The organism is Cellulomonas uda (assembly GCF_006538705.1).
Taxonomy (GTDB): domain Bacteria; phylum Actinomycetota; class Actinomycetes; order Actinomycetales; family Cellulomonadaceae; genus Cellulomonas; species Cellulomonas uda.
The window spans coordinates 1-57,671 of record NZ_BJLP01000011.1; the positions used below are offsets into that span (position 1 = coordinate 1).

Annotated in this window: 44 protein-coding genes and 1 tRNA gene (1 of these 45 running past the window's edge); 25 read left to right on the plus strand and 20 right to left on the minus strand. The window is 72.5% G+C overall.

Annotated features, from left to right (window positions below):
* Positions 1–930 (plus strand): alpha-L-arabinofuranosidase C-terminal domain-containing protein (locus CUD01_RS04495; protein WP_280525803.1); only part of this gene is annotated, 930 nt, incomplete at its 5' end.
* Positions 930–2,597: a glycoside hydrolase family 43 protein gene (locus tag CUD01_RS04500; RefSeq protein WP_141319075.1), complete on the plus strand. Its 1,668-nt coding sequence runs from the start codon at positions 930–932 to the stop codon at positions 2,595–2,597. The genes CUD01_RS04495 and CUD01_RS04500, both read left to right, overlap by 1 nt.
* Here the strand turns inward: CUD01_RS04500 and CUD01_RS04505 are convergent.
* From CUD01_RS04505 to CUD01_RS04545, 9 genes are all read right to left on the minus strand, one after another.
* Positions 2,584–2,967 (minus strand): type II toxin-antitoxin system death-on-curing family toxin, encoded by a 384-nt coding sequence (locus tag CUD01_RS04505; RefSeq protein WP_141319077.1) that lies wholly within the window; start codon positions 2,965–2,967, stop codon positions 2,584–2,586. The two genes, CUD01_RS04500 and CUD01_RS04505, sit on opposite strands and share 14 nt — an antisense overlap.
* Positions 2,964–3,170: an Arc family DNA-binding protein gene (locus CUD01_RS04510; RefSeq protein WP_141319079.1), complete on the minus strand. Its 207-nt coding sequence runs from the start codon at positions 3,168–3,170 to the stop codon at positions 2,964–2,966. Before CUD01_RS04510 ends, CUD01_RS04505 begins: the two co-directional genes overlap by 4 nt.
* Positions 3,171–3,272: 102 nt before the next feature.
* Positions 3,273–5,075, minus strand: a complete 1,803-nt coding sequence (locus CUD01_RS04515) for a DUF262 domain-containing protein (protein WP_141319081.1) — start codon at positions 5,073–5,075, stop codon at positions 3,273–3,275.
* A gap of 49 nt (positions 5,076–5,124) precedes the next feature.
* Positions 5,125–7,116 (minus strand): AAA family ATPase, encoded by a 1,992-nt coding sequence (locus CUD01_RS04520; protein ID WP_141319083.1) that lies wholly within the window; start codon positions 7,114–7,116, stop codon positions 5,125–5,127.
* Positions 7,106–10,447: a helicase-related protein gene (locus CUD01_RS04525; protein WP_166772010.1), complete on the minus strand. Its 3,342-nt coding sequence runs from the start codon at positions 10,445–10,447 to the stop codon at positions 7,106–7,108. The genes CUD01_RS04520 and CUD01_RS04525 overlap by 11 nt, the downstream gene beginning before the upstream one ends.
* Positions 10,448–10,552: 105 nt before the next feature.
* Positions 10,553–13,747, minus strand: coding sequence for a type I restriction endonuclease subunit R (locus tag CUD01_RS04530; protein ID WP_141319087.1), 3,195 nt, complete (start codon positions 13,745–13,747; stop codon positions 10,553–10,555).
* Positions 13,747–14,949: a restriction endonuclease subunit S gene (locus tag CUD01_RS04535; protein WP_141319089.1), complete on the minus strand. Its 1,203-nt coding sequence runs from the start codon at positions 14,947–14,949 to the stop codon at positions 13,747–13,749. The genes CUD01_RS04530 and CUD01_RS04535 overlap by 1 nt, the downstream gene beginning before the upstream one ends.
* On the minus strand, positions 14,946–16,559 hold the full coding sequence (locus CUD01_RS04540; protein WP_141319091.1) for a class I SAM-dependent DNA methyltransferase: 1,614 nt from the start codon (positions 16,557–16,559) through the stop codon (positions 14,946–14,948). Before CUD01_RS04540 ends, CUD01_RS04535 begins: the two co-directional genes overlap by 4 nt.
* Before the next feature lies 1 nt (position 16,560).
* Entirely contained in the window at positions 16,561–18,405 is a 1,845-nt protein-coding gene (locus CUD01_RS04545; protein WP_141319093.1) for a hypothetical protein, read from the minus strand.
* A gap of 169 nt (positions 18,406–18,574) precedes the next feature.
* Between CUD01_RS04545 and CUD01_RS04550 the strand changes: the two genes are divergently transcribed.
* Positions 18,575–20,005: a Fis family transcriptional regulator gene (locus CUD01_RS04550; protein ID WP_141319095.1), complete on the plus strand. Its 1,431-nt coding sequence runs from the start codon at positions 18,575–18,577 to the stop codon at positions 20,003–20,005.
* Between the two features lie 364 nt (positions 20,006–20,369).
* Here CUD01_RS04550 and CUD01_RS04555 read toward each other — a convergent pair.
* A tRNA-Leu gene (locus CUD01_RS04555) sits at positions 20,370–20,452 on the minus strand.
* Positions 20,453–20,637: 185 nt separating this feature from the next.
* Here CUD01_RS04555 and CUD01_RS04560 point away from each other — a divergent pair.
* Positions 20,638–21,849 carry an AI-2E family transporter gene (locus tag CUD01_RS04560; protein ID WP_141319097.1) on the plus strand — a complete coding sequence of 404 codons (1,212 nt, stop codon included), beginning with the start codon at positions 20,638–20,640 and terminating at the stop codon, positions 21,847–21,849.
* Between the two features lie 6 nt (positions 21,850–21,855).
* Here CUD01_RS04560 and CUD01_RS04565 read toward each other — a convergent pair whose 3' ends face one another.
* The gene (locus CUD01_RS04565; protein ID WP_094182133.1) at positions 21,856–22,650 is read right to left on the minus strand and encodes a fructosamine kinase family protein; all 795 of its coding nucleotides are present in this window, start codon (positions 22,648–22,650) and stop codon (positions 21,856–21,858) included.
* A gap of 72 nt (positions 22,651–22,722) precedes the next feature.
* Here CUD01_RS04565 and ald point away from each other — a divergent pair, with 72 nt between their 5' ends.
* Genes ald through CUD01_RS04580 form a run of 3 tightly spaced genes read left to right on the plus strand, consistent with a single transcriptional unit; the run spans position 22,723 to position 25,468 of the window.
* A complete protein-coding gene (gene ald, locus CUD01_RS04570; RefSeq protein WP_141319099.1) occupies positions 22,723–23,838 on the plus strand; it encodes an alanine dehydrogenase in 1,116 nt (371 codons plus the stop codon).
* Between the two features lie 59 nt (positions 23,839–23,897).
* Positions 23,898–24,992, plus strand: a complete 1,095-nt coding sequence (locus CUD01_RS04575; RefSeq protein ID WP_141319101.1) for a lactate/malate family dehydrogenase — start codon at positions 23,898–23,900, stop codon at positions 24,990–24,992.
* Complete coding sequence (locus CUD01_RS04580; protein ID WP_141319103.1) at positions 24,989–25,468, plus strand: ACT domain-containing protein; 480 nt, start codon at positions 24,989–24,991, stop codon at positions 25,466–25,468. The genes CUD01_RS04575 and CUD01_RS04580 overlap by 4 nt, the downstream gene beginning before the upstream one ends.
* A gap of 66 nt (positions 25,469–25,534) precedes the next feature.
* On the opposite strand, the gene CUD01_RS04585 is transcribed toward CUD01_RS04580, so the two are convergent.
* Positions 25,535–27,082 (minus strand): M20/M25/M40 family metallo-hydrolase, encoded by a 1,548-nt coding sequence (locus tag CUD01_RS04585; protein ID WP_141319105.1) that lies wholly within the window; start codon positions 27,080–27,082, stop codon positions 25,535–25,537.
* Between the two features lie 181 nt (positions 27,083–27,263).
* Between CUD01_RS04585 and CUD01_RS04590 the strand changes: the two genes are divergently transcribed.
* Entirely contained in the window at positions 27,264–29,348 is a 2,085-nt protein-coding gene (locus CUD01_RS04590) for a M3 family metallopeptidase (RefSeq protein WP_141319107.1), read from the plus strand.
* 22 nt (positions 29,349–29,370) lie between these two features.
* Entirely contained in the window at positions 29,371–30,708 is a 1,338-nt protein-coding gene (locus CUD01_RS04595; RefSeq protein WP_141319109.1) for a M20/M25/M40 family metallo-hydrolase, read from the plus strand.
* 27 nt (positions 30,709–30,735) lie between these two features.
* Here CUD01_RS04595 and CUD01_RS04600 read toward each other — a convergent pair whose 3' ends face one another.
* A complete protein-coding gene (locus CUD01_RS04600; RefSeq protein WP_094179931.1) occupies positions 30,736–30,969 on the minus strand; it encodes a DUF5703 family protein in 234 nt (77 codons plus the stop codon).
* A 164-nt stretch (positions 30,970–31,133) separates the two neighbouring features.
* Between CUD01_RS04600 and CUD01_RS04605 the strand changes: the two genes are divergently transcribed.
* Positions 31,134–31,484, plus strand: coding sequence for a primosomal protein (locus CUD01_RS04605; protein WP_141319111.1), 351 nt, complete (start codon positions 31,134–31,136; stop codon positions 31,482–31,484).
* A gap of 22 nt (positions 31,485–31,506) precedes the next feature.
* On the opposite strand, the gene CUD01_RS04610 is transcribed toward CUD01_RS04605, so the two are convergent.
* Positions 31,507–32,478 (minus strand): aldo/keto reductase, encoded by a 972-nt coding sequence (locus tag CUD01_RS04610; protein ID WP_094179933.1) that lies wholly within the window; start codon positions 32,476–32,478, stop codon positions 31,507–31,509.
* Positions 32,479–32,557: 79 nt separating this feature from the next.
* Between CUD01_RS04610 and CUD01_RS04615 the strand changes: the two genes are divergently transcribed.
* A complete protein-coding gene (locus CUD01_RS04615; RefSeq protein WP_141319161.1) occupies positions 32,558–33,451 on the plus strand; it encodes an undecaprenyl-diphosphate phosphatase in 894 nt (297 codons plus the stop codon).
* Between the two features lie 6 nt (positions 33,452–33,457).
* On the opposite strand, the gene CUD01_RS04620 is transcribed toward CUD01_RS04615, so the two are convergent.
* Positions 33,458–34,507, minus strand: coding sequence for a CorA family divalent cation transporter (locus tag CUD01_RS04620; RefSeq protein WP_141319113.1), 1,050 nt, complete (start codon positions 34,505–34,507; stop codon positions 33,458–33,460).
* Positions 34,508–34,577: 70 nt separating this feature from the next.
* On the opposite strand from CUD01_RS04620, the gene mshC reads away from it, so the two are divergent.
* Entirely contained in the window at positions 34,578–35,837 is a 1,260-nt protein-coding gene (gene mshC, locus CUD01_RS04625; RefSeq protein WP_141319115.1) for a cysteine--1-D-myo-inosityl 2-amino-2-deoxy-alpha-D-glucopyranoside ligase, read from the plus strand.
* 52 nt (positions 35,838–35,889) lie between these two features.
* On the opposite strand, the gene CUD01_RS04630 is transcribed toward mshC, so the two are convergent.
* Together CUD01_RS04630 and CUD01_RS04635 are read right to left on the minus strand one after the other, a co-directional pair.
* Positions 35,890–36,744, minus strand: a complete 855-nt coding sequence (locus tag CUD01_RS04630; protein ID WP_141319117.1) for a PAC2 family protein — start codon at positions 36,742–36,744, stop codon at positions 35,890–35,892.
* 82 nt (positions 36,745–36,826) lie between these two features.
* Positions 36,827–37,111 (minus strand): hypothetical protein, encoded by a 285-nt coding sequence (locus CUD01_RS04635; RefSeq protein WP_141319119.1) that lies wholly within the window; start codon positions 37,109–37,111, stop codon positions 36,827–36,829.
* Positions 37,112–37,267: 156 nt separating this feature from the next.
* On the opposite strand from CUD01_RS04635, the gene CUD01_RS04640 reads away from it, so the two are divergent.
* Positions 37,268–37,990, plus strand: coding sequence for an HAD family hydrolase (locus CUD01_RS04640; protein ID WP_244937654.1), 723 nt, complete (start codon positions 37,268–37,270; stop codon positions 37,988–37,990).
* A gap of 24 nt (positions 37,991–38,014) precedes the next feature.
* Here CUD01_RS04640 and CUD01_RS04645 read toward each other — a convergent pair whose 3' ends face one another.
* Complete coding sequence (locus CUD01_RS04645) at positions 38,015–38,977, minus strand: RecB family exonuclease (protein WP_141319121.1); 963 nt, start codon at positions 38,975–38,977, stop codon at positions 38,015–38,017.
* Between the two features lie 81 nt (positions 38,978–39,058).
* Between CUD01_RS04645 and CUD01_RS04650 the strand changes: the two genes are divergently transcribed.
* The 4 genes from CUD01_RS04650 to dop all read left to right on the plus strand — a co-directional run bounded on the left by CUD01_RS04650 (position 39,059) and on the right by dop (position 44,743).
* The gene (locus CUD01_RS04650; protein ID WP_141319123.1) at positions 39,059–40,195 is read left to right on the plus strand and encodes a site-2 protease family protein; all 1,137 of its coding nucleotides are present in this window, start codon (positions 39,059–39,061) and stop codon (positions 40,193–40,195) included.
* 45 nt (positions 40,196–40,240) lie between these two features.
* Complete coding sequence (locus tag CUD01_RS04655) at positions 40,241–41,272, plus strand: tRNA (adenine-N1)-methyltransferase (protein ID WP_141319125.1); 1,032 nt, start codon at positions 40,241–40,243, stop codon at positions 41,270–41,272.
* Positions 41,273–41,411: 139 nt separating this feature from the next.
* Positions 41,412–43,046 carry a proteasome ATPase gene (arc, locus tag CUD01_RS04660; RefSeq protein WP_141319127.1) on the plus strand — a complete coding sequence of 545 codons (1,635 nt, stop codon included), beginning with the start codon at positions 41,412–41,414 and terminating at the stop codon, positions 43,044–43,046.
* An 89-nt stretch (positions 43,047–43,135) separates the two neighbouring features.
* Entirely contained in the window at positions 43,136–44,743 is a 1,608-nt protein-coding gene (gene dop / locus CUD01_RS04665) for a depupylase/deamidase Dop (protein ID WP_141319129.1), read from the plus strand.
* An 18-nt stretch (positions 44,744–44,761) separates the two neighbouring features.
* Here dop and CUD01_RS04670 read toward each other — a convergent pair whose 3' ends face one another.
* On the minus strand, positions 44,762–48,475 hold the full coding sequence (locus CUD01_RS04670) for an SCO7613 C-terminal domain-containing membrane protein (protein ID WP_141319131.1): 3,714 nt from the start codon (positions 48,473–48,475) through the stop codon (positions 44,762–44,764).
* Positions 48,476–48,600: 125 nt separating this feature from the next.
* Here CUD01_RS04670 and CUD01_RS04675 point away from each other — a divergent pair, with 125 nt between their 5' ends.
* From CUD01_RS04675 to hisF, 6 genes are all read left to right on the plus strand, one after another.
* Complete coding sequence (locus CUD01_RS04675) at positions 48,601–48,792, plus strand: ubiquitin-like protein Pup (RefSeq protein WP_094179941.1); 192 nt, start codon at positions 48,601–48,603, stop codon at positions 48,790–48,792.
* A 6-nt stretch (positions 48,793–48,798) separates the two neighbouring features.
* Positions 48,799–49,641: a proteasome subunit beta gene (gene prcB, locus CUD01_RS04680; protein WP_094179942.1), complete on the plus strand. Its 843-nt coding sequence runs from the start codon at positions 48,799–48,801 to the stop codon at positions 49,639–49,641.
* The gene (gene prcA / locus CUD01_RS04685) at positions 49,638–50,336 is read left to right on the plus strand and encodes a proteasome subunit alpha (RefSeq protein ID WP_094179943.1); all 699 of its coding nucleotides are present in this window, start codon (positions 49,638–49,640) and stop codon (positions 50,334–50,336) included. Before prcB ends, prcA begins: the two co-directional genes overlap by 4 nt.
* The gene (gene pafA, locus CUD01_RS04690; RefSeq protein ID WP_141319133.1) at positions 50,336–51,697 is read left to right on the plus strand and encodes a Pup--protein ligase; all 1,362 of its coding nucleotides are present in this window, start codon (positions 50,336–50,338) and stop codon (positions 51,695–51,697) included. Before prcA ends, pafA begins: the two co-directional genes overlap by 1 nt.
* Before the next feature lie 129 nt (positions 51,698–51,826).
* Complete coding sequence (locus CUD01_RS04695; protein ID WP_141319135.1) at positions 51,827–52,705, plus strand: FKBP-type peptidyl-prolyl cis-trans isomerase; 879 nt, start codon at positions 51,827–51,829, stop codon at positions 52,703–52,705.
* Positions 52,702–53,472, plus strand: a complete 771-nt coding sequence (hisF, locus tag CUD01_RS04700; protein WP_094179946.1) for an imidazole glycerol phosphate synthase subunit HisF — start codon at positions 52,702–52,704, stop codon at positions 53,470–53,472. Before CUD01_RS04695 ends, hisF begins: the two co-directional genes overlap by 4 nt.
* 28 nt (positions 53,473–53,500) lie before the next feature.
* Here the strand turns inward: hisF and CUD01_RS04705 are convergent, their stop codons facing one another.
* Positions 53,501–54,148, minus strand: a complete 648-nt coding sequence (locus CUD01_RS04705) for a TIGR03085 family metal-binding protein (RefSeq protein WP_141319137.1) — start codon at positions 54,146–54,148, stop codon at positions 53,501–53,503.
* Between the two features lie 117 nt (positions 54,149–54,265).
* Between CUD01_RS04705 and CUD01_RS04710 the strand changes: the two genes are divergently transcribed.
* Positions 54,266–56,209 (plus strand): ABC transporter ATP-binding protein, encoded by a 1,944-nt coding sequence (locus CUD01_RS04710; protein WP_141319139.1) that lies wholly within the window; start codon positions 54,266–54,268, stop codon positions 56,207–56,209.
* Positions 56,206–57,671: the 5' portion of an ABC transporter ATP-binding protein gene (locus CUD01_RS04715; protein WP_141319141.1), read on the plus strand. The gene runs 367 nt beyond the window's last position; the window shows 1,466 of its 1,833 coding nt (coding positions 1–1,466); its start codon is at positions 56,206–56,208; its stop codon lies beyond the right edge, outside the window. The genes CUD01_RS04710 and CUD01_RS04715 overlap by 4 nt, the downstream gene beginning before the upstream one ends.

Here is a 57,671-nt window from a genome sequence, read left to right on the forward strand (position 1 = left end):
TCGCGCAACCACGGCGGCAACATCCTGTACCGGATCGCCGCCGGCGCGGACTCGGGTGACCTGCACTGGACCGAGGCACTCATGCGCTCGTTCGACGACCTCGCCGCCGACCCGGCCGCGCCCGCCGGTCCGTTCCAGGCCGTCTCGCTGCACTACTACACGATGTCGGGCTCGTGGGGCGACAAGGGCGACGCCACGGGCTTCAGCACCGACGAGTGGTACACGACGATGGCCAGGGCGCACCGCATGGAGGAGCTGCTCACCCGCCACTCGACGGTGATGGACCGGTACGACCCGCACCGCAAGGTGGGCCTCGTCGTCGACGAGTGGGGCACCTGGTGGAACGTCGAGAAGGGCACCAACCCCGGCTTCCTGTACCAGCAGAACACGCTGCGCGACGCGCTCGTCGCGTCGACCCACCTCGACGCGTTCCACCGGCACGCGGAGCGGGTCGTGATGGCGAACATCGCGCAGACCGTCAACGTGCTGCAGGCGATGATCCTGACGGACCCGGACACCGGCGCGCTCGTGCTCACCCCCACGTACCACGTGTTCGCGATGAACGCCGGGCACCACGACGCCGCAGCCCTCGCCGTGCACCTGCGTGGTGTGCAGACGCGTGTCGTCGACGGGACCGAGCTGCCCCTGGTCTCGGCCTCCGCGTCGGTCAAGGACGACGCCGCACTGGTCTCGCTGTCGAACCTCGACACGGAGAACGACCGCACGGTCGTGCTCGACCTGCGCGGTCGCGACGTCGTCGGGCACGACGCGCGGGTCCTGACCGCGTCCGCCCTCGACGCGCACAACACGCCGCAGCAGCGCGACGCGGTCGCACCGCGGCCTCACGTCGGCGTGCGGCCGCACGCACGCGGGCTCGAGGTCGACGTCCCCGCCCACTCCTACGTCACCGTCAGCCTGGGCTTGCGCTGATGGGGCCGGGCGACCGGCCGCTCACCGTCGTCAACCCGGTCGTCCTCGCGGACGTCCCCGACCCGGACGTCGTCCACGACGGTCGGTACTACTACATGGTCAGCACGACCATGTACTTCGCGCCGAGCGTGCCGATCATGCGCTCGGACGACCTGGTGCACTGGTCGATCGTCGGGTACACCGGCCCGATCCTCGACGACACGGACGCGCTCGCCCTGCGCCACGGCCGCAACGCCTACGGACAGGGCAGCTGGGCCGCGAGCATCAGGTACCACGAGGGGACGTACTACGTCTCGGTCGGGAGCCTGACCACCGACATGACGTACGTCTTCGCCACGCCCAGCATCGAGCACGGGCCGTGGACGAGGTCGGTCCTCGACGGCTACGCCCACGACCAGTCGCTGCTGTTCGACGGCGACGACGTCTTCCTCGTCTACGGCGGGGGAGTGATCGACCTGCGCCGGCTCCGCCGGGGCGACGACGGGACCTTCGCCTGGGACGGTCCGGCGACGCGGCTCGTCGAGCACGCCGACGTCGACCAGAGCAGCGGGCTGCACGCCGAGGGCGCGCACGCGTACAAGATCGCCGGCAGCTACTACGTGTTCATGATCGAGTGGCCGACCGACGGGATCCGCCAGCAGGTCGTGTGGCGCTCGACGTCGTTGACACCGCAGTCCGAGGGCGGTGACTGGGAGGGCAGGGTCGTCCTCGCCCGGGCCGTGCCGGTCGCGGGGCGACAGGGCGACGGCGTCGCCCAGGGCGGCGTCGTCCAGGCGCCCGACGGGCAGTGGTACGCGATGCTGTTCCAGGACGAGGGCCCGCTCGGGCGCTCACCCCAGCTCGCGCGCGTGTCCTGGGACGAGGACGGATGGCCCGTCTACACGCTCGACGCGGGGACGACCGACCCCGGAGCGGCGACGTCCGTGCGAGCGACCGACCTGCTCGTCTCGGACGACTTCGACAACCGCCCCACGCCGGCCGGCTACTGGAGCACCGCGGACCCCGGTGCCCTGACGGCGTCGGACGAGAACGCCTGGAACGGCTCGAGCCTCGGGCTGTCCTGGCAGTGGAACCACAACCCGGACAACCGGTTCTGGTCGCTCACCGACCGGCCCGGCCATCTGCGGCTCACCACCGGCAGCCTCGCGTCGGGCATCCTCGACGCACGCAACACGCTCACCCAGCGCACGTACGGTCCGACGAGCGCCGCGGCGATCTCGCTCGACGTCTCCGGCATGAAGGACGGCGACGTCGCCGGCCTGTCCGCCTACCAGCAGAAGTACGGGTACGTCGCCGTCGAGATGGCCGACGGCGCGCGCCGGCTCGTGATGCGCCGCGCCGACCGGCAGGGGCACGTCGCCTTCACCAGTGCGCCCGTGCCCCTGACGGCCGAGACGGTCCTGCTCCGCGTGGATGTGGACTTCCGAGACGCCGCCGACCGCGCCACGTTCGCGTACTCGCTGGACGGCGCCACCTGGACGCCGATCGGCGACGACCTGGCGATGGAGTACAGCCTCGACCACTTCACCGGGTACCGGTTCGCGATCTTCTGCTACGCCACGGCCGAGACCGGTGGGCACGTGGACGTCGACTGGTTCCGCGCCGGCGACGCCATCGTCGCGAGCGCCTCGGACCGCGCGGCTGTCCCCAGCCTCAGCGAGGGGTAGCCCTCGCCTCCAACCACGACGTGATGGTGGCCAGCTCCGGATGTACGTCGCCCCCGACCTCGCGGACGAACGCGTCGCCGTCCTCGGGGTCGATCGCGAGGTCGAAGCCGTTGAGCCGGTAGAGCAGGAGGACGAGCAGGATCGACAGTCGTTTGTTCCCGTCGACCAGCGGGTGCGAGCGGTTGATCGCCTCGAGCAGGGCCGCAGCCTTGGCGTGGATCCCGACGTATGCCTCTGTGCCCCACACGACCTGGGCCGGGCGTTCGATGGCGGAAGCCAGCGCGCCGACGTCCCGGATGTGCAGCCGCAGCTGCTCGCAGATGTCGAGAGCGTCGGCGAGCTCGGGATAGGCGAGCGGCGTCGAGGTCATCGAGAGAGTCGCTCCAGGAGCTCTCGGTTGCCCTCGATGAGCTCACCGATGATCACCGTGCGCTCGGCCCGGCGGGTGACGGCCGCAGCGCGGTCCCGGATCGCGAGGACGGTGACGTCGTTCATGGAGCGGTGCTCGATCTCGGCCTGCTTACGCAGGGCGGCCAATGTCTCCTCGTCGAGGCGCAGGGTGAGCGTGGGCATGGTGGCGTTCCTTCCTTGCCCTGCCGCCGACGTCGTGTGTGCTCCGGCGGTGGGTCCGGCAGGGCGTGGGCCCGGTAGTGTCGAAGTGAAGCCACTCTAGTGTCACTCTGAAGCCACCCGCAATGGGTATGGCGTCGAGACGGTTGCACCGATCCGGTTGGGCACGCCGAGCGCCTTCGTGAGTCGATCTCGGAGTTTGCTCTTGCGCAGGTCGAAGAACGCGTCGAACTCGGTGATGCCCTCCGGCAGCTCGGCGAGGTCGTTGTCGTTGACGTACGTCTGCGCCCTCTGCGGTGTGGGGAACGCCGAAGAAATCCATTCCGCCGGGAGCATGTCCTGCTTCTCGACGTTCGCGGTGCCCGCCAGCAGTTGGAGGTTCGGCAGCAAGTCGCACAAGTCGATAAAGTGCTCGATCTTGTCCGGGGGCACGCCGACGGCGGCCAGCTTCTTCCGGGTGAATCTCGATCTCGGGAAGATGTGGTCCTCGTGGAACTGCTTGCTCAGGTCGAGGCCCGGGTAGAGTACGGACAGGACCGAGAACGTGCGCTGGCCGCCGTACTTGAGGTTGAGCAGCTCGTCGATCTCCGACGCTTCGAATGACAGCGCCTTCCCGGCAGATGCCATTGCGGCTTCAACCTCAGCAACGGGGAACCCTCCCGCGGCGTGGACTGATAGGACCTCGCGGATGCGCGTGAGCAGCGTGTCCAGTCCGGAACCCCAGACCCCGCGCTTGATCAGCGACCGCGTCACCCAGCCGTGCACGGCGAGGCGATCGGGGGCGTGCTTGGTCGCGTCGAGATAGCCGTCGCCGACACCGCGACGATGCAGGTAGTACGCGAGCGGGATGATCACGCTGCTTGCCGTGAGGTTGCGCTCGTTGTAGCCGAACTGCTGCAGCAGGGTGGCCGCGCGCAGGAGGGCTGAGCGGGTAGCAGGCCACACCGCTTCGACTGCGGCCATGTTTGCCTGTGTGAAGTTCGAGACTTTGAACCGGAGGTCGACGCCCGCGATCGCCAGGGCGGACTTCAGCACGAGGTCCTTGGTGAACGCGAACTGACGTCCGGCGTTGGTGTTGATCTCGCTGACCAGGGAGCGGACTTCTTCGCGTGCGTCGAGGTCCTTCCACTGGTTGGTCGCCATCGATAGCAGCAGGTCGGAGTAGGACAGCGGCGTGCCGCCGCTATTCACTCGGACGAAGATCTCCAAGACCTTGTCGGGGTCTTGGTCCGTGACCAGGAAGTAGTTCATCGGCTTGAGCACGCGGACGGCCTCGTACAAGTCGTAGAGGCGCTGGAAGGCCGATGTGGAGTTCGCGATGCCGCGTGAGTCAAGCTCGTGCATGATCGCGGGACCGGAGTTCGCGAGGTCGAGCACGGCACCGACGCGGAACCAGACATGCGGCTCACCTTCGTTCGGCGCAGCTTCCTTGTCGGTGAAGAACTGCAGGTCGTACCGCAGGCCCAACTCCTCATCCTGGGGATCGTTGGCAATGTTGAGGTAGAGCCGCTTGACCGGGAAGGCATCGGGGCTGCTCCACCACGCGTACTTCTTCTTCTCCGCGAAGCTGCCGTACAGCGCGATGTTGAGCGACGTGAGGCGCTGCTGCCCGTCGAGCACGGCGACGGTCCCCGCGCCGGCCGGCACCGTCGCCTTGCCGGCGTATGGGTTGTCTCGCTCGTGGAAGTGGGTCAGGAACTCGTAGAAGGTGTACGACTGCGCCGTCTGCGGTTGGACTTCCCACAGCAGGAACGACCCAACCGGGTACCCGCGCATGAGGCTGTCGACGAGCCGGATGATCTGCTGCGGGCCCCAGACGAACTCGCGCTGGATCGCCGGCATGAGGTACTCGTGCTTGTGGATCGACGTCAGCATCTCTTCGATGCTCTTGGGCGTCTGGAACGCCATCCCCTGTTCCCTTCGTCGTGCCATGACTGACTATCGCGGTGGGCGACGCCTATCTCCGTCGTCCTCGCAGTTCCTCGGGCAGTGGCTTCTGATGGACGATTACGAGTTCCCGGTTCGGTCGCGTCAGCGCGGTGTAGAGCTGGCCTTGCCGCCCTAAGTTCGGCGGGAAGGCCCATGGCTCGACGACGACGACTCCATCGAACTCCAGCCCGCGCGCGTGGTCCGGGTCGATGACCGTCAGCATTCGGCTGTCGCGCCGCCACCTGGTCACATCGGCACGGTCGGCGATCCAGCCGCGAGCGCGCAGTTCCTCGCGGGTGGGCTCTGGGTCGGTGTCGATGATCGCCACCGTCCCGTGCGGATGCCGGTCGAGCAGGCCGGACGCCTGGGCGACGGCTTCTGGCGACAGTGTCTTGGTCGTCACCACGAGCGGCTCTGGGCCCTCGTTCTGCAGCGACGCCAACTCGCGCTCAGTCTTCGGAAGCAGCTTGTTGGCGAACTGGATGATCGGTCGGGTCGAGCGGTAGCCGCGCTGCAGCCGCACGAGCGGCAGGTCCTCGTCCTCGATCGCGAGCGCCGCCGCGACGTTCTTCCAACTGCCTTCGGTGTGATCCGAGCGGCGCTGGTTCAAGTCGCCCAATAGCGTCCAGTATCCGCCGGCGTTGATCTCGGTCAGTACGGCCCACTCGAGGGGATGCACGTCCTGAGCTTCGTCGACGATCACATGTCCGATGCCCTGCAGTGCGCGCAACGGCTGGACCTGGCCGCCGATATAGGCGAGCAGGGGCTGGAGAGAACGGTCATCCTGGGCGTCGCGAAAGCGTGGCAAGCGTCGCAGGTACTCGCGCCATTCGTGCTCGGTCGTGAGGGGGCGGTCGCCGCCGTTGACGCGAAGCGTCTCGTAGACGTGTTCGACGGCGTCCCGCAGCTTGGCGTATTTGGGCCGACCCGCGCTCGTGATTCGACGCCAGGCCTTGAATGCGAAGTCGGCCAGTTCCTGGCTGACGTCTTGCCAGGAGTAAGAAGGCGGTCCCCAGACGCGATTCTCCGAGCGTCCGGTGAGTTGTTCGAGGAGTTCCTGAAGTGACACGACGATCAGGTCTCGAGTTGCGGGCGCAAGCCGCTCTAGCAGGTGCGCGACGTGGTGCGAGTACTGCCTGGACGGGCCGACGAGCATCACCTTTCCTTCGGGCTTGTCCTGATCCTCGATCGCAGGGCTGACGAGGAACGCTGCGCGATGGGCCGCGATGATCGTCTTGCCGGTGCCGGGTTGCCCTTCGATGATGCAGTTCGTGCGACCCGGCGCTGCGACGACTTCGTACTGGTCGGGCTGCAGGGTGGAGAGTACCGACGCGAGTTGGTCGCTCCGTGGCGCAGCTAGGCGCGCGTGAAGCAAGTCGGCCGCCCTAAGCCCGTCCTTCTCGGGGCTGCCCGGCCCCTTGGCAGACGCTGCCTTCACGGGTTCCGGACCCAGGGGCTGCGTTTTTGCAGCATCGGACTTGCCCGGCGCGGATTGGGCCGCAGGTTTCGTCGACAGGCTGCGCCCGGTTGTGGGCAGCACCGCCCGGGTCGGCGCCGCCGGAATACTGAGGACGCGCCGCCGGAACGGGACACCCGGCGGGTCGTCAACGATCGCCTCGTCGTAGAACTCCGAGATGCCGCCGTTCCTGTGGGCGTACGTGCGGATGACCGCGACCCGTTCGCACAGCGGGTGGTGGGTGCTGCCCCGGAAGAACGTGCACGCGACTCGCGCGGACCAATGAAAAACCTCGACGCCGTCGAGCTCGTAGTGGCCGTCCCCGATGTAGAAGTCCGACCGGCCGTCCAGGTGCTCCGGGTCGGGCCCGACAAGGGCGACTCGACCCACGAACTGCCCGAATCCTCCGACGGGGAGCTTGACCTGGCCTGTCCCGGTCCACAGCGTGTTGCGCGCGCCCTGAGTAGGGATCGGCATGCGGGCTCGACGATCCATCGCCTCCTTGTACTGGTTCTCGGCAGCGCGCTCGTCGGCGAGCTCCTGGGCGTGAGGGTCACTCGCCATCGCTGACCTCCAGAAGGCAGACCGCGAGTGGCTCCAGCCGGATCTCGGGGTGGGCTTGCGCCTCGAGGTCCGCGAGGAGCGCGGCGTGTCGCTCGGTGGCGCGTGCTCGCTGGCTCTCGAACAGTCGAATCGCGGAGGCGTGACGGCCGCGCGAGCGGGCCGTGCGGATGCGCTGCTCGATGGTGCGTACGCGACGGTCGTACTGGTCGGAGAGAACCACCTTGCGCGCCTCGGAGAGCGCGCGAGCCTCGGCGTCCCGCCGGGCCTGCTCCCGGTCGTGTCGGATGTCGAGCAGATCGCGGGCGCGTGAGGCCGGCCTGACCAGGTCCTCGGGTGTTGCCGGCTCTCTGCCCTGTTCGAGCGCGCCCTTCGCGAGACCGGCCAAGACTAGGTCGACAACCTCCGTCGGAGCTTGGCGACCGGTCAGGTCAACGGCCGTGCCCCAGATCTCGTCTCCTCCCCGCGAGGCGGCGAGGGCCTGGCTGAGCACGACCACGTAGGTCCCCGCCGGCGCGACCGCCTCGCGGTCGACGATCCGGATGCTCGCGAATCGTGCTTGCCGGTGCCCGGGGACGTCCACTGCTGACATCACCAGCGGGCTGGTGGCGGTGAGCAGATCGCCCCCGCCGGTGCGGGCCCGTTCCTGGTCGAGGACGAACGTCAGTGGAAGTTCGTTGCGAAGGCCCGCGGTGAGCGGTTCGAGTTCGGCGCGCGACCGGCGACCGGAACGCGCGAGCTGGTCGAGGCGTTCGGCCATCGCGGGGTTCCCGCGCAAGGTCAGCGCCTGCCCGTCGGCGGTGAAGGCCACGCCTTCGGCGCCGTCCGTCTTGGCCCAGTCGTCGAGCAGCAGGCCGAGCTCGCGCTGTCCGACGTAGCGCCCGGTCCGGATGAGGTCGTCCTCGAGCCCCGAGACGTCCACGTCGTTGCTGACCATGAGCGCCGAGGATGCATCCGCGACCTCGCGCAGTCCGGCACGCTGGTTCTCGATCGCTTCGAGAACTCGCTGTACCTTCCGCTCGCGCTCGTCCTCGGTCAGGTCGAAGTCGAAGGCCGCTCGAAGCGCGGGCATCTGCGACTCGATGATCGGTTCGAGCGCTCCGATCGAGGACTCGAAGATCTTGATGCGTTCGAGCACTCGGATGAGGATCCGCTCGTCGATGGTCGCCTCGTTGTAGAAGTTGACGACGAGGATCTTCTCCTCGGGCTGCCCGATGCGGTCGATGCGACCGATGCGCTGCTCGATCTCCATCGGGTTCCACGGAAGGTCGTAGTTGATCACCGCCGAGCAGAACTCGAAGTCCAGACCTTCGCTGGCCACCCGGTTGGCGAGCACGACGTCGTACTCACCTCGGCGGAACGCCGCCATGATGCGACGTCGCTCATCCCGGCGGACGCCTCCGTGCATGATCGCGACCCTCATGTGTGGCGCGAGCCGGTCTCGCAGGTAGGCGAGCGTCGGCTTGGAGAACGTGAACAGCAGGGCGCGGCGGCCTTCGTCGACGAGCGAGGTCAGGATCGGCAGCAGGAGGTCGAACTTGGAGTCGACCTCAGGTGCCAGCGCTTTCGCCGCGGCGATGAGTGCGGCGTGCGGATCCACCTGGACGGCCTGACCGTCGGCGTCGGCGTCGACGATTGCTCCGAATCCGACGGGGTCCAGCACGGCCTTACGCGCCATGGGCAGGCACGCGCTCGCGAGGCGCAGCGGCATCTGCATCGCGAAGTAGACGGGCATGCCGACGGCATTGGCACGAGCCCGACACCAGGCCACGTACTCGTCGTAGAAGGCGGCCTCTTCGGGTGTCCACGTCACCTCGCCCGCCCGGGGTTCGCGGATTGCCTTCCGCTCGTCGACCTCGGCTTTCTTGGTGCGGGTGATAACGGTGGACAGCGAGTTCAAGTCGGCCAGGTGCCGTCGCGCCTCCACGACGTCCGCAGGCGACATCTCTTCCTTCTCGAGCACCTTGCGCAGGAGCGGCACATCGGGCCGACGTGCGAGCACCATGCCGTAGGTGCTGTCGCCGAGGCGGGCGAGCGCCTCCACCCGGTCGGCGGCGGTTGATGTCGGGTCGTTCAACAGCGTCCCGATGCGATGCAGGACGGCGTTCGGCTCGAGGCGAAGCTGGAGGTCCGCGAGGTCGTCGTAGTCCTCCGGTGCGAGCAGCTCGAGCAGGTTGAGCAGGTCTTCCTGTCGGAGGTTGATCGGCGTCGCGGTGAGGAACACCAAGGAGTCAGCCCACTCGGCGAGCTGCGTGCCAAGCTCGTAGCTCTTCGTGTTCGAGTTTCGCATCGAGTGCGCCTCGTCGACGATGACGAGATCGAACGCGGGCGGTGTCGTCGCCAGCTCGGCGAGACCACTCCAGGTGCGCAGACGTTCGAGGGTGCAGATGTACGACTGTCGCTTGGGAAGCCGCCCTTCCCGGAAGCGCTCGAGGAAGCTGGTCAGGCCGGCGGTGTCCAGCTCGGTCAGGTCGAAGCCGAACCGCTCCTCCATCTCCTCCTTCCACTTGCCCAGCAGCGAGGACGGGCAGACGACGAGGACGCGATCGGCCTCGCGTCGAGCCTCCAGTTCTGTCCAGATCAGTCCTGCCTCGATGGTCTTGCCGAGTCCGACCTCGTCCGCGACGAGGAGCCGCGCCTTGCCCGTCTGCAGCAGTTTGAGCACGGGCTTGAACTGGTACGGACGGAACGTGGTCCGGGTCGCGCGGAACGAGTAGAGGGTGTCCGCGAACCTGCCGCGGAGCTTGCTGCGGGTCAGCGTCGCCCCGAAGCGCTCGACGGACGCCGCGCTGCCCCTGACCCAGGTCACGGGGTCGTCGTTCTGAGGCACCGCAGCAAGCTTGCTCTCGAGGACTTGCTCTGACCGCCCGCCGTGGAAGACCGCGTAATTCCACTGCCCGCCGACGAAGCGTCGGCGCCGAATGATGACGTCGACACCGCCGGGCACGGTGATCGCGGACTCTTGCACCGAGAACTTGGGCTTGGGAACATCCGTCGCGGTCGTCCAGTAGTGCTCCGCCCACCCGAAGGCGTGGGCAAGGGGATGGTCGTCCGTCAGCTCGTCAACCGGGAGCGACGTGGCGGCCCCTGAGCCGGTGCCCAGGCCGACCTGCAGCAGAAGTGGCTCGTCGATGCCGTCGAACCAGTACAGGCCGGCGGGCAAGGGAACGTCCGCGTCCCACAGCGCCCGGCACTGGCCGACGTGGTCGATGAGGTCGACGACAGGCTCATCGAGCACCAACGCCCGAGAGAAACGTCCGCGCGACAGCACCGCTGAGACGTCGTCAACGATCGGATGATAGCCGAAGCTCGCAGGTGTAGACCCTGAGTCCACGACTTCTGACCTCCGCTCTGAGGCGTCTCTTGCGTCCGGCTCCACTACGACCTGTCATCGGCTTGGGAGCACTTGACCTGAAGAGGTATCAAGCGGTCAACGGCATCAGGACGCCATCTCCAGTGCCGACTTTCCGGACGCCATGCGCGGCGCCATGCTCTCCATCTGCTCCATCACAAGCGTGATCGCGCCGGGCTGCTTGTCCGGCGGGTACTTGTACTTGACGAGTAGCCGCTTGATCGACGAGCGGAGCTTCGCGCGCACATCATCGCGAACGGTCCAGTCGGTCTTGATGTCGCGGCGCATGACCTCAACCAGCTCGCGAGCGATCTGCGCGAGCACGTCGTCCCCCTGGATCTCGACGGCCGACTCGTTCGCCGCAACCGCGTCGTAGAAGGCGAGCTCGTCTGAGTTGAGCGGGGGCGTGAACTGCTCGCCGCGATGCGCTTCGGCTGCGACCTCCTTCGCGAGCTCGATGAGCTCGGCGATGACCTCAGCCGACGTCAGCTGCTGGTTGGTGTAGCGGTTCATCAGCTCCTTGAGCTTCTCCGAGAACGCGCGGTGCCGGACCAGGCTGTTCTGCGTGACCCGCGCGGACTCTTCGGTGAGCAGATCGCGCAACGCCTCGATCGCCAGGTGCGCATTCTCGGCCTGCTGCGCTCGATGCACGTACTCAGGGCCGAGATCCGACAGCGAGGGCTTGGGAAGGCCCGCGGCCTCGTAGATGTCGACGATCTCGCCGGTCGCGGTAGCGGACGCGACGAGACCCGCGAGCATCCGGCTGATCTCCTCGGGCACGGGCTCGCCGGACGCCTGACGCTCCTGGGCGTCGAACTTGGCCATCCAGACCCTGACCTCTTCGTAGAACTTCGCCGTCCTACGGAGGTCGTCGAGCGTCTCGGAACCGGCCGCGAGCGCCCAGGCCCTGGCGAGCTGGTTCGCCAGTCGGCGGAAGCGGACGCCGAGCGTCTCGTCGCCGTCCGCTACCTGGTTGCCGGCCGTCGCCGGAGAACGCAGGTAGTTGGTGACACCGACGGCGGCCTTGATCCAGCTGCGGGCGTCCGCGCCTATCTGCTCCTGCCACGGGTAGCCCGCGCAGATGGCGTCCAGCGACTCGATGAGAGTCCGCGCCAGTACCGCCGCTTCGTCGATGTTCCGACCGACAGGCTTCTTCTCCTGGTCCCGTTCGGTGTACTCGGCGAGCGCCTTGTTGAGGTTGTCCGCCAACGGCGCGTACGCGACGAGCAGACCGTCGGGCTTGCCGCGGAACGTGCGGTTCACGCGCGCGAGCGTCTGCATCAGCAGCGCGCCCTGCAGGGGGCGATCCAGGTACAGCGTGTGCAGCGGTGGTGCGTCGAAGCCGGTGAGCATCATGTCCTTGACGATGACGATCTGCAGCGGGTCCTCGGCGTCCTTGAGCCGCTTCTGGATGACCTTGTTCTGCGCGTCGCGGCGGACGTGCTTGGCGACGATGCCGGTGTCCGTCGCTGACCCGGAGTAGACGACCTTGATGACGCCCTTGTCGACGGCGTCGTCGTGCCACTCCGGCTTGCGGGCGATGATCTCGTCGTAGAGCTGGGCGCAGATCTCCCGAGTCGCGCCGACGATGAACGCCTTGCCCGGAGACTCCAGGAACGGGCGCATGGCGTCCGACCGCTTCTGCCAATGGGCGAGCAGGTCGTCGGCGAGGGCGGAGACGCGTGCGGGCGCCCCGTAGACCGCGTTGATGACCGCCACCGACTTCTCGATCCGCTCCCGCTCGACCTCGTCGAGCCCCGTCGACGCCTCGTCGGCTGCAGCGTCGAGGTCCTCGTCGGTGACCGTGCCGGCCAACTTCACCGAGATGAGCCTCGGTTCGAAGTACACCTGAACCGTGGCGCCGTCGTCGACGGCGTGCTGCAGGTCGTAGGTGTCGATCGTGTCGCCGAACACGCGCTTGGTGTTTCGATCGGCGAACGAGATCGGAGTACCGGTGAACGCGATGAACGCTGCGTTCGGAAGCGCGTCGCGGATGTGGCGGGCGTAGCCGTCGAGGTCGTCGTAGTGGCTGCGGTGCGCCTCGTCGACGACGACGATGATGTTGCGCCGGTCCGTCAGGAGGGGATGGTCTGCGCCCGCCTTGCGCTCCTCGTCGGTCAGCCCGAACTTCTGCAGGGTCGTGAAGTAGATGCCGCCGGTCGCCCGTGTCGTGAGAGCGTCGCGGAGCTGCCCGCGCGATGTGACGTTGGTGGGGCTTTCGGGGAGCAGTCGCGACCTGTTGAAAGCCTCGAATAGCTGGCTGTCGAGCTCGGTCCGGTCCGTGACGACGACGAGTGTCGGATTCTTCAGCTTGGGCTGCAGCGCGACGAGGTGGGCGTACAGCTCCATCTCCATCGACTTGCCGGAGCCCTGCGTGTGCCAGACGACGCCGGCCTTGCCGTTGCTCTCGACCGCGGTGACGGTCGAGCCGACCGCCTTCGTGACAGCGAAATACTGGTGCGGCTTGGCGATCCGCTTGGCGTACCCGTCGGCGCCCTCGTCGAACGCGACGAAGTTGCGCTGCAGCTGCAGGAACCGCTCGGGGTTGCAGACGCCGTCGATGAGCAGCTCGATCTCCAGGCCGAGGCTGTCGTCCTGCACGTCGACGCCGGGCGTGACGCGACGGCCGTCGTCGTCGACGTTCCACGGCGAGTAGTGGTTGAGCGGCGTGAACGGCGTGCCGTAGCGGGCCGTGATGCCGTCGCTGACGATCGTGAGCACGACGAACCGGAACGCCATCGGGAACTCGCGCAGGTACGTCTCGAGCTGCGCGTGCGCAGCCGACACATCGGCGTGCCGCGAGCCCGCCTTCTTCAGCTCCACCACGACGACCGGCAGACCGTTGAGGTAGAGCACGACGTCAAAGCGACGCTCGTGCTCCACCGAGCGGATGATCATCTGGTTGACGGCCAGCCACTCGTTGTCCTCGACGCGGTGGCTGACGAACCGGATCGTCGGGTTCTGCTCGACGCCGTCGGGGTCGACGTACGTGATGCCGCGGTACCCGTGGACGAGCACCTCGTGCAGCCGGAAGTTCTCTGCGATCGGGTCCTGCGACGCCGGCGACAGCACCTCCGCCAACGCCTGCTCCAGGTATCCCTCCGGCACCAACGGGTTGAGGCGCCGCAGCGCGGCCAGCGCGCGCTCGCGCAGCACGATGTCGTCCCACGACGAGCGGCCGAGCTCGGCGCCTGGCGCGACCTGCGCGCCGGCGAGCGTGTCCCAGCCGTGCTCGGACAGCCGCTCGAGCGCGATGTCCTCCCACTCCGCCTCACTCACCATCAGAGCACCTCCTCCACCCTCTTCTCGGCATCGCGGACCTGAACCTTGCCCGACATCAGCAACGGAAGGAGCTCGTCGCGTGTCGTTGCCACAGCGGCGGATTCGAGAACGGTCTGGGCGGCGAGGTCGTGCAAAGGCCGGACGGTCTCGTTGAACGCGTCGATCCGATCGTCATCTGGCACGGCGACGTTAATCGACTTGAACCGTCCGCGAGAGAGCTCCAGGAACGTTGCGCCATTCGCGTGGGTCAGGAACTCTGGCACGCGGGATCGCATGTCGTGGAAGAGCCACAGTTGGTGCCGCGCTTTCCGCGCGTTCACCACGATGAAGCCCTGGTTTACTGCCACCGGAACCTGCGCGAGGGCGAACGCACCAATCGTCGCCCGTGACGTCATCAAGATCGACCCAGGGGGGTACGTGCTTGACGAGCAAGCGCCGAGCCCCGCGTCCGTGATCGTGCGCGAAGTCTCGGAGAGATAGGGCGCGGAGAGTCGGGTCACGTCAGTCGGCGTGGCCCAACGAACGCCGCCGTCCCAGTACTCCGGCACTCGCGTGGATGGCGTGCCGCCGCCTGACACTTCGGCGATTTCTCCAAACGTCGTCACTCCGGGCTCAACCGCCGCAGACTGGGCGCGCCGGAAGATGGCGTCGGCGAGGCTCTCGATGTTTCGCACCACGCGGTCGTTGGCGGCGATCTTGTCGTCGAGCGCCCCGAGCACCTCAGCAATCGCCCGCTGCTCGTCCCAGCCCGGAGCCGGGATGCGGACAGTGCGCAACGCAGCTTGCCTAATCCCGAGGACGGTCGTACCAGTGGCGTGGCCTCGAAGGCTGGCTTGGACGGGGTCGGACTGAAGTGCGTAGTACAAGTAGCCCGTATCCAGAACGCCGCGCTTGCCGCGCAGACCGAAGATGCGCTGGCCAAGAACGACTGGGTCGTCGCTCGGCACGCGTGCCACTCTGCCGAGGGGCGCCTCGGACGTCAGAAGAACGTCTCCACGAGCGGTTGGGATGCTCATCCAACGTGCCGCGGTCTCGGCATCGACGAAGCGCGCTTCACCCAAGTCCAGGCGTCCAGCCTTCACGAGGAGTGCTGAAGCGACCGGAACACCCGAGTCGGTGAACGCGGATCCGAGCTTGGCGGGCGTCTTTCCGCGGTAGTCGATCAGAACCTCAAGACCGTCGCCGAGGGTCACGTCGTTCATGCGAGCCGCTCCAACTGCTCACGCACTACCTTCTCGAGCGCCGCCGATCCGTCCATTGCATCCAGGAGCTGGGTCCGGAGTCGTTCGAGCCTCGTTTCGAGTTCCTCGTCGTCGTCGTCACCGGCGGCCGAGCCGACGTAGCGGCCCGGCGTGAGCGCGTACCCAGCGGCTTCGATCTCGTTGAGCGGCACGGATCGGCAGAAGCCCGCCACGTCTTCGTAGTCGCTCGCCGCTGACACCACCCCCCGCCACCGGTGGTACGTGTCGCCAATCCGCTTGATGTCCTCGGCCGACAGGTCGCGCTCGGCCCGGTCGACCATGTGGCCGAGCTCGCGGGCGTCGATGAACAGCACCTGTCCGGTGCGGTCAATCGACCCCTGCGCACCCTTGGTCTTGTCCTTGGCGAAGAACCACAGGCACACGGGGATGCCGGTGCTGCGGAACAGCTGCGTCGGCAGGGCAACCATGCAGGAGACGAGGTCCGCCTCGACGATCTGCCGGCGGATGTCGCCCTCACCGTTGGAGTTCGACGACATCGACCCGTTGGCCATCACGACGCCGGCGCGCCCGCCGGGCGCGAGCTTGGACAGGATGTGCTGGATCCACGCGTAGTTCGCGTTGGTGGCGGGCGGAACGCCGTACCGCCACCGCGGGTCCTCGACGTTGCGCGCCCAGTCCTTGATGTTGAACGGTGGGTTCGCCATGACGAAGTCCATGAGGACGTCGGCATGCTGGTCGCGGGCGAAGGTGTCGCCCCACCGGGCGCCCAGGCCCTTGTTGTCGATGCCGTGGATGGCGAGGTTCATCTTCGCCAGCCGCCAGGTCTCCTCGTTGAGCTCCTGGCCGTAGATCGCGACGTTCTTCGGGTCGCCGTCGTGGTCGTGGACGAACTTCTCGGTCTGCACGAACATGCCGCCGGACCCGCAGCACGGGTCGTACACGCGGCCCTCGTGCGGCTCGAGCACCTCGACGATCACCTTGACCACCGACGGTGGCGTGAAGAACTCGCCGCCGCGCTTGCCCTCCGCCCGCGCGAACGCGCCGAGGAAGTACTCGTAAACCTCGCCCATGAGGTCCCGCGCCTTGTGCTCGCCCTGCCGGCTGAACCGGGTGCTGCTGAACAGGTCGACGAGCTCGCCGAGGCGACGCTGGTCGATGTTGTCGCGGTTATAGATACGCGGCAGCGTGCCGACCAGGCTCGGGTTGGCACCCATGACGACGTCCATCGCGTCGTTGACGAGCGAGCCGATCGTCCGGGGCGGCTCGCTGCCGATCGCAGGCTTGCCCTTCGAGTTCTCCGACAGGTACGCCCAGCGCGCCTGCGGCGGCACCACGAACACCCCGTACCCTTGGTACTCCTCGGGGTCGTTGATCAGCTCGGTGATCTGCGACTCGTCGTAGCCCTCGGCGAGGAGGTCGGCGCGGATCGCCTCGCGTCGCTCCTCGTAGGCGTCGGAGACGTACTTGAGGAAGACGAGGCCGAGGATGACATCCTTGTACTGCGAGGCGGAGAGCGAGCCTCGCAGCTTGTCGGCGGCCTTCCAGAGGGTGTCCTTGAGCTCCTTCATCGTGGAGGGAGCGTCAGGTGCGGACTTGGTGCGGGGTGGCATGTCAGCCAGCCTTCCGTGGGGTGGTGGAGACGAGTGCGAGGTCGCCGACGGCGACCCCTTGGACGAGATGGCGTACGAGCTCGTGCGCGGCGACTTCGCGCCGTCGCAGCTCGCGCAGGTAGGTCTCGGCTGCCACCAGCGTGGCCTCGACGTCCTCGACCTGGTTCGGCGCGAGCCGCGGAACCGACCAGGCGCGCCATTCGCCTGCCTGGTCGGGAAGCTGGTTGACCGACTCAGCGAAGGCGTGCGGCCCGATGGCTGCACGTTCCCCGAGTCGAACGATGAAGCTCGGGTAGCGGACGAGCGATCCCCCGATGTCGTCGACGACCGCGTGCGGCCGGGGCGTGGCGGTGACGACCACATCGGAGGGCTCCGTCCGGCGGGCATGGTCGTAGTGCTGAGCCGCGACGAGCGGGTCGATGAACCAGTCGGGATCCGTCGCCACCGCCGACATGACTCGCACCGTGGCGGTCGGCTCCGTGTGTGTCGCGTCGATGCGGGAGCCGTTGATCCGACGCGCGGTCCGCTCGTCGATCATCTGACCGAGCGACCGTGGGGCGGTCGCAAGCTCCGCCTCGGCTGGCGTCACGAGGAGGTCGAAGCCGTCGAGCGGGGCACTCGTGACGAGCGTCGCGGCCGTCACTGCGCCCCGGTGACCGGTGGCAGCACCCGGCAGGCGGGCAGGCGCCATGCCCGCCGGGACCAGCGGGTCACCCGCCGCAGCCCGGTCGTACGGCAGGGCACGGCCGTAGCGATACTGGCGGCGATCCGACTGCTCGAGCGCGCCGATCACGTCGTCGACGACGTCGTCGATCTCGATCTCTCGGCCGGTCAGGTCGGCCAGCAGGATCCGATGCGCCGACTTTCCTGCCCGCAGCACCCACAGTCCGAGCGCCTGGCGGTGGGCGTGCCGCCACATCCCCCGCGGCAACCGCACGGCGGCGACGAGATTGCCGACGGCGAGCGTCGAACGACGTCGCTCGGCGTCGTGACCTCGAAGCCGATCGCAGAGCACCGAAGAGGGGCCGAGAATCACCCCGACACTGCCCGACGCCAGCTCGTCGGCGATGTCGTCGACCCGGTCGAGCACGTCGTCGTCCTGACCGAGAATGGCCGCCACGTGGACGACGCTCTCCGCTGACGACGTCGTGTCGTTGCCGCGGATCGCCAGTAGGCGTCGCGCCGTGCGGTCCCTCGGCTCGACGATCAGCGCGTCCCGGCAGACGGCCTGCAGTGCGTCATGCGGCACGTCGACGGCGAGCGCGCCGTCGCCCAGGTGCTGCCGGCACGCGGTGGCGACGGCCCCGAGGAGGGTCGCCGCATCCTCGGACAGCCCTCGCTCCGCCCGCTGTCGAGACAGCCGGCTCGACGCGAGGCGATCCAGGGCGTCCGAGGGCCCGAACGAGGCGGCGAGCAGCTCATCGACGTACCCCAGCAGCTCCGGCGATGGATCGATGGCTGCGATCTCGGTGGCGAGCATCCGGTCCTGAGGGTCGACGTGGCGGGCGAGCCGCGCGAGGTGGTCCGGCGCGAGCTCGGCCAGGTCTCGGTCGATCCGGCTCCGCAGCGCAAGCAGCGCGACGACGTCGTCGAGCACAGACCCGTCAGGCGGCGTGAGCGCGGGGGCGTCAAGCGCGGCCTGATCGTTGGTCCCTCTGCCGGTGAGCGACAGCCAGCGCATGACCTCGTCGCGGTCGAAGTGCTCGACGCCGCGCAATGAAGCGACGGGTGCCGGGAACGGTGTGGGAGCGCCGTGGACGGTCGGGCGTCGACGCCAGTTGGTGACCGCTTGGCGGGTCACCCCCGCCGCGATCGCCACATCACGCAGAGTCATCGTCGTTTCCATGCTCACCTCCCTCGGCTACCTCGACGATAGACCTACCGGACGCCGCCGCTGTGCGTCCACATGTGTTTAGTGGTCTAAACATGACCCAGCATTGCCGACGGCGCCACCACTTCATCACTCTCGTGACATTCGCTGCGAAAGGAGCAGGCCGAGAGGAAGGAGCGAGGCGATGACCAAGCACGACACGGGCGCCCGGTTCGACGAGACCGGGAGCGCGCTGATCGTCGAGAACCTGTGCATCGACGACGCAGCGGTCATCCGCGAGGCCCAGCGATGGACCACCGGGGTGCGCGGCGAGGCGGTGGCCGACACCGACGAACTCGCGGGCGCCGACGTGACCAACTTTGCGACCGAGGCACTCATGCTCGGAGCGCGTGCGCTCACTGCGACAGCGCAGACGGTCGAGACCCGAGCGCTCGAGCGCATGGTCGCCGACGTCGGAGACCGCACAACGGCTGCGTCCAACGCAGCGGCCGAGCTCACGGCACGGGCCGCGAAGGACGCGACGGACGCCATGGCGAAGGTCACCGAGCACGCCCTCAAGGCGATCGTCGACGCGGACCGCGCGACGCGTGACGAGCTCACGGCGGCCGTCGCCGCGGCGAAGGGGCAGCTCGTGGAGGAGACGCGGCGCCTGTTCGGCGGTGACAGCCCCGAGCTCCTCGAGCGGCTCCAGCCGGTACTCAGCACGTTCGGCACCCAGCTCGAGAAGCACGTGAACGACGGCGCTCGTCAGCTGCTCGAGCAGGCGGCCAAGCAGCTCGACCCCGCCGACCCGACATCGCCGATAGCTCGGCACGCGGCCGGCCTGACCGAGCAGCAGCAGCGACTCGCGGCCCGGCTCGAGGAGCAGAACGCCGAGCTGGGCAGGAAGGTCGACGAGCTCGTGTCCCAGATCAAGGTCCAGGAGGCGCGCGCCCGCCTCGCTCAGGTGACGCCCATCAAGGGCGGGTCGTTCGAGGGCACGCTGCACACGATCCTGCATGACATCGCCGCGGGCCTGGGCGACGAGTACACCGACACGACCACCACCACGGGTGCCCTTCCCCGGAGCAAGAAGGGTGATGGGGTGCTGAGCGTCGGCGGACAGGCCACCAAGGTGGTGCTCGAGATGACGGACTCCTCTCGCACCGCATGGAGCGACTACCTCGACGAGGCCGAGCGGAACCGCGTCGCCCAGGCGTCGCTCGGGGTCGTGCGTAGTCCGGAGCAGAACGCAGGGCTCTCGGTCCGGGTCCTCGGCCCGCGTCGGGTGGTGCTCGCGTTCGACCCCGAGGTGGACGACCCGGAGCTTCTGCGCACCGTGGTCCAGCTGCTGCGCACCGCGGCGATCACGGAGTCGATGCGGTCCGGTGGGGTCGCCGCCGAGATCGTCACCGCGCAGGAACGCATCACGGCCGCTGTCGCGCAGCTCGAGAAGCTGGGCGACATCAAGAAGGCCGCCGCCACGATCGGCAAGCAGGTCACCGCGATCGAGGGCAGCTGCACGACCGTTGCCCAGGCCATGCGCCGACTCCTGGACGAGGCGCTCGCCGCCCTCGCGGGAACCACCAGCGACACGCCGACCGCCCAGCACGCCGACGCGGCGCACGCGGCCTGAGGAGGATGGGGGTGTACGTCACACCCTCACCGCACGAGGGGCATTCGGGAGCTGCCCTCGGCTGCTGCGAGCGCCGCTACCCCGGATCGGTAGTCGGTAGCGACCCCAGGGACCTCCCAAGTGGCGGTCGACGATGACGCGCGCGCTCCCTGGCCGCAGCTAGCTGAAGCGGCTCGCCGCTTGCTTGAGGATCGACGTCGCGACCGATCAGGATCGCGTGCCTCGTCGACCGGAGTTCACGGACCGAGAGCGACATTCGGCGCGTCCCGCCTCTGAGGTCGGATGGCGCACTGGTGCTGACGACGAACGCCCCTGATCTGCGTCTCCGCAAACCAGGGGCGTTCGTCGTCGCTGTCTCAACGAGTGTCCGGAGGGGGACTTGAACCCCCACGCCCTTTCGGGCACTAGCACCTCAAGCTAGCGCGTCTGCCATTCCGCCACCCGGACAGGTGGTCACTGCGGGATCCCGGAGGAGCCCCGCGGTGCGGCAGAAAACATAGCACGGTGCGTCGCCGGGACACGCATCGGCCCCGAGGGGCAGACTCGTCAGCACAGGACGAGAGACGACGACACAGCACGAACCGGGCGGCGCCCCTGACAGGCGGCCCGACGTGCGCGAGGAGGGGTGCCGGATGGCGGAGCCGGGCGTCGGGTTGCAGGGCGCTCGTCCCGCTCGACGGGTCGCCGGGTCGCCCCGCCGGACCCCCCCTCCGCTCGAGCCGGACGCACCCCGCTGGCTGCGCTCGCTCGCGGGGGTGTCGTGGCGGCTGATCGTCGCGGTCATCGCGGTCGGGATGGTGTTCTACGCGACGTCGCAGGTGAAGCTCCTGTTCATCGCGGTGTTCCTGGCCCTGGTGTTCACCGCGGTGCTGCGTCCGCTCGTGGAGTGGTTCAGCAAGGTCATGCCGCGGTTCCTCGCGACCGCGCTCGCGATCATCTCCGGGGTGCTCTTCTTCGCCGGTCTGCTCACGTACGTGGGGTACTCGGTGGCGAACGAGTGGGAGGACCTGTCGAAGCAGTTCAGCGACGGCATCGACCAGATCATCGACTTCCTCGAGAGCGACACGCTGCCGTTCACGATCACGAGCGACCAGATCGCGGGGTGGATCAGCGACGGGCAGAAGTGGCTCCAGGACCACGCCACCGAGCTCGCGGGGCAGGCGGCGTCGCGTGCCGGGTCGGTCGTCGAGGTCTTCACGGCGCTGGCGCTCGCGATCTTCTGCACGGTGTTCTTCCTGGCGCGGGGCCAGGAGATGTGGACGTGGTTCCTCAACCAGCTCCCCGCGCGGTTCCGCGAGGGCTGGATCAAGGCCGGCGGCGCGGGGTGGTACACGTTCTCCGGCTACACGCGCGGCACGGTGATCATCGCCGTGACCGACGGGATGCTCGCGTTCGTCCTCCTGCTGATCCTCGGGGTGCCGCTCGCGGCACCGCTCGCGGTGCTCGTGTTCATCGGCGCGTTCATCCCGCTCGTCGGTGCGCCCGCCGCGATGGTCATCGCGATGATCGTCGCGCTCGCGGCCAACGGGTTCTGGTCGGCGGTGTTCGTCGGCATCGGGATCGCGCTCATCGGACAGTTCGAGGGGCACGTGCTGCAGCCGCTCGTGATGGGCAAGCAGGTGTCGATCCACCCGGTCGTCGTCGCGCTCGCGGTCGCGGGCGGCACGCTCACGGCGGGGATCCTCGGCGCGGTGGTGAGCGTCCCGCTGGTCGCGGTCGCGTGGGCGGTGTTCTCCCGGCTGCGCACGCTCGACCCGCCCATGGAGGCCGACGAGGCCGACGACGAGGTGCGCCCGCAGTCCGACGTCCCGCTGGAGGTCGACGACGAGGCCGCGGCACGCTGAGCGCGCTCAGCGCACCAGGGGGTCGAGCAGCCGGGCCAGGTGGGAGACGTAGTGACCGCCGAACAGCAGCGCGTGCACGCCGACGGGGTAGAGCTGGTGCAGGCCGACGCGTCGCCGCCAGCCGGGCCGTAGCGGACGCTCGTCGTCGTACGCCGCGAGCACGTCGTCGAGGAACGGCAGGCCGAACAGCGCGAGCATCGCCAGGTCGGTCTCCCGGTGCCCGCCGTGCGCGGCGGGGTCGATGAGCGTCGCACCCTGCGCCGTCCACATGACGTTGCCCGCCCACAGGTCGCCGTGCAGCCGCGCGGGAGGCTCGCCGTCGTCCCAGCGGCCCGCCTCCGCGCGGTCGGCGACGCGCAGCAGGTCGTCCAGCACCTCGTCGGGCGCGAACCCGACGAGGTCGCGCGCGAGCGGACGCAGGCGGGCGTGCGCGAGGTGCTCGCCCCAGTGCTCGGCGGCCCCCGCCGGCATGGTCAGCGGCGCCTCGAGCGGACCGAACCACGTGTCGCCCGTCCACCCGTCGGGCGGGACCCCGAACGCGTCCGCGCCCGCGGCGTGCGTGCGCGCGAGCGAGCGCCCCAGGTCCACCGCGGCGGCGCGCGTCGGTGGCACAGCGGCGAGCTGCTCGAGGTCGAGGTGCTCGTCGCCGACGTCCAGCACGCGCACCACGCGCGCCCCGCCGGCGGCGCGCAGCCACTCGAGGCCCGCTGCCTCGCAGCGGAAGAAGCCGGGCGGTGCGCCGGCGCGTGTCTTGCGGAACACGTCGCCGATCCTCTCGCGTCTGCGGCCCGCGCGGCGGATGCTGGGACCGGCAGGTCCGCGACCCGGCCCTCGCCACCGCCCCGGGCACCACCCTCGCCTGAAGGAGCCGACATGATCGTCGCCGTCCCCACCGAGACCAAGAACCGCGAGTACCGCGTGGCGCTGACGCCCGCGGGCGTGCACCACCTCGTGACTGACGGGCACCGGGTCCTCGTGCAGTCCGGCGCCGGCGTGGGCTCCGCGATCGGCGACGACGAGTACCGCGCCGCCGGTGCGGACGTCGTCGGCGACGCCGCGACGGTGTGGGGCGAGGCGGACCTCGTCTGCAAGGTCAAGGAGCCGACGCCGGCCGAGCTCGCGTACCTGCGCGAGGACCTCGTGCTGTTCACCTACCTGCACCTGGCCGCCGACCGCCCCGCGACCGACGCGCTGCTCGCCGCGGGCACGACGGCGATCGCGTACGAGACCGTCCAGCTGCCCGACGGGTCGCTGCCGCTGCTGGCCCCCATGAGCGAGGTCGCCGGCCGGCTCGCGGCGCAGGTCGGCGCGTACCACCTCATGCGCAACGAGGGCGGGGCCGGTGTGCTGCTCGGCGGCGTGCCCGGGGTCGGCCCGGCGCGCGTCGTCGTGCTCGGCGGCGGGACCGTCGGGTGGCACGCGGCGCAGATCGCGCTCGGCATGCGTGCCGACGTCACCGTGCTGGACCTGTCCATGCCGCGGCTGCGGGAGATCGACGCCGCGAGCGCCGGCCGCATCCGCACCCTCGCGTCGAACCGGTGGACGCTCGAGCGCGAGGTCGCCGACGCCGACCTCGTCATCGGTGCGGTGCTGGTGCCCGGGGCGCGCGCGCCCCGCCTCGTACCCGACGAGCTCGTGGCACGCATGCGCCCCGGCTCGGTGCTCGTCGACGTCGCGGTGGACCAGGGCGGGTGCTTCGAGTCCACGCACCCGACGACGCACGACGACCCGACCTACCTCGTCGAGGGCTGCGTGTTCTACTGCGTCGCCAACATGCCCGGTGCGGTGCCCGTGACCTCGACGCGCGCCCTGACCAACGTCACCCTGCCGTACGTGCACGCGCTCGCGTCACGCGGTTGGCGCGCCGCGGTGGCCGACGACGCCGCGCTCGCCAGCGGGCTCACGACGCACGGCGGGCATCTCGTCAACGCCGCGGTCGCCGCCGCGCACGGGTACCCCTCGGTCTCGGTCGCCGACGCGCTCGCCTGAGCCTCGTCGCCGGGCGGTGCCGTCACGTGCGCGCAACGAACGGCGCCTAGTCTCACGCCATGGACGTGGCGGTGGTGGGTGCGACGGGCGACGTCGGGCGGCAGATCTGCACGCAGCTCGTCGAGCGGCGGGTCCTGCCGCCCACCTCGCGGCTCCAGCTGGTCGGACGGCCCGACGGGCGCTCGTCGCGCGCCACGTACGGCCTCGCAGCGGACCTCGTCGACGCCTACGACGAGCACGCGCCGCTGCTCGACGTCGCGCTCGACCCCGCGGACGTCGTCGCCGACGTCGTGGTCGTCGCGGCCGGTCGCACCGCGGGCACCCGGCCCGGCGAGTCGGTCGACCGGCACGCGCTCGCCGCCGACAACGCGCAGGTGTTCGCCACCTACGCCGACGCGCTCGCCCGGCACGGCTCGGGCCGCGAGGTCGTCGTGGTGGTCTCCAACCCCGTCGAGCTGGGGGTCGCGCTGCTCGGGGACGCGTTGGGCCGGCACCGCGTCATCGGCATGGGCGCGTGGCTCGACACGCTGCGGTTCCGCCGCGAGGTCGCCGCGTCGATCGGTGTGCGGCGGCACCGGGTCGGCGGGTTCGCGGTCGGCCAGCACGGCGACGACCTCGTCCCGCTGTGGTCGACCGTGCGGATCGCGGGCCTCGACGTCGCCGAACGTCGCGCCGAGGTCGCCCGCGTGCGGGGACCACGCACGCTCGCGACCTACGCCGACGAGATCGGCGCCGCCAAGCGTGCGCTGAGCACCGCCGCCGTGCAGGACCTCGCGGAGGCGTTCCGGCTGGTCGACACGTGGCCGCCCGACGTGCGGCTCGCCGCGCGCCCTTGGATGACGCAGCAGAGCGGTGCGAAGACCGCGGCCGGCACCGCGAGCGCGACCATCGACCTCGTCGAGACCGTCCTGGACGGGCGCGACACCGTGGTCGCGGGGCAGGTGCTGCTCGACGGTGAGGTCACGCTCGCGGGCGCGCACGTGCACGGGGTGCTCGGTGTGCCCGTGGTGCTCGGCCCCGAGGGGTGGACGCAGGTGCTGCTGCCCGCGCTCGCGGACGACGAGCACGAGCGGCTCGCGGCGGTTGCGCGGCGGATCACGGCGGCTGTGGCGCCGTGGACCGAGCGGGGTTCGGACGAGGAGGTCACGCGATGAGCCAGGACCAGGACGTGCACGACGACCGCTGGGTCGTGTTCGTGCGGGGCGCGAACCGGCCCGGCATGGTCGCGGCCGTGACGGCGGTGTTCGCGACGCGCGGGATCAGCTTCGACGCTCTCGCCACGAGCGACCCGGGGCCGAGCGACGGTCTGGTGACGGTGACGTTCCGCACGACCGAGCGTCGCCAGCACGAGCTCGTGCGTGCCGTCGAGCGCCTCGCGGCCGTCTCGGGCGTCGTCGTGCGCCGGGCCGAGGACCTGGGCGTGCGGGCCGCCGCGGTCTGCCACCTGCCGCGCGAGGTGGCGTTCCGGCCGCCGCCGCACGCCGCGGTGAGCTGGTCGGGGGAGTCGCAGCTCGGCCAGCCCGTGCTCGTGGAGGGGCCGCTCGTCGACGTCGAGCACGTCGTCGCGGCAGCGCAGCGGGCCGGCGCGCTCTCGACCGCGATCGTCATCGAGCCGCCGTCGGCCGTGTGACCCGCCTCGGGCGGGGCCGGACCGCGTCCGACCCCGCCCGAGCCCCGCCCGAGCCCAAGCAGTGCGTCAGGACGCGCGCTCGAGCGTCCGGTGCTCCCCGGCCGGGTGGTGCCCGTGGCGCTTGCCGGGCTTGCCCGGACCGTGGTGACCGGGCTTGCCCGGGCCCTTCACCCCGTTGATCGCGGACGTGTCCTGCGCGAGGCTCGCGGTCGCGTACGCGACCGCCGGCGCCATGATCCCGATGGCCGCACGACTCACGTTCGACAGGTCGTCGTCGGCCGTGTGGTAGTTCGGGTCGTGGCGGATCCCGGCGGTGCCGCCGAACAGCGCGGCCTCCGCGTCCGTCTTGATGTCGTCGGCACCCGTGAAGAGCCCGGACGCGGGCACGCCGTTGACGATGAACGCCTGGTAGTCCGAGCGCCCGGAGAACTCGGTGTCGACCCACGGCTGCCCGATGCCGTCGAAGTAGCCGGTCAGCACCGCCTCGGTCTGCGCGGAGCCTTCCGGGACGTCGACCGGGGCCGGGTAGGTCGACTCGTCGGCGTCGTAGACGCCGACGACGTAGTTCGGCGAGCCGACCATGTCGAAGTTCAGGTACGTCGCGATGCGGTCGAGCTCGCCCGGCTTCGTCGCGAGCTCGTCGACGTACGCCGTCGACCCGATCAGCCCGAGCTCCTCGGCGCCCCACCACGCGAAGCGGACCGTGTTGTGGTGCTTCTTCTGCTTGGCGAGCTGCACCGCGACCTCGAGGAGCACAGCCGACCCGGAGCCGTTGTCGTTGATGCCCGGCCCCTCCTCGACGCCGTCGAGGTGCGCGCCGAGCATCACGACGTTGTCGTCGCGACCCGTCCTGGTCTCCGCGAGGACGTTGAAGCTCGTTCGCTCCTCCTCGTGGAACCGCGTGTCGAGCGTGAGCATCACGTCGCCCTCGGTGACCGCCGCGACGACCGCGAGACCGTCCGCCATGCCCATGCCCGCGACGGGGATCTGCACCAGACCCTCCTCACCGAGCGTGCCGAAGAGCATCTCCTCGACGTTGTTGTAGACGACCAGGCCGACCGCGCCGGCGGCCTGTGCGGTGACGGCCTTCTGGGCGAACGGGCAGCTGCCGCGGCTGACGACCGCGATCGCGCCGACGGTCGCGACGTCGCCCCATGCCTCGGGCGTGCACCCGGTCGGGTCGACGGGCACCGCCGCACGCGCGCGCACGCCGCCGTCGGGGCTGTTCGGGGCGTACTGCATCTGGTCGACCTCGTAGGTCCCGCCCGGCTCGAGCGTGAGGCTCGCGGCGTCGACGACCTCGAGGCCGAACGTGAACGGGTCCCGGTGCGTGCGGTAGCCCGCGCGCTGCAGCGTGCGCTCGACGTACCGCGCGCTCGCCTCGTAGCCGTCGGTGAGCGCCGCCCGGTTGCCGTCGTGGCGGTCGGCGATGCGCTGGAGCTCCTGGAGGTGCCGCCACACCCCGCGGGTCGTGACCTGCTGCGCGAACCGGTCGGGGTCCAGCCGGTGACCGCCGCGGTCGTGCGCGGAGGCCGGTGGTGCGAGAAGTGCGCTCGTGCCGACCACGAGCGCGACCAGGGTGCCCGCGAGGGCTGAGGTACGTCGTCCTGCCACGATGGTGTCCCTTCGTCGCGAGGACGGCGGCCGGTCGACCGCCGTCGGTGTCGCCCGAACGGGTGACACCGAGCCCCACGGTGGCCGATCCTGCCCGACTTGTCACGACATCCGCAGACGTGCGCGCCCGTGCGTCCCGTGCTCGGGCGCGCACGGGGCGGCGTGGGTGATGATGCGGGGCATGAAGCGTGAGCCGCTCGACCCCGAGAACCCGTTCGCCGTCCCGTCGCCCCTGCCGTACGGGCTGCCCGACTACTCCCGCATCCGGACCGAGCACTACCGCCCTGCGGTCGAGTACGCCATGGCCGAGCACCGCGCGCAGGTCGAGATGGTCGCCTCGGACCCGAGCGGACCCACGGTCGAGAACACGCTCGTCGCGCTCGAGCGGGCGGGACGCACCCTGCACCGCGTCCTGACCGCGTTCTACAACCAGTCGAGCGCGGACTCCTCGCCCGAGCTCGACGCGCTCGAGGAGGAGCTCGCCCCACGGCTCGCCGCGCACCGCGACGCGATCCACCTCGACCAGCGGCTGTTCGCGCGGCTCGAGGCGCTCGTCGCGCAGGTCGAGGCGGGCACGCTCACGGTCGAGCCCGATACGGCGTGGCTGCTCGAGCGCACGCACACCGCGTTCGTGCGCGCGGGCGTCCGCCTCGACGCGGCGGCGCAGGAGCGCCTGCGCGCGCTCAACGCCCGGATCACGACGCTCGAGACCGTGTTCGGCCGCGAGGTGCTCGCCGCGACGAACGCCGCGGCCGTGCTCGTCACCGACGAGGCCGAGCTCGACGGCCTGCCCGACGACGCCCGCGCGGCGGCCGCGCGCTCCGCACGCGAGCGGGGCCACGAGTCCGGGTGGCTGCTCGAGCTCCAGCTGCCCACGGCCCAGCCGCAGCTGGTCACCCTGCGCGACCGTGGCCTGCGCGAGCGGCTGCACCGCGCCTCGTCGTCCCGCGGGCTGGCCGGTGAGCACGACACGCGCGCGACGCTGCTGGAGCTCGCCCGGCTGCGCGCCGAGCGTGCGCAGCTGCTCGGCTACCCGCACCACGCCGCGTACGTCGCGGCCGACGCGACGGCGCGCTCCGCCGAGGCGGTGGGGGACATCCTCGGGCGCCTCGCACCGGCGGCCGTCGCGAACGCGCGCCGTGAGGCCGAGGAGCTGACCGCGGCGCTGCACGAGGACCACCCGGGCGCGACGCTGCAGCCCTGGGACTGGGCGTACTACGCCGAGCGGGTCCGCTCGCGCGCCCGGTCGCTGGACGAGACCGCGCTGCGCCCCTACCTGGAGCTCGACCGCGTGCTGCACCAGGGCGTGTTCCGCGCCGCGACCGCGCTGTACGGGCTGACGTTCACCGAGCGCACCGACCTCGTCGGGTACCACCCCGACGTGCGGGTCTTCGAGGTGCACGACGTCGACGGCTCGGGGCTCGGCCTGTTCCTCGCGGACTACTGGACGCGCGAGTCGAAGCGGGGCGGCGCGTGGATGAACAACCTCGTCGACCAGTCGACGCTGCTGGGCGAGCCGCCGGTCGTCGTCAACAACCTCAACATCCCCCAGCCGCCCGACGGCCGGCCGACGCTGCTCGCGTGGGACGAGGTCATCACGATGTTCCACGAGTTCGGGCACGCGCTGCACGGCCTGCTCTCGGCCGTGCGCTACCCGTCGCAGTCCGGCACCGAGGTGCCGCGCGACTTCGTCGAGTACCCGTCGCAGGTCAACGAGATCTGGGCGTGGGAGCCGCAGGTGCTGCAGGCCTTCGCGGTGCACCACGAGACGGGCGAGCCCCTGCCGTCCGCGTGGGTCGAGACGCTGCTCGCGGGTCGCCAGGACGGTGAGGGGTTCAAGACGACCGAGTACCTCGCGGCCGCGCTGCTCGACCAGGCGTGGTACCGCCTCGCGCCCGACGAGGTCCCGACCGACCCCGAGCAGGTCGAGGCGTTCGAGGCGGCCGCGCTCGAGCGTGCGGGCGTGGCGTTCGCACCCGTGCCGCCCCGCTACCGCAGCGCGTACTTCAACCACGTCTTCTCGAGCGGCTACTCCGCCGGCTACTACTCGTACATCTGGTCCGAGGTGCTCGACGCCGACACCGTCGAGTGGTTCCGCGAGAACGGCGGCCTGCGCCGTGAGAACGGCGACGTCTTCCGTGCCCGGCTGCTCGCGCGCGGCGGCTCGATCGACCCGATGGCGGCGTTCCGTGACCTGCGCGGACGCGACCCGCAGATCACCCCGCTGCTCGAGCGCCGCGGCCTGTCCGCCGCGGCGGGCGCGTGAGCCGCGCGGGTACGGTGGGCGGGTGCCCAGCCAGCCTGCTCCGACGTCCTCGACCCTGACGGCCGCCGACGAGGTCGTCGACATCTGCCGCGAGCTCATCCGGTTCGACACGTCGAACTACGGGGACGGGTCGGGGCCGGGGGAGCGGGCGGCAGCGGAGTACACCGCGACGCTGCTGAGCGACGTCGGCATCGAGCCGGAGGTGTTCGAGAGCGCACCCGGCCGCACGTCGCTCGTCGCGCGGATCGAGGGCGTCGACCGCTCGCGGCCCGCGCTCGTCGTGCACGGCCACCTCGACGTGGTGCCCGCGCGCGCGGAGGACTGGAGCGTGCACCCGTTCGCGGGGCACGTGGACGGGGACCTGCTGTGGGGGCGCGGCGCGGTCGACATGAAGGACATGGACGCGATGGTCCTGTCGGTCGTGCGGCAGATGGCTCGCGAGGGCCGCAGGCCCGCGCGCGACGTGGTACTCGCGATGTTCGCCGACGAGGAGGCCGGCGGCACGTACGGCGCACGGTGGGCCGTGGACCACCGCCCCGAGCTGTTCGAGGGCGCGTCCGAGGCCATCAGCGAGGTCGGCGGGTTCTCGGTCACGGTCGGCGACCGCCGGGCCTACCTGGTGCAGACCGCGGAGAAGGGCCTCGCGTGGCTGCGGCTCGTCGCGGAGGGCCGGGCCGGGCACGGCAGCCAGGTCACGCCCGACAACGCCGTCACGCACGTCGCCGAGGCCGTCGCGCGGATCGGGCGGCACGCCTGGCCGCTCGACCTGACGCCCACGGTGCGGGCGCTGCTCGAGGGTGTCGCGGACCTCACCGGCCTGCCGTTCGACCCGGACGACGAGGCGGGCGTCGACGCGCTCGTCGCGGCTCTCGGACCCGCGAGCCGGTTCGTCGGCGCGACGTTGCGGCACACGTCGAACCCGACGCAGCTGACCGCCGGGTACAAGGCGAACGTCGTGCCCGGCCGTGCGGAGGCGGCGGTCGACACGCGGTTCCTGCCCGGCCGCGAGGACGAGTTCTGGGCGACGCTCACCGAGCTCGCCGGGCCGCACGTGCGCGTCGAGAAGATCCACCACGACGTCGCGCTGGAGGCGCCCACGTCGGGTCCGCTCGTCGACGCGATGACGCAGGCGCTGGTCGCGGAGGACCCCGGTGCCGTGGTGCTGCCCTACACGCTGTCGGGCGGCACCGACAACAAGTCGCTGTCCCGGCTCGGGATCACCGGCTACGGGTTCGCGCCGCTTCGTCTGCCGGCGGACCTCGACTTCGCCGGGATGTTCCACGGTGTCGACGAGCGCGTGTCGATCGACGCGCTGCGGTTCGGCACGCGCGTCCTGGACCGCCTGCTCGCCACCTGCTGACACGCCGTCCCGCGTGCCGCGGGCGGCTCAGTCGAGCGTGCTGCGCACGCGCAGGATCTTGCGGCGCAGCCAGACGCGCCGCTCACCACCCTCGTAGAGCACCGTGCGGGCCAGCTCCCAGCGGCCGTACTCGGCCTGCTCGGTGAGCAGCTGACGGGCCTCGTTGCGGCTCGTGCTGCGCGGCAGCGTGATCACGCGGTACTCGTACTGACCGCCCTGAGCGACCCAGTCCCGGCGCCGCGCACGCGTCCCGACCGTCATCCGTCACCTCGTCCCCTGTCGTGGCTGTCGTCGGACGTGCGGCCATTGTGCCCCCTGCGTCGCCGCGATCCACGCACGTGGAGAGATGCGTCACAACCGGTGGGGCGCGGCACCGGGTCCTGCTGCCCTGCCGGGCGACGCGTTGCGGCGGTAGCGTTCGGAGCATGACCGTCGACCCCCGTGCCGCGCTGGACCGATTCATCGCCGCGCTCGAGGCGCACTACAACGCCGTCGTCGCGCGCAAGGGCGAGGACGACCCCGCGGTCGACGACGCCTACGACGTCCTGGCCGACGCGTTCGAGGTGTACGACGACGCGCTCGGCACGATCCACGGGGAGGCCACGCCGTTCTACCTCGCCGAGGAGGAGGACGACGAGGACGAGTACGACGACGACGCGGATGACGACGACGACGACACCGACGACGTCGACGCGGACTTCGACGACGCGGACGACGCGGAGGGTGGCTTCGACGACGAGTACGACGACGAGACCGAGGTCGAGCCCGCCCGCTGACGGCGGACCGTCGGGCGCGGGGTCAGAACCGCTCGGGGTACCCGACCGTCGGCGCGGAGACGTCGTCGAGCGCCTGCTCGATCTCGTCGGGCAGCTCGAGGTCGAGCGACGACAGCGCGCCACGCAGCTGCGCGGACGTGCGCGCCCCGACGACGGCGGCCGCCACACCCTCGCGGCGCGCGAGCCACGCGAGCGCGACCTCGAGTGGCTGGCGCTGCAGCCCGCTCGCGGCGGTGACGACCGCGTCGACCACCGCCGACGCGGAGCCGGTCAGGTACGGACGCACGAAGCCCGCGAGGTGCGGCGACGCCGCGCGTGAGTCCGCCGGGACCGTGCGGCGGTACTTGCCGGTGAGCACGCCGCGGCCCAGCGGGGACCACGCGAGCACGCCGGCCCCGAGCGCCCGCGCCGCCGGCAGCACCTCGCGCTCGATGCCCCGCTCCAGGAGCGAGTACTCCATCTCGACCGCCGCGAGCCCGACGTGGTCGCGCACGTCGTCGAGCAGGCCCGCGAGCCGCGCGACCTGCCAGCCGGGGTGGTTGGCGACCCCCACGTAGCGCGCGCGGCCCGAGAGCACGGCCTGGCGCAGCGCGGACGCGGTCTCCTCCAGCGGCGTGCGCGGGTCCGGCGTCTGCACGAGGAACAGGTCCACGTGGTCGGTACGCAGCCGCGCGAGCGACGCGTCCAGGGACGCGAGCAGGCCGCCGCGGGACGCGTCGACCGTCGGCCCGTCGGCCGTGCGCCGGACGCCCGCCTTGGTGCACAGCACCAGGTCCTCGCGCGGGACGACCGCACCGACCAACGAACCGAGGAGCTCCTCGGCGCCGCCGTCCGCGTACGACGCGGACGTGTCGACGAGCGAGCCGCCCGCGGCCACGAGGTCGCGCAGCAGCTCGGCCGCCTCGTGCTCGTCGGTGTCCCGGCTCCACGTCATCGTGCCCAGGCCGATCCGCGACACGCGCAGGCCCGTCCGGCCCACGTGACGATGCTCCATGGTGCGCCACCCTAGCCCGGCGACCTGCGCGGTGAGGCAGTCGCTCGTCGGGGAGATATCGTGGCGGCCCGTGGCAGAGATCAGCGGGTTCGACGCAATCATCCTGGGTCTGGTGCAAGGGCTCACCGAGTTCCTGCCGGTCTCCTCCAGCGCGCACCTGCGCATCGTGGGTGAGCTGATGGGCGGCGACCCCGGTGCCGCGTTCACCGCGATCACCCAGCTCGGCACCGAGACCGCCGTGCTGCTGTACTTCCGGCACGACATCAAGCGGATCGTGCTCGCCTGGTGGTACGCGCTGCGCGGGCGCTACGGGACGGACCTGCGCTCCCGGCTCGGCGCGCCGCAGGGGCAGGTGCCGGACCACGACGCGCTGATGGCCTGGTTCATCGCGGCCGGGTCGGTGCCGATCGTCGTGCTCGGCTTGCTGTTCCAGGACTCGATCGAGCACACGTTCCGCAACCTGTGGCTCGTCGTCGTGACGCTCGCGGTCTTCGCCCTCGTGCTCGGCTGGGCCGACAAGGTCGGACGGCACTCACGGCCGCTGGAGGAGCTCACCGTGCGCGACGCGGTGAAGTTCGGCTTCTGGCAGGCGCTCGCCCTCGTCCCCGGCGTGTCGCGCTCGGGCGGCACCATCACGGGTGGGCTGCTCATGGGGTACACCCGCGAGGCGGCCGCGCGGTACTCGTTCCTGCTCGCGATCCCCGCGGTGTTCGGCTCGGGCCTCTACCAGCTCGCCAAGTCCGTCGACGACTTCGGCACGGCCGGGACGCCGGGGTTCGGTGCCACGCTGCTGGCGACCCTCGTCGCGTTCGTCGTGGGGTACCTCGTGATCATCGCGTTCCTCAAGATCGTCTCGACGTTCAGCTACCGGCCGTTCGTCTACTACCGCCTGGGCCTGGCCGCGCTCGTCGTCGTGCTGCTGCTCACCGGCGCGGTCGACGCGATGCCGGCCGCGGACGTGACCGCGGGCTGAGCGGGCTCACAGCCAGCCGGAACGCCGGAACGCGCGGTACAGCAGCCCGCACGCGGTAGCCATGACCGTCAGCGCGAACGGGTAGCCGAAGCGCCAGTCCAGCTCCGGCATGTACCGGAAGTTCATGCCGTAGATCCCGGCGACGAGGGTCGGCACCGTGATCATCGCCGCCCACGCGGAGATCTTGCGCATGTCCTCGTTCTGCCGCACCGACACGGTGCTCAGGTGGACGGAGAGCATCGCGTCGAGCAGCCCGTCGTGCGCGGCCAGGTGCGCGTCCACACGGTCGGACCGCTCGCGCACCCGGCGCAGCCACGCGCTCGTCGCCTCGAGGTCCCGCACCGGCCGGTCCGCGGCACGGGCCTCCTGCGCCTCGGCCTCGAGCTCGGGCAGCGCGCTCGTCATCGGGCCCAGCGCGCGGCGCGCCTCGGCGATCTCCCGCTTGAGCCCGTACACCGCTCCCAACGACCCCTCGTCGGAGTCGGCCGTCCGGGACCGGTCGGGTGTCTCGACGACGAGCTGCTCGAGCTGGGCGACCGCGTCACCGAGCCCGGCCTCCACGTCCGCCGCGCGGGTCACGAGCGTCAGGAGGATGGCGGCGAGCACCTGCCGGGTGCCCGTGTCCGGCACCGGCAGCCCGCCGCACAGCTTGTGCGCCGCGGCCCCGAGCACGCCCGCCTCGCCCTGCTCCCACGCCACCACGACCCCGTCCGTGACGACGCACGTGAGCGCTCCGGTGCGCACGTCGCGGGACGCGTCCACGTACGTGACGGTGGGGAGCGTCAGCAGGATCTCGCCCGCGTTCGACCGGTTCACGTGGCCCCGCACGTGCCGACCGGAGTCGTCGAGCGGGCCCGTCGGGCTGGGCCGCAGGTCGGTCAGCGGGTGCTCGTCGAGCATCCGCAGACCCTGCTCGCTCAGCCCGCCGCGACGGGCCTCGTCGCGCAGCGCGGCGCCGTCGGGCACGACGACCCAGGTGAGACCTGCCGCCGGTGCCTCGGGCACCGCTCGCCACCCGCGCTCGTCGCCGGTGTAGACCTGTCGCTCGCCGCTCACGGGCCGATTGTGTCGCGGACCGCACCGCGGCGCTGCGCAGCGGGCGCGTCGGCCCCGTTAGGCTGCGCTGGTGCTCACCTGGCCGGCCCCGCAGATCCCCGAGCTCCCCGGCCACGGCGGCCCCGTACGCGTGCGCGACTCGTCCTCGGGCGAGCTCGTCGTGGCGGCGCCCGGCGAGGACGCGTCGCTGTACGTGTGCGGCATCACGCCGTACGACGCCACGCACCTCGGCCACGCGGCCACGTACGTCGCGTTCGACGTGCTCGGCCGCGCGTGGCGCGACGAGGGCAAGCGCGTGCGGTACGCGTCGAACGTCACCGACGTCGACGACCCGCTCCTCGAGCGCGCGGCCGCGACGGGCGTCGACTGGCGCGCTCTCGCCGACGACCAGGTGGCCCTGTACCGCGAGGACATGACAGCGCTCGGCGTCGTCCCGCCCGACGCGTGGGCGGGCGTCGTCGAGACGATCCCCCCGATCGTCGAGGCGGTCGAGAAGCTCGTCGCGGACGGCGCCGCGTACCGCGTGCCGGCCCCGGACGCGCCCGGCGAGGACGTGTACGCCGACCTGGCGTCCGACGAGCGCTTCGGCACCGTCGCGCACCTGGACGCGGCCACGATGCGCGCGCAGTTCGCCGAGCGCGGGGGAGACCCCGACCGGACCGGCAAGCGTGCGCCGCTCGACCCCCTGCTGTGGCGCGCGGCGCGCGCGGGCGAACCCTCGTGGGACGGCGGGTCGCTCGGCGCGGGCCGGCCCGGCTGGCACATCGAGTGCGCGGTCATCGCGGGGCAGGCGCTCGGCGGCTCGTTCGACGTCGAGGGCGGCGGCTCGGACCTGCTGTTCCCGCACCACGAGATGAGCACCTCGCACCTGCGCCTGCTCGAGGGCGGCACCGGCGGCTGCGTCCACGTGCACGCGGGGATGGTCGGCCTCGACGGCGAGAAGATGAGCAAGTCCCGCGGGAACCTCGTGCTCGTCTCCGCGCTGCGGGCCCGCGGCGTGGACCCGATGGCGATCCGGCTCGCGATCCTCGCGCACCGCTACCGCGACGACTGGGACTGGACCGAGGCGGGCCTCGTCGCCGCGCAGGAGCGGCTCGCCCGCTGGCGCCATGCGATGTCCGGCAACGGCGGTGTGGACGCGGCGCCCGTGCTCGACGCCGTGCGCGCGGCGGTGGCCGACGACCTCGACACCCCGCGCGCGCTGGCCGTGGTGGACGCCTGGGCCGCGCAGACGCTCGCCGGCTCCCGGGACGGGGGCGTGGGGTTCGTCGAAGGCGCCCCGGGCGTCGTCGCACGCACCGTCGACGCCCTGCTCGGCGTGCGCCTGTAGCGACCTGCCCCGCCACCCGACCGGGCCTGCCGGGCGCGACCCGACCGTCGGGTCAGGCGCTGCCCGTGCCCTTGTCGCGGCGGCGCAGGTAGCGCTCGAACTCCTCGGCGATCGCGTCGCCCGACGCCTCGGGCAGGTCGACCGTGTCCTTGGCCTCCTCGAGCTGACGGACGTACTCGCCGATCTCGCCGTCCTCGCCCGCGAGCTCGTCGACCCCGGCCTGCCACGCGGCGGCCTCGTCGGGCAGGTCACCCATCTCGATCGGCTCGCCCAGCACCTCCTCGAGCCGGCGCAGGAGCGCGAGCGTCGCCTTCGGCGACGGCGGGTGCGCGACGTAGTGCGGCACCGCCGCCCACAACGACATCGCGGCCAGACCCCGGGCACCCGCCTCGTGCTGCAGCACCCCGACGATCCCGGTCGGCCCCTCGTACGTGCTCGCCTCGACGCCGAGCAGGTCCCGCACGCCGCGGTCCTCCGACGTCGCGGTCACCGGGATGGGGCGGCTGTGCGGCACGTCGGCCAGGAGCGCACCGACGGTCACGACGGTGTCCACCTCGAGCGTCGCGGCGATGTCGAGCAGCTCGTGGCAGTACCGGCGCCACCGCATCGACGGCTCGATGCCGTGCACGAGCACCACGCGTCGGCCCGAGCGGGGCGCGGTCGCCACGACCACCGCCGTCGTCGGCCACGTGATCTCGCGCGTGCCGTCGTCCCGCAGCGCGACGTGCGGGCGGTTGACCTGGAAGTCGTGGTACTCCTCCGGGTCGAGCTCGTCGACGTGCTCCGCGTGCCACGCGTCGTGCAGGTGCTCCAACGCGTGCGTCGCGGCGCCGCCCGCGTCGTTCCAGCCCTCGAAGGCGGCGAGCAGGACCGTGCGGTCCGCGGGCAGCTCGTGGGAGTCGCTCATCCTTCCAGCGTAGGCCGCGCCGCCCCGGCGGCACGTCCGGCGTACCGCCGGACGGGTGATGCGGGCGCGACCGAGCGCCGGGTCAGCGGCGGCGGCTGCCGGCGATCACGGGTCCCGAGAACAGCGCGATCCCGAGCATGAAGCCGAAGTCGTACCAGTTGCCGTCGTTGTCGACCTCGTAGATCGACACCGTGTCGGTGAACAACGACACGATGAACGTCACCGGCAGGATCATCCCGTGCCACAGGCCCCACCAGAAGTTCGCCCCGCTCGGGCTCTGCCCGGTGTTGGCACCCGCGGCGCACGCACCCACCAGCAGCAGCACCCCTACGGCGACGACCAGCGCCGCTCCCGTTCGTCGGGTCATGGCACCCACCTCCCTGCCCAGTGAACCGCGCGCGAGGCCCCGCGTCGAGGGACCCCGTCGTCGCGCCGGCACGACACGCGGATAGGGTCGGCCACGACGACCGCGAGCCACCCGGACCGTTCGACCTGCTCGCGCCCGCACCCCCATGGAGACGACGTGACCACGCCGCGCACGACCACGCCCGCCGACCCGAGCACGTCCGGGTCGCGCCCGCTGCCGGCGGCCGTGCTGTGGGACATGGACGGCACGCTCATCGACACCGAGCCGCTGTGGATGGCAGCGGAGATCGAGCTCACGTCACGGTTCGGCGTCCCGTGGACGGCGCAGGACGCCACCGAGCTCGTCGGCTCCGCGATGGTGCACTCCGCGGGCGTGCTGCGGGCGCGCGGCGTGGACCTGCCCGTCCCGACGATCGTCGACGAGCTGACCGCGTCCGTGGCGCGCGGCGTCGCGCGGCAGGTCCCGTGGCAGCCCGGCGCGCGCGACGCACTCCAGACGCTGCGTGCCGCCGGCGTCCCGCTCGCGCTCGTCACGTCGTCGTACCGCCCGCTCGCGGACCCGTTCGCGGTCGCGGCCGGCGTGTTCGACGTCGTCGTCGCGGGCGACGACGTGACCCGTCCCAAGCCGGACCCGGAGCCCTACCTCGCGGCGGCGCGCGCGCTCGGCGTCCCCGTCGAGCGGTGCGTCGCGGTCGAGGACTCGCGCTCGGGCATCGCGTCCGCGCTCGCCTCCGGGGCGCGCACCCTCGCGGTCGACGGCGTGCAGCACGTCGCCGACCGCCCCGGCCTGAGCCGCATCCGGTCCCTGCGCGACCTCACGCTGGACGTGCTGCGCGACCTCGCCGCGGGTGCCGTGCTGGAGGTCCCGCCGACCCGCTGACCGCCGGGACGGACGCGACGCGGGTCAGCCGGCCACCTCGGGGGCCACCGCATGCGGCCGCACGCCGGTGGCGCGCTCGACGGCGTCCGGGTCGACCAGCGGGGGAGTGCCGCCGTACTCGGGGCAGTGCGCACGGAACGAGCACCAGTCGCACAGCCGCGAGCGGCGCGTGCGCCAGTCGCCCGCCGCGGCGGCTTCCTGGATGCCCGCCCAGATGGAACGGATGCGGGCCTCGAACGTCAGCATCTCTGGCTCGGTCGGCTCGTGCTGCAGCATCGTCCCGTCGCCCAGGTACTCGAGCTGCAGACGCTTGGGCAGCACCCCGCGCGTGCGCCACAGGACGTACGCGTAGAACCGCATCTGGAACAGCGCCGAGCTCTCGTACCCGGCGCGGGGCGACTTCCCCGTCTTGTAGTCGACGACGCGCACCCAGCCGTTGGGGGCGACGTCGACCCGGTCGACGATGCCGCGCAGCTGCGGCCCGTCCTCGAGGTCGGTGACCACGTACAGCTCACGCTCGGCCGGCTCGAGGCGGCGCGGGTCCTCGAGCGTGAAGTACGTCGCCAGCAGGGCACGGGCGGACTCGAGCCAGCCGGCGAGAGCACCGTCGTCGGCGAACAGCTCGGCCACCTCGGGTGTGCGCTCACGCAGCAGCGCCCACTGCTCGGGCAGGAGCCCGTGCGCGGCCTCCAGCGTGCGGTCCACGGCGGGCAGGCCGAAGAGGTTCTCCAGCACCGCGTGCACGAGCGTGCCGCGCGCGGCAGCGCTGCTGGGCGGCTCGGGCAGACGGTCCACCACACGGAACCGGAACAGCAGCGGGCACTGCAGGAAGTCGCCCGCACGTGACGGCGACAGGCCCGGTCGCGTCGCGGGGCGCGCGGCGGGCGCCTCGTCGGCCGGGGCGGGCGCGGACGGGGCGAGCGACGGCGGGGCGAGCGACGGCGGGGCGGGCGCGGGCGGGGCGAGCGCGGACGGAGCAGATGTCACCCGGCCAGGCTAGGTCGTGGCGCCGACAGGGCCGCACGACGCGCGGGCGGACGGCGCGCCCGGTCCGCCTAGGCTGGTGCGGTGAGCACCCCCGCACCGCCTCGTCGCACCACCCAGGGCTGGGTCATCGGGCACGTCGCGGGCGCACCCGTGATCCTCGCGCCGAGCTGGCTGCTCGCGGTCGCCGTGCTGACGGCGCTGTCGGTGCCCGCCGCCCGCGCCCTGACGGGGCTCGACGGGTCCGCGGTCTGGGTCGTCGCTCTCGCGTTCGTCGTGCTGCTTTTCGTCTCGGTGTTCCTGCATGAGGTCGCGCACGGGCTCGTGGCGCGCGCCCGGGGGCAGCAGCCGCACGAGTTCGTCCTCACGCTCTGGGGCGGGCACACCGCGTTCGGCGGCGCCGCCCCGACACCCGCGACCAACGCGCTCGTCGCGATCGTCGGGCCCGCCGTGAACCTCGCCCTGGGCGCGCTGTTCGGCGTCCTGCTGGTGCTGGACGTCGCGCCGCGCGGCACGGTGGTGTGGGCGCTGCTGTGGTCGGGCGCGGTGACCAACGGGTTCGTCGGGCTGTTCAACCTGCTGCCGGGGCTGCCGCTGGACGGCGGCCGGGTGCTCGAGGCGGTCGTCTGGGCCGTGACCGGCAGCCGGTACACCGGGACGGTCGCGGCCGGCTGGGTGGGCCGGCTCGTCGCGGCGGGCGTGGTCGTGTGGGCCCTGTGGGTGCCCGTGAGCGGCGGCGGGGGCGACGTGCTCGACGTCATGTGGGCCGTCCTCATCGGCGCGTTCCTGTGGGCGGGCGCGTCGGGCGCGATCCGTGGCGCGCGGGCCCAGCGCAACGTCGAGGGCGTGACCGTCGAGTCCGTCGGGCACCGCGCCGTGACCGTGGGCCACGCCGACTCGCTCGCGCACGCGGGCTCGGTGGCGGCGGCCGCCGGCGTGGCCGACGTCGTCGTCCTCGCGCCCGACGGCCGCCCCGCGGCGTACGTGGACCGCGCCGCGGCCGCGAGCGTGCCGCCGCAGGCCGCGGGCACGACACCGGTGACCGCGGTGAGCGTCCCGCTCCCCGTCGGCGCGACGGTCGACGGCACGCTCGTCGGGCAGGAGCTCCTGCGGGACCTCGCGCGCGCCACGCGGCTGTCGCCCGTCGTCGTCGCGCTCGTCGACGGCCGCGTCACCAGCCTGCTGCACGCGAACGAGGTCGTCGCCGCGATCCGTGCGTGACGTGACGTCCCGCAGCGCGACCCCGCGCACCTAGACTCGACCGCCGTGACCACGACCCCCGCGCCCTCCGCCCCCGCCCCTCGGCCGACGGGTGCCGACCTGCGCCGCGGGCCGTTCCGCACCGGCGACCGCGTACAGCTCACCGACCCGCGCGGCCGGCTGCACACCATCACGCTCGCGCCGGACGCGACGTTCCACACCCACAAGGGCTACTTCCGGCACGACGAGCTGATCGGCAGCCCCGAGGGCTCGGTCGTCGTGAGCAGCGGCGGGGTCGAGTACCTCGCCCTGCGCCCGCTGCTCGCGGACCACGTGCTCTCGATGCCGCGTGGCGCCGCGGTGGTCTACCCCAAGGACGCGGGGCAGATCGTCACGATGGCGGACATCTACCCGGGTGCGACGGTCGTCGAGGCCGGCGTCGGCTCGGGCGCCCTGACGATGTCGCTGCTGCGCGCCGTCGGGGACGGCGGTTCGCTGCACTCGATCGAGCGCCGCGAGGACTTCGCGGACATCGCTCGCGGCAACGTCGAAGGGTTCTTCGGCGGGCCGCACCCCGCCTGGCAGCTGTCGATCGGGGACCTCGCGGACGTCCTGCCGCAGGTCGCGGAGCCCGGCAGCGTCGACCGTGTCGTGCTCGACATGCTCGCCCCGTGGGAGAACCTGGCGGCCGTCGCGGACGCGCTCGCGCCCGGTGGCGTGCTCGTCTGCTACGTCGCGACGACGACGCAGCTGTCGCGGCTCGCGGAGGACGTGCGCGCCGACGGGCGCTACACCGAGCCGTCGGCGTGGGAGTCGATGGTGCGCGGGTGGCACCTCGAGGGCCTCGCGGTGCGTCCCGAGCACCGCATGATCGGGCACACCGGATTCCTGCTCACGACGCGCCGGCTCGCCGACGGTGTGGACGCGCCCCTGCGCAAGCGCCGCCCGGCCAAGGGCTCCTACCCGGTCGCGGAGGACGGTGCGCCCGTCGAGGACCCCGCGCTCTGGACGCCCGACGCGCTCGGCGAGCGCGAGACCTCGGCGAAGAAGGTGCGGCGCGCCCAGCGCGACGCGCACCCCGAGCGCCCTCGCCCCTGACGGCGCGTCCCGCTCGGTGTCGGTTACGTCACGGGATGCGGACACGGCCGCATTCGGCCTGCCACGGGCACAGACTGGTGGTTAGGGTGGCGACCCCACGGCAGGTACGCCAGCCGAGGCACGACGCGAGGAGGCCGACATGACCGAACCGGCACCGACGGGACGAGACCTGCAGCGCGAGCTCGCGCTGCTGGCGGCCAAGAACGAGCGTCTCTCGGACGCCCTTCTGGCCGCGCGCGAGCAGATCGTCGAGCTCAAGCGTCAGGTGGACGACCTCGCCAAGCCCCCGGGCACGTACGCCGTGTTCCTCGGCGCGCGCCGGGACGGCTCGGTCGACGTGATCTCCGCCGGGCGCAAGATGCACGTGGGCGCGAGCCCCGCGGTCGACCTCACGCGGCTGCGGCCCGGCCAGGAGGTCATGCTCAACGAGGCGCTCACCGTCGTCGAGGCGGGCGGGTACGAGAACGTGGGCGAGATCGTCACGGTCAAGGAGCTGCTCGGCCAGGGGCGCGCGCTCGTCGTGGGGCGTGGTGACGAGGAGCGCGTGGTGCGCTTCGCCGGGCAGGTGTCCGACGCGGGCGTGCGCGTGGGCGACGCGCTGACGATCGACTCGCGCAGCGGGTTCGTGTTCGAGGTGATCCCGCGGGCCGAGGTCGAGGAGCTCGTCCTCGAGGAGGTCCCGGACATCGAGTACGAGGACATCGGAGGGCTCGGGCCGCAGATCGAGGCGATCAAGGACGCCGTGGAGCTGCCGTTCCTGCACCCCGAGCTGTTCCGCGAGCACGGCCTGCGTCCGCCCAAGGGCGTGCTGCTGTACGGCCCCCCGGGGTGCGGCAAGACGCTCATCGCGAAGGCCGTCGCGCACTCGCTGGCCGCGACGGCGGCGCGGGCTCGCGGCGAGGAGGGGCAGGAGGCGAAGAGCTACTTCCTGAACGTCAAGGGTCCCGAGCTGCTGAACAAGTACGTCGGCGAGACCGAGCGGCACATCCGCCTGATCTTCGCCCGCGCCCGCGAGAAGGCGTCGCAGGGGCACCCGGTCGTCGTGTTCTTCGACGAGATGGAGTCGCTGTTCCGCACGCGCGGCACGGGTGTGTCGTCCGACGTGGAGACGACGATCGTGCCGCAGCTGCTCGCCGAGATCGACGGGGTCGAGCGGCTGGAGAACGTCATCGTCATCGGCGCCTCGAACCGCGAGGACATGATCGACCCCGCGATCCTGCGGCCGGGCCGCCTGGACGTGAAGATCAAGATCGAGCGGCCGGACGCGGAGGGCGCCAAGGAGATCTTCTCCAAGTACCTGACGCCCGACCTGCCGATCCACCCCGAGGACCTGGCCGAGCACGGCGACTCCAAGGCGGCCGCGGTCGAGGCGATGGTCGCGCGCGTCGTCGAGCGCATGTACTCCGAGTCCGACGAGAACCGGTTCCTCGAGGTCACGTACGCCTCGGGCGACAAGGAGGTCCTGTACTTCAAGGACTTCAACTCGGGCGCGATGATCCAGAACGTCGTGGACCGCGCCAAGAAGCAGGCGATCAAGGACCTGCTCGCGACGGGCCAGCGGGGGATCCGGGTCGAGCACCTCCTGGCGGCGTGCGTCGACGAGTTCAAGGAGAACGAGGACCTGCCGAACACGACGAACCCCGACGACTGGGCACGCATCTCCGGCAAGAAGGGCGAGCGCATCGTCTTCATCCGGACGATCGTGCAGGGCAAGAAGGGCACCGACGGCTCGCGCACGATCGAGACGGTCACCAGCACGGGGCAGTACCTCTAGTCGAGCGGGTCTCGCACGGCGCCCGGCCGGGCGGCCCGGTCCGCGGACCAGGTCGTCCGGCCGGCGCGCGCCGTCCTAGGGTGGGCGGCGTGACCGTGCGCCGCGTGATGGGGATCGAGACCGAGTACGGCGTGCTGCAGCCGGGCAAGCCCATGGCCAACCCGATGCTCCTGTCGAGCCACGTCGTCGCGGTGCACGCCGCGGCGCGCGGGGCCGGCCGCACCAAGGCGCGCTGGGACTACGACGACGAGGACCCGCTCATGGACGCGCGCGGGTTCCACCTGCAGCGCGCCGCGGCGCACCCCTCGCTGCTCACGGACGACCCGGCGCGTCCGGCGCCGTCGGGGGACGGGCCCCAGGAGCTCGAACGGCCCGAGGTCGAGGAGTACGAGGACCCGGGCGCGGCGAACGTCATCCTCTCGAACGGCGCCCGCCTGTACGTCGACCACGCGCACCCCGAGTACTCCTCGCCCGAGGTCACCAACCCGCGCGACGCGGTCGTGTGGGACCGCGCGGGCGAGCAGGTCATGCTCGCGTCGGTGCGCGCGCTCGCGTCGGTCCCGGCACTGCCCGACGTCGCGCTGTACAAGAACAACGTCGACGGCAAGGGCGCGACGTACGGCACGCACGAGAACTACCTCGTCGACCGCGCGGTGCCGTTCGTGGACCTCGCGGCGCGCCTCATCCCGTTCTTCGTGACCCGGCAGGTGTTCACCGGGGCGGGCCGCGTCGGCATCGGGCAGCGGGGCGAGCGCGCGGGCTTCCAGCTGTCGCAGCGCGCGGACTACGTCGAGGCCGAGATCGGCCTGGAGACGACGCTGCGCCGCCCGATCGTCAACACGCGCGACGAGCCGCACGCGGACCCGACGCGTTGGCGTCGCCTGCACGTGATCGTCGGGGACGCGACGATGCTCGAGGCCGCGACGTACGTGCGGCTGGGCACGACGTCGCTGGTGCTGTGGCTGGTCGAGCGCGCGGTCGCCGAGGGCGGCGCGGGCGGGGCGCTCGCCGCGGTCGACCGGCTGGCGCTGCGGGACCCGGTCGCGGCGGTGCACCAGGTCAGCCACGACACGACGCTGACCGCGCGCGTCGAGCTCGCGGACGGACGCCGGCTCACCGCGCTCGAGGTGCAGCGCGAGTACCTCGGTGCGGTGCGCACCGCGCTCGACCACGTGGGCGCACCGCTCGACGACGACACGCGTGACGTGCTGACGCGCTGGGAGTCGCTGCTCGACCGGCTCAGGACGGACCCGTCGTCGTGCGCGCGCGAGGTCGAGTGGCTGGCCAAGCTGCGGCTGCTCGAGGGCATGCGTCGGCGCGAGGACCTGCCCTGGGACCACCCGCGGCTCGCCGCGGTCGACCTGCAGTGGTCCGACGTGCGCCCCGAGCGCGGGCTGTACCACCGGCTGCGCGCGGCGGGCGCGGTCGAGGTGCTGGTGACGCCGCAGGAGGTCGAGCGTGCGGTCGCGCACGCGCCGACGGACACGCGCGCGTTCTTCCGCGGCGAGGCGGTCGCGCGGTACGGCGACCAGGTCTCGGCCGCGTCCTGGGACTCCGTCGTGTTCGACGTGCCGGGTGCGGCGACGCTCCAGCGGGTCCCGATGCGCGACCCGCTGCGCGGCACGCAGGCGCACGTGGGCGCGCTGCTCGACGCGAGCCCGGACGCGGCGTCGCTGCTGGCGGCCCTCGGCGCCTGAACGCCGCGTCGCGGTCGGTCAGCGCAGGCGGGCCACGTAGCGTGTCGCCTCGCGCGCGTCGCGCAGCCGTCGCTCGTACGTCACGCCCACGACCGTGAGCGCGACGCCCCCGACGAACAGCAGCGGCCACCAGCCGACGTGCGACACGACGGACGCGCCCGCGGCGACGAGCTGCAGCGCGACCTCGGCCGCGAGCACGACGCCACCGACCACGAGGGGCGCCTGCAGCCGCCGGCTCGCGCCGAGCAGCACGGCGGTGACCCCGCCGAGGACGACGACACCCCACCGCCACGGGGCGGGGGCCACCTGCAGACCGACGAGCGCGGGCGCCAGGACGAGCGCGCACGGGCCGCCGAGCGCGGGCCAGGACCGCGCTCGCTCGTCGTGCGCGAGCCACGTGCCGCCGACGCAGCCCGCGAGCAGCCCCCCGACCGCGAGGACGCCGTCGACGGGCAGCGGCCCCGCGCCGGCCACGCCGGCGAGGGTGGCGAGCCCGAGCAGCGTGAGTCCCTGCGCGGTCGCGACGGCACGTCCCCGGCGGACGCCGACGAGCGCGAGCGCGGTGCCGAGCACCGCGACCACCACCAGGCGCAGGACCGCGACCGGCGTCACCGCGTCGGCCAGGGCCGTGGCGGCGACGACCAGGCTCGGCCAGGTCGCGACGAGGACGGTGGCCCACGCACCGGCGAGCACGGCGGGACGCGGTGCGCCCGCGCGGTGCCCCGCGAGCGCCGCGAGGCCGAGCGCGAGCGCCGCGCCGAGGCCCCAGACCTCCGCGTCCCCGCCCTCGACCAGCGCCGTGGCGGCGCGTCGCACAGGCCCGAGCACGACGAGCAGCGCGACGCAGCCCGCGAGCGTGCGCGCCGCGGTGCGTGCACCCGTGGCGCCGCGCGCGAGGTGGCACGCGAGCGCGGCGACGCCCGCGAGCGCGACCGTCAGCCACCCGGTGCGGTCCAGGCGCACGGACCCCACGACCACGGGGTCCAGCACGAGCGCGGGCGGCAGCCCGACCAGCAGCACGCCGGCGCCGAGGAGTGCGGCGCCCGAGTGCCTGACGTCGCCGGGACGCGTCGGCGTCTGCCGCTGCGCGCGCCGCAGCCGGCGGGCTCCCACGCCGACGAGCACGAGGCCCAGCGGCGCGGCGTAGGCCTCGGGGACGCCGACCTCGCGCGCCACGAGGCCGGTCCAGGACGCGACCACGGCCAGTCCCAGCGCCCACCACCGCAGCGGACGCCGGTCGGGTGCGAGGGCGACGACACCGGCCGTCGCGGCGAGGAGCGCGAGCTCGAGCGTGACGACGCCCCGGGTCGGTGCCGAGAGCAGGGCGAGCACCGCGACCACCGCGCCGCTGACCTCGACCGCCAGGCGGAAGCCGATCCGCTCACCGTCCAGCGCCCGCGCGGCGAGCGCCCCGGCGCACGCGAGCACGCACACGACGAGCGAGGTCGTGCCGCGGCCGGGCGTGCCTGCGGCGAGGTGCGCGGAGACCACCGCGGCGGACGCCGCGGGCAGGACGAGCGTCGCGGCGGCGACCCGGGGCAGCGCACCGACCCGGCCGCGGCCCAGCGCGGCGAGGGCGAGCGCCTGCACCGCGGCGACCGCGGGCAGGACGACGAACGGGGCGCGCGCGCCCTCGTCGGCCCAGGACGCGAACGCGGCGAGCCAGGTGAGTCCCTGGACGGTCGCCGCGACGGGGAGCAGCGCCGTGCGGTGGGGGCGCGGGACGGCACGCAGCAGCACGAGGGTCACGACGACCACGCCCAGGAGGGTCGCCGCGACGAGCGCCGCGTCGCGAGGGTCGGCCCCGCCGAGTCGCAGGGCGGTCGCGGCGGCTCCCGTCGCGAGCAGGGCTGTGACGCACGAGACCGCGGCGCGTACGACGCGTCCGCCGGCCCGCGCGACCACGGTGACGACGACCGCCGAGGTGAGCAGGGCGACGAGGAGCGCGGCCAGCCCGGCGTCGCGCTCGCCGGACGTCCCCGCACCCGCGGCACCGGGCAGCGCCGCGACGAGCGCCGCGGACGCCGCGACCACGGCGAGCGTGCGCGTGTGGGTGCGCCAGGGGCGCGGCAGCGGGACGACGAGCGCGACGAGAGCGAGGGCGACGAAACCACCGACCGCGCTCTGGACGTCGTCGGCGAGCAGCGCGACACCCTCGAGCGCCGCCACGCACGTCAGTGCGGCCGCGACGTGCCGCAGCGGGCGTGAGATCCGCACGCCGAGCGCGGCGGCGAGCAGCACCGTGCTCAGCATCGTCACCGCGGCGGACGCGACGGAGCCGTCGGTGAACCGCGCGGGGTCGAGCACGGCCGCCGTGGCCGCGACCGCGAGCACGCCGCACTCCGGCACGGCCAGCACACCCGCGGTCACCGCGGCCGCGACCGCGGCGACGGTCGCCGTCGGGGCGACCCGGGCCGCCGTGGTGCCGGTACCGGGCGCGGGCCGCTCGGCAGGTCCCCGCACGGCCGACGGCAGGACGTCCGCTCGCAGCACGGCCACCGCCAGGGCGGCCACGGCGCCGACGGCCGCAGCGGCCGGTGCCGACCACACGACCACCGACCCCGAGACCGCGGGGGCGGCGACCGCGGCCGAGAGCGCCGCGAGCGCGCCCGAGGCGCCGGCCCAGGCACGTGCCGGGGTGCCGCGGGTCAGGACGGCCTGCGCGGCGAGCGCGACGAGGCACGCGAGCACGAGTGCGGTGACCAGCGCGCCACCCGCGGCGCCACCGCCGTGCGCGGCGGACCGCAGCGCGACCAGCTGGACGACGGCGAGCAGCGAGGCGAGCGCGACGGCGGCACCCGAGAGCACGCGACGCTCGGCGACGCGCGCCCGGACCGTCGGCAGGTGTCGCGCGGACGTGAGCGCGAACGCCAGCAGCAGCGCGCCGAGCGCCCCCGCGGCCGTGCGGGAGGCCGCGGCGAGCGGCAGGGGAGCGGACGGCACGAGGAGCGCCGCGGCGACGGTCGCGCTGCGCAGGTCGGCGCGCGCGCCGTAGACCGCGAGCACGGCGCCGCACGCGAGCAGCCCGAGCCCGCCGACGAGCCACCCGGGAGCCGCACCGAGCAGTCCCGTGGCCCACAGCGCCCACACGTCGAGCGTGAGCAGCGCCGAACCGAGGGCGCCGACCGCCTCGGCCGAGACCCGCAGCCCGCGTCGGCGCAGCACGACCGCGAGGGTCAGGACACCCGCGGTGCCGAGCGCGACGACGCCCGCACGTGCGGCGAGGGTCAGCAGGTCCCAGGTGAACACGAGGAACACGAGGCTCGCGACCGCGAGCAGCGCCGCACCGAGCGTGACCAGCACGGTCTGCACGGGCCATGCGGCGCGCGTCGGCCGCGGCGGGTGGGCGGGCGGCGCGGGTCGAGCTGCAGGGGACGGCGGTGGGGGCGGCGGAGGGGGAACCGTGCGGGGGCCGTCCGGGACGCGGTACGGCTCGCCCGGGCTCGGCACGGGGTCGTGGACGCGCGCCTCGACCGCGGCGCCGGTGGGCACCGCGCCGGCGCGTCGCACGCCGTCGACCACGGTGCGCTGATGGGCGAGCGCCGCGGCGGCCGCTCGGGACGCCTCCCACACGGCCGCGCCGGCCGCGCCCGCGAGGTCGAGACCGCACCCCGGGCACCTGGCTCCCGCGAGGCCGGTCCCGCACCCGGGGCAGCGGGACGGGTCGAGCAGCAGGTGGCGAGCCTGCGCGAGCACGTCGTCACGCGGTCGGGGCACGGGCGGGTGGGTCATGGAGGGCATCATGACAGCAGTCGTCGGCGCCGGGCGCGTCTCGCGCACGCGTCACCCGGGGCAGTCGCCTCCGGCTTGGGCCTAGGGTGGGCGCAGGAGCACCAAGCGACGCCGAGGAGGTCCTCATGGCAGGTCAGGAGCGGATCAACCCGCGCCGGGACGACGACGAGCCGGTCGACGACGCGCCCGAGCCGGTCGCACCCGCCGCGCAGGGCCGGGACGCCGAGGTCGACGCGCTGCTCGACGAGATCGACGACGTGCTCGAGCAGAACGCGGAGCAGTTCGTGCGGGGCTTCGTCCAGAAGGGTGGTCAGTGAACGTCCATGACGCACCCTGACCCGCTCGCGTCGGGCCGGCTCCCGGCCGCGTTCATGACCCCGGGCTCGTCGTCGTTCGTCGACTTCCTCGCGGCTCACGCACCCTCGCTCCTGCCCGGCAACCGTCCGCTCGTCGGGGCCGAGCAGGTCCACGCGCCGCACGGCACGACGATCGTGTCGGTCGTGTGCTCGGGCGGCATCGTGATGGCGGGCGACCGTCGCGCGACGATGGGCTCGATGATCGCGAGCCGCGAGATCGAGAAGGTGTTCCCGGCCGACGAGTACTCGGCGGTCGGCATCGCCGGGACCGCGGGCCTCGCGGTCGAGCTCGTCCGGCTGTTCCAGCTCGAGCTCGAGCACTACGAGAAGATCGAGGGCAGCCTCCTGTCCCTCGACGGCAAGGCGAACCGGCTGTCGACGATGATCCGCGGCAACCTGGGCCTCGCGCTGCAGGGCCTGGCCGTCGTGCCGCTGTTCGGCGGGTTCGACCTCGAGCGCGGCATCGGCCGGATCTTCTCGTACGACGTGACGGGCGGCCGGTACGAGGAGCACGACCACCACGCGGTCGGGTCGGGCTCGGTGTTCGCGCGCGGCTCGTTGAAGAAGCTGTGGCGGCCCGGGCTGGCGCCGGCCGAGGCGGTGCGCGTCGCGGTCGAGGCCCTCGTCGACGCCGCGGACGACGACTCCGCGACCGGCGGTCCGGACACGACCCGCCGCATCTGGCCGGTCGTCGCGACCGTGACCGAGTCCGGCTACCTGCGGGTGCCGGACGCCGAGCTCGAGCAGGTCGCCGAGGCCGTCGTCGCGGAACGCCGCGCACTGCACGCACGAGGGGGTGAGCGCGCGTGAGCATGCCGTTCTACGTCTCGCCCGAGCAGCTCATGAAGGACCGCGCGGACTACGCGCGCAAGGGCATCGCGCGCGGGCGCAGCGTCGTCGTGGTCCAGTACGACGAGGGCATCGCGTTCGCGACCGAGAACGCCTCACGCGCGCTGCACAAGGTCTCGGAGATCTACGACCGCATCGCGTTCGCGGCGGTCGGCAAGTACAACGAGTTCGAGAACCTGCGCGTCGCGGGCGTGCGGTACGCCGACCTGCGCGGGTACTCCTACGACCGCGAGGACGTCACGGCCCGCGCGCTCGCCAACGCGTACACCCAGACGCTCGGCACGGTGTTCACCACCGAGTCGAAGCCGCTCGAGGTCGAGCTCGTCGTCGCCGAGGTGGGCCGCACCGCGGAGGGCGACCAGATCTACCGCCTGACGTACGACGGCTCGGTCGCCGACGAGCACGGCTGGGTGGTCATGGGTGGGCAGGCCGAGCGGCTGGGCACGCTCGTGGGCGACGCGTGGCGGCCGGGGATGACGCTGCCGCAGGTGCTGCAGCTCGCGGTGCGTGCGCTGGGCTCGCCGGCCGACGACGGCGGCGAGCAGCGCGCGATCCCCGCGGCACAGCTCGAGGTCGCCGTGCTGGACCGGACCCGTCCGCGCCGCGCGTTCCGCCGCCTGGCGGGGCCGCTGCTGGAGGACCTGCTGGAGGGCTGATGGACAAGCGGATCTTCGGCCTCGAGACGGAGTACGGCGTCACGTGCGCCGCGACGGACGGGCGGGGGCTGTCGGCCGACGAGGTCGCGCGGTACCTGTTCCGCAAGGTCGTGGCGTGGGGACGCTCGTCGAACGTGTTCCTGCGCAACGGGTCGCGGCTGTACCTGGACGTGGGCTCGCACCCCGAGTACGCGACCGCGGAGTGCGACGACGTGCGCCAGCTCGTCACGCACGACCGTGCGGGTGAGCGCATCCTCGAGGGGCTCGTCGCGGACGCGCAGCAGCGGCTCGAGCACGAGGGGCTGCCGGGCACCATCCACCTGTTCAAGAACAACACCGACTCGGCCGGCAACTCCTACGGCTGCCACGAGAACTACCTCGTGCGCCGGCAGGGCGACTTCGCGCGGCTGTCGGACGTGCTGGTCCCGTTCCTCATCACACGCCAGGTGCTGACGGGCGCGGGCAAGGTCCTCGCGACCCCGCGCGGCGCGGTGTACTGCCTGTCGCAGCGCGCCGACCACATCTGGGAGGCCGTCTCGAGCGCGACCACGCGTTCGCGCCCCATCATCAACACGCGCGACGAGCCGCACGCGGACGCCGAGCACTTCCGGCGCCTGCACGTGATCGTCGGCGACTCCTCGATGTCGGAGTCCACGACGATGCTCAAGGTCGGCGCGACCGACCTCGTCCTGCGCCTGATCGAGGCCGGCATCCCGATCCGTGACCTGTCGCTCGAGAACCCCATCCGCGCGATCCGCGAGATCAGCCACGACATGGCGGGCACCGCGCCGGTCACGCTCGCGAACGGGCGCACGGTCACCGCGCTCGACCTGCAGGAGGAGTACCTGGCGCGCGTCAGCGACTTCGTCGCGCAGCGCGGCGGCGGGTCGCCGCAGGACAAGCAGGTCCTCGAGCTGTGGGGGCGCGGGCTGCACGCGCTGCGCACGGGCGACCTGTCGCTCGTCGAGCGCGAGCTCGACTGGGTGATCAAGTACCGGCTGATCGAGCGCTACCGGGCGAAGCACGACCTGCCGCTGTCGGACGTGCGGGTGCAGCGGCTCGACCTGGCCTACCACGACATCTCGCGCACCGAGGGCCTGTACAACCTGCTGGCGGCCAAGGGGCTCGTCGAGCGGCTGACGACCGACCTCGAGGTGTTCGAGGCGACGAGCGTCCCGCCGCAGACGACGCGCGCCAAGCTGCGCGGCGACTTCGTGCGTGCCGCGCAGGAGGCGCGTCGTGACTACACGGTCGACTGGGTGCACCTCAAGCTCAACGACCAGGCGCAGCGCACCGTGCTGTGCAAGGACCCGTTCCGCAACGTCGACGAGCGTGTCGAGAGGCTCATCGAGTCGATGTGACGTCCCGCGCGCTGGTCGGGCCCACCGGGTGGACGCCGTAGAGTGTCGGCCGGCCACCGCCGGGTGAGCCGCGGGCGGAACGCGGTGGCAGCAGCGGGCGGACGGGCGACGACGAGAGGACGACGGCAGGTGCGAGGACTGCGAGGCGCACTGGCCGCCGCGTGCGTGGCGACGCTCGCCCTGGCCGGGTGCTCGGACCCCGAGCAGGTCCCGCCGGACGTCGTCGTCACGGGTGACGCGGGTGTCGCACCCACGCTGACGTACGTCGCGCCGCTGCAGGTCACCGAGACGTACCGCGAGACCGTGTGGCAGGGGACCGGACCCGCGCTCGTCGACGGCGACCCCATCCTCATCGACTACTGGCTCGAGAACGCCTCGGACGCGACGCTCGTGCGCGACAGCTTCTCGGGCAGCCCCCGCTCGCAGGTCCTCACGCGCGCCGACCTGGGCGCTGACCTGTACGAGACGCTCAGCGGCCAGCGCGTCGGGGCGCGGCTGCTGCAGGTCGCGCCCGCGTCCGAGCGCGGTGACGAGTACCCGACCGCGACGGTCGTCGACGTGCTGCCGACCCGCGCGGAGGGCAGCGCGGTCGAGCCGCTCGAGGGGTTCCCGGCGGTCGGCGAGACGAAGAGCGGCGCGCCGACGTTCACGCCCGTGGAGTCCAAGCCGCCGGCGACCCTGCGCGTGCAACCCGTGCTGCGGGGCACCGGTCGTCAGGTGGTCGCGAGCGACACGGTGACCGTGCAGTTCACCGGCTGGGCGTGGACGACGGGCGAGGAGTTCGACTCGACGTGGTCGTCGGGCGGTCTGCCCCTGTCGTTCTCGCTGCAGGACGTGCCGGCGTGGCAGGAGGGCCTCGTCGACCAGCCGGTCGGCAGCCGCGTCATGCTCATCGTGCCGCCGTCGTACGCGCTCGGTGTGACCCAGAGCGAGGAGCTCTCGGGTCAGACCGTCGTGTTCGTCGTGGACATCCTCAACGCCCGCACCCCCGGAGGGACCGCCCCGTGAGCCTCGCCCTGCGCGTCATCCCGTGCCTCGACGTCGACGCCGGCCGCGTCGTCAAGGGCGTGAACTTCGAGAACCTGCGCGACGCGGGTGACCCGGTCGAGCTCGCGCACCGGTACGACGCGGAGGGTGCCGACGAGCTGACGTTCCTGGACGTGTCCGCCTCGTCGGGCAACCGCGAGACGACGTACGACGTGGTGCGCAGGACGGCCGAGGAGGTGTTCGTCCCGCTGACCGTGGGCGGGGGCGTGCGCTCGGCCGACGACGTGGACCGGCTGCTGCGCGCGGGCGCGGACAAGGTCGGGGTGAACACCGCGGCGATCGCCCGCCCCGAGCTCATCGGCGAGATCGCCGACCGGTTCGGCTCGCAGGTGCTCGTGCTGTCGGTCGACGCGCGGCGGGTGACCGGTGACGTGCGCACGGACTCGGGGTACGAGGTCACCACGCACGGCGGCCGGCGCGGCACCGGGATCGACGCGGTCGCGTGGGCCGCGCGCGCCGCGGAGCTGGGCGCGGGGGAGATCCTGCTCAACTCGATGGACGCCGACGGCACCACGTCGGGCTTCGACCTCGAGATGCTGCGCGACGTGCGGGCCCAGGTCCGGGTGCCGCTCATCGCGAGCGGCGGGGCGGGCACGCCGCAGCACTTCGTCGAGGCCGCGCGGGCGGGTGCCGACGCGGTGCTCGCCGCGAGCGTGTTCCACTTCGGCACGCTCACGGTCGGTGACGTGAAGCAGGCGCTGCGCGAGGCGGGCATCACCGTCCGCTGACGCGTCGGGGCGCGCGGACGCCGGGTCGTCAGGGGAGCGGGAGCGCCCGCGCGAGCGCGGCGACGTCCGCCTCCTCGCCCTGCACGACGAGGTCCGTCGCGGCACCGCGTCCCGAGACCCACAGCAGCAGGTCGCCCGCACCGCCCCGGACGACGACCGTGCCGTGGTCGCCGCGCGGCTTGCGCACCCGGGCGCGCGGACCGTCGGGGCGCACGAGGACGAGCCCGACGGGGACGCGCAGCGTGCGGGCGCGGGCGAACCGGGTCGCGTCGTGCCACAGCGCGTCGACGAGGGCGGGGTCCAGCGGGCGCTCGTGCGCCACGCCGTCGCCGCGGCGCACGTCCTCGCCGTGCACGTAGAGCTCGACCCGGTTCGCGGCGTCGCCCGCGAGGGCCAGGGGGTGCCAGCGCGACGGCCCCGCCTCGACGCGGTCGACGAGCGCGGCGTAGCCGGCGTCGTGCATCGCGGTGTCGGCGAGCTCGGCGACCGCGCGCTCGGCCACGTCCGTGAGCCGCGGCGCGGCGATCCCGAGGCCGACGCGCGCCGAGCTCTCACGCAGCACGACGTGCGCCGCCAGGTGCCGGGCCTGCCATCCGTCGCACAGCGTCGGCGCGTCCGGCGGGACGGCCCGCAGGGCCTCGACGAGGTCGGCGCGCAGCACGGGATGCCAGGTCATGCGCGTCATCGTGCCACCGGTCCGGGCGCCTCGCGTGGTGAGCGCTGCCCCGGGCAAGCTGTCGGACGTCCGTGAGACGATGACCGTCCCCCTCCTCCCCACCGGAAGGCCTTCGCCATGCCTGCGCCCCGCTCGTCGTCGACGCCGACGCAGTCCGGGGCGATGCGCCTGACGGGGTCGACCTCGCGGCGTGCGGTCACGCTCGTCTGGCGGGGGATGCGGGCCCACCCGTGGACGTACGTCGCCGCCGTGGGCACGTCGGCGGTGTTCGGTGCCACCACGGTCGTGCTCAGCCGCGCCCTCGGCTGGGCGACGGACGACGTGGTGGTCCCCGCGCTCGCCGGCGACGAGGCCGCGCAGGGGCGCATCTGGTGGGCGGGCGGCGTCGTCGCGCTCGTCGCGGTGACCCTCGCGCTCGGTGTCGCGGGCCGGCGCATCTTCGCCGGCATCGGCTACGCGCAGATCCAGGAGGACCACCGCCTGCGCGTCACCCGCCAGTACCTGCGGCTGCCCATGTCGTGGCACCGCCGGCACCCGACGGGCCAGCTGCTGTCCAACGCGGGTGCGGACGTCGAGGCCGCGACGTCGGTGTTCAACCCGTTGCCGTTCGCGCTCGGCGTCGTGGTGATGCTCGTCGTCGCGACCGTCGCGCTGCTGCGCACCGACGTGTGGCTCGCGCTGGCGGCGCTCCTGGTCGTGCCCCTCGCGATCGTGGCGAACGCCTGGTTCCAGCGCCGCATGTCGCCCGCGATCACGCACGCGCAGCAGCTGCGTGCCGAGGTCGCGGACGTCGCGCACGAGAGCTTCGAGGCCGCGCTGCTGGTCACGTCGCTCGGCACGCAGGCGCGTGAGGAGCGGCGCTTCGCGGAGCGGTCCGGCGCGCTCGCCGACGCGAACGTGCGGGTCGGCGTGGTGCGTGCCTTCTTCGACCCGGTGATCGACCTGCTGCCGAACGTCGGGACGCTCGCGGTCCTCGTCGTCGGGACGTGGCGCGTCGCCGAGGGCGACATCGGCACGGGCGACGTCGTCGCCGCGGCGTACCTCCTGACGCTGCTCGCGGTACCGGTCCGCGCGTTCGGCTGGGTGCTGGGCGAGGTGCCCCGCGCGCTCGTCGGCTACGACCGTGTCGCGCGCGTGGTCGACAGCCGTGGCGCACTGCCCGAGGGCGACGCCCCCTGGGCCGGCACCGGCGCGGGCGCGCGCGTCACGTTCGACCACGTGACGCGGCGCGTGGAGACCGCTCAGGGACCGCTCACGCTCGTGGACGACGTCGACCTCGACGTCGAACCCGGGCGGGTGGTCGCCGTCGTCGGCCCGACGGGTGCGGGCAAGACGAGCCTGGTCGCGCTCGTGTCACGGCTCGCGGACCCGGACGTCGGCGCGGTGCGCGTCGACGGGGTGGACCTGCGGGACCTGGCGCCCGACGCGCTGGCCGCGCACGTCGCGCTCGTCGCGCAGCACGCGTTCGTGTTCGAGGACACCGTGCGTGGCAACGTGACGCTCGCGGACGCCGACGACCCCGCGGCGCCCTCCGACGACGAGGTGTGGGACGCGCTGCGCGTCGCGCGCGTCGACGGCGTGGTCCGCGAGCTGCCCGGCGGGCTCGACGCGCACCTCGGTGAGCGCGGTGCGAACCTGTCCGGCGGCCAGCGGCAGCGGCTCGCGCTCGCGCGTGCGCTCGTGCGCCGGCCGCGTGTGCTCGTCCTCGACGACGCGACCTCGGCCGTCGACCCCCGGGTCGAGCTGGAGATCCTGCGCGGGCTGCGCGGCGCGGCCGGCCGCCAGGGCCCGACCGTCCTGCTGGTGGCGTACCGCATGTCCTCGGTGCTGCTGGCCGACGAGGTCGTGCACCTCGACGGCGGGCGGGTCGTCGACCGCGGGACGCACGCGGAGCTGCTGGCGCGCGACCCGGGCTACCGCGACCTCGCGACCGCGTACGAGCGCGAGAGCGAGCGTCGCGCCGCGCAGGACTGGGACGACGCACCCGACGACGAGCAGGGTGACGGCCGGTCGGCACCGGCTCCCGGACGGGACGAGCTCGACGAGGTGGACGCACGATGACGACGGCCCCGGCTGACGGCCCGACGCGCGGGCACGCGATGGCGCCCGCCTCCACGCTGGGCGTGCTCGCGACCCTGCGGCGCGGCGTCGAGGTCTCGCCGCGCCTCGTCGAGGGTCTCGGCCTGACCGTCGTGCTCGCGACGTTCGCGGCCGTGGGCCGGGTGCTCGTGCCCGTGGCCGTGCAGCAGACGATCGACACGGGCATTCTCGCCGAGGGTGGTCCGGACGTCCGGCGGGTCGCGGTGCTCGCGGCCGTCGCGGCGCTCGGGCTCGTGCTCGGTGCCCTGTGCTCGGCGGCGGTGAACATCCGCCTGTTCCGCTCGAGCGAGGCCGGCCTGCTGCAGCTGCGCACGCGCGCGTTCCGGCACGTGCACGACCTGTCGGTGCTCACCCGGGGCACGGAGCGCCGGGGCAGCCTCGTCTCGCGGGTCACCTCGGACGTGGACACGATCTCGCTGTTCGTGCAGTGGGGCGGGATCATGCTGCTCGTCTCGGTGCTGCAGATCATCGTCGCGACCGTGCTCATGGCGGTCTACTCGTGGCAGCTCGCGCTGCTGGTCTGGCTGGGCTTCGTGCCGCTCGTCATCGCGCTGCAGCCGCTGCAGAAGCGCGTGAACGCGCGCTACTCGACCGTGCGCGAGAAGTACGGCGCGATGCTCGGTGCGGTGTCCGAGTCCGTCGTCGGGGCCGAGACGATCCGTGCGTACGGCGTCGCGGCGCGCACGCAGCGGGCGACCGACGCCGCGATCCGAGCGACACGGCGCGCGATGGTGCGGGCGCAGACCCTCGTCGCGGCGGTGTTCTCCTCGGGTGTCCTGACCGCCAACCTCGTGCTCGCTCTCGTCGTCGTCGCCGGCACGTCGCTCGGCGTCGCGGGGGACCTGACGCCGGGCCGGCTGCTCGCGTTTCTGTTCCTCGTGCAGCTGTTCACCGGGCCGGTGCAGATGGCCACGGAGATCCTCAACGAGCTGCAGAACGCGGTCGCGGGCTGGCGGCGCGTGCTCGGCGTGCTCGAGACGCCCGTCGAGATCGCGGACCCCGTCGACGGCGCGACGAGCGCGCGCGGTCCCGCGCACGTCGAGCTGCGCGGCGTGGGCTTCGCGTACCCGGACGGCCCGCCGGTGCTGCACGGCGTGGACGTGACCGTCCCCGCGGGGACGTCGCTCGCCGTGGTCGGTGCCACCGGCTCGGGCAAGACGACGATCGCGCGGCTCGTCGCGCGGCTCGTCGACCCGACGCACGGCCAGGTGCTGCTCGACGGCACGGACCTGCGCGCCGTGCGGCACGCCGACCTGCGCCGCCGCGTCGTGCTGGTGCCCCAGGAAGGGTTCCTGTTCGACGGCACCCTCGCGGAGAACATCGCGTACGGCCTGCGTCGCGACGACGACCCCGCGTGGGCGCCGCCGGCCGACGACCCCCGCGTGCGGGACGCCGTCGACGCGCTCGGGCTCGGGCCCTGGGT

Coding starts and splice junctions, on each gene's coding strand:
- CUD01_RS04500 (WP_141319075.1), top strand. CDS start 930: ATGGGGCCGGGCGACCGGCCGCTCACCGTCGTCAACCCGGTCGTCCTC.
- CUD01_RS04505 (WP_141319077.1), bottom strand. CDS start 2,967: ATGACCTCGACGCCGCTCGCCTATCCCGAGCTCGCCGACGCTCTCGAC.
- CUD01_RS04510 (WP_141319079.1), bottom strand. CDS start 3,170: ATGCCCACGCTCACCCTGCGCCTCGACGAGGAGACATTGGCCGCCCTG.
- CUD01_RS04515 (WP_141319081.1), bottom strand. CDS start 5,075: ATGGCGTTCCAGACGCCCAAGAGCATCGAAGAGATGCTGACGTCGATC.
- CUD01_RS04520 (WP_141319083.1), bottom strand. CDS start 7,116: ATGGCGAGTGACCCTCACGCCCAGGAGCTCGCCGACGAGCGCGCTGCC.
- CUD01_RS04530 (WP_141319087.1), bottom strand. CDS start 13,747: ATGGTGAGTGAGGCGGAGTGGGAGGACATCGCGCTCGAGCGGCTGTCC.
- CUD01_RS04535 (WP_141319089.1), bottom strand. CDS start 14,949: ATGAACGACGTGACCCTCGGCGACGGTCTTGAGGTTCTGATCGACTAC.
- CUD01_RS04540 (WP_141319091.1), bottom strand. CDS start 16,559: ATGCCACCCCGCACCAAGTCCGCACCTGACGCTCCCTCCACGATGAAG.
- CUD01_RS04545 (WP_141319093.1), bottom strand. CDS start 18,405: ATGGAAACGACGATGACTCTGCGTGATGTGGCGATCGCGGCGGGGGTG.
- CUD01_RS04550 (WP_141319095.1), top strand. CDS start 18,575: ATGACCAAGCACGACACGGGCGCCCGGTTCGACGAGACCGGGAGCGCG.
- CUD01_RS04560 (WP_141319097.1), top strand. CDS start 20,638: ATGGCGGAGCCGGGCGTCGGGTTGCAGGGCGCTCGTCCCGCTCGACGG.
- ald (WP_141319099.1), top strand. CDS start 22,723: ATGATCGTCGCCGTCCCCACCGAGACCAAGAACCGCGAGTACCGCGTG.
- CUD01_RS04575 (WP_141319101.1), top strand. CDS start 23,898: ATGGACGTGGCGGTGGTGGGTGCGACGGGCGACGTCGGGCGGCAGATC.
- CUD01_RS04580 (WP_141319103.1), top strand. CDS start 24,989: ATGAGCCAGGACCAGGACGTGCACGACGACCGCTGGGTCGTGTTCGTG.
- CUD01_RS04590 (WP_141319107.1), top strand. CDS start 27,264: ATGAAGCGTGAGCCGCTCGACCCCGAGAACCCGTTCGCCGTCCCGTCG.
- CUD01_RS04600 (WP_094179931.1), bottom strand. CDS start 30,969: ATGACGGTCGGGACGCGTGCGCGGCGCCGGGACTGGGTCGCTCAGGGC.
- CUD01_RS04605 (WP_141319111.1), top strand. CDS start 31,134: ATGACCGTCGACCCCCGTGCCGCGCTGGACCGATTCATCGCCGCGCTC.
- CUD01_RS04610 (WP_094179933.1), bottom strand. CDS start 32,478: ATGGAGCATCGTCACGTGGGCCGGACGGGCCTGCGCGTGTCGCGGATC.
- CUD01_RS04630 (WP_141319117.1), bottom strand. CDS start 36,744: ATGAGCGACTCCCACGAGCTGCCCGCGGACCGCACGGTCCTGCTCGCC.
- CUD01_RS04635 (WP_141319119.1), bottom strand. CDS start 37,111: ATGACCCGACGAACGGGAGCGGCGCTGGTCGTCGCCGTAGGGGTGCTG.
- arc (WP_141319127.1), top strand. CDS start 41,412: ATGACCGAACCGGCACCGACGGGACGAGACCTGCAGCGCGAGCTCGCG.
- CUD01_RS04670 (WP_141319131.1), bottom strand. CDS start 48,475: ATGACCCACCCGCCCGTGCCCCGACCGCGTGACGACGTGCTCGCGCAG.
- CUD01_RS04675 (WP_094179941.1), top strand. CDS start 48,601: ATGGCAGGTCAGGAGCGGATCAACCCGCGCCGGGACGACGACGAGCCG.
- prcB (WP_094179942.1), top strand. CDS start 48,799: ATGACGCACCCTGACCCGCTCGCGTCGGGCCGGCTCCCGGCCGCGTTC.
- pafA (WP_141319133.1), top strand. CDS start 50,336: ATGGACAAGCGGATCTTCGGCCTCGAGACGGAGTACGGCGTCACGTGC.
- CUD01_RS04705 (WP_141319137.1), bottom strand. CDS start 54,148: ATGACCTGGCATCCCGTGCTGCGCGCCGACCTCGTCGAGGCCCTGCGG.
- CUD01_RS04710 (WP_141319139.1), top strand. CDS start 54,266: ATGCCTGCGCCCCGCTCGTCGTCGACGCCGACGCAGTCCGGGGCGATG.